The 55,367-nt window shown below is 64.4% G+C and carries 49 protein-coding genes and 1 tRNA gene; 27 read left to right on the forward strand and 23 right to left on the reverse strand.

Annotated features, from left to right (window positions below; genetic code table 11):
• The first annotated feature begins 70 nt into the window (after positions 1 to 70).
• A tRNA-Asp gene (locus tag AB5Y51_RS10945) sits at positions 71 to 147 on the forward strand.
• 276 nt (positions 148 to 423) lie between these two features.
• On the opposite strand, the gene AB5Y51_RS10950 is transcribed toward AB5Y51_RS10945, so the two are convergent.
• Complete coding sequence (locus AB5Y51_RS10950; protein ID WP_010675945.1) at positions 424 to 756, reverse strand: cupin domain-containing protein; 333 nt, start codon at positions 754 to 756, stop codon at positions 424 to 426.
• Positions 757 to 962: 206 nt separating this feature from the next.
• On the opposite strand from AB5Y51_RS10950, the gene AB5Y51_RS10955 reads away from it, so the two are divergent.
• From AB5Y51_RS10955 to dhaM, 4 genes are all read left to right on the forward strand, one after another.
• On the forward strand, positions 963 to 2,321 hold the full coding sequence (locus tag AB5Y51_RS10955; RefSeq protein WP_368178432.1) for an NCS2 family permease: 1,359 nt from the start codon (positions 963 to 965) through the stop codon (positions 2,319 to 2,321).
• 228 nt (positions 2,322 to 2,549) lie between these two features.
• Positions 2,550 to 3,620: a dihydroxyacetone kinase subunit DhaK gene (dhaK, locus tag AB5Y51_RS10960; RefSeq protein WP_368178433.1), complete on the forward strand. Its 1,071-nt coding sequence runs from the start codon at positions 2,550 to 2,552 to the stop codon at positions 3,618 to 3,620.
• A 9-nt stretch (positions 3,621 to 3,629) separates the two neighbouring features.
• Entirely contained in the window at positions 3,630 to 4,259 is a 630-nt protein-coding gene (gene dhaL / locus AB5Y51_RS10965; RefSeq protein WP_201895243.1) for a dihydroxyacetone kinase subunit DhaL, read from the forward strand.
• Between the two features lies 1 nt (position 4,260).
• Positions 4,261 to 4,977 (forward strand): dihydroxyacetone kinase phosphoryl donor subunit DhaM, encoded by a 717-nt coding sequence (dhaM, locus tag AB5Y51_RS10970; protein ID WP_368178434.1) that lies wholly within the window; start codon positions 4,261 to 4,263, stop codon positions 4,975 to 4,977.
• A gap of 60 nt (positions 4,978 to 5,037) precedes the next feature.
• Here dhaM and dhaR read toward each other — a convergent pair whose 3' ends face one another.
• On the reverse strand, positions 5,038 to 6,939 hold the full coding sequence (gene dhaR, locus AB5Y51_RS10975) for a dihydroxyacetone kinase operon transcriptional regulator DhaR (protein WP_368178453.1): 1,902 nt from the start codon (positions 6,937 to 6,939) through the stop codon (positions 5,038 to 5,040).
• Positions 6,940 to 7,011: 72 nt separating this feature from the next.
• Positions 7,012 to 7,905 (reverse strand): LysR family transcriptional regulator, encoded by an 894-nt coding sequence (locus AB5Y51_RS10980; RefSeq protein WP_368178435.1) that lies wholly within the window; start codon positions 7,903 to 7,905, stop codon positions 7,012 to 7,014.
• Between the two features lie 152 nt (positions 7,906 to 8,057).
• Between AB5Y51_RS10980 and AB5Y51_RS10985 the strand changes: the two genes are divergently transcribed.
• The 4 genes from AB5Y51_RS10985 (at position 8,058) to AB5Y51_RS11000 (ending at position 12,350) form a co-directional block, all read left to right on the forward strand.
• Positions 8,058 to 9,074 (forward strand): agmatine/peptidylarginine deiminase, encoded by a 1,017-nt coding sequence (locus AB5Y51_RS10985; RefSeq protein ID WP_368178454.1) that lies wholly within the window; start codon positions 8,058 to 8,060, stop codon positions 9,072 to 9,074.
• A gap of 132 nt (positions 9,075 to 9,206) precedes the next feature.
• Positions 9,207 to 10,106, forward strand: coding sequence for an N-carbamoylputrescine amidase (aguB, locus tag AB5Y51_RS10990; RefSeq protein WP_368178436.1), 900 nt, complete (start codon positions 9,207 to 9,209; stop codon positions 10,104 to 10,106).
• On the forward strand, positions 10,103 to 11,212 hold the full coding sequence (locus tag AB5Y51_RS10995; RefSeq protein ID WP_042016493.1) for an extracellular solute-binding protein: 1,110 nt from the start codon (positions 10,103 to 10,105) through the stop codon (positions 11,210 to 11,212). Before aguB ends, AB5Y51_RS10995 begins: the two co-directional genes overlap by 4 nt.
• A 16-nt stretch (positions 11,213 to 11,228) precedes the next feature.
• On the forward strand, positions 11,229 to 12,350 hold the full coding sequence (locus AB5Y51_RS11000; RefSeq protein ID WP_182956401.1) for an agmatine/peptidylarginine deiminase: 1,122 nt from the start codon (positions 11,229 to 11,231) through the stop codon (positions 12,348 to 12,350).
• A 90-nt stretch (positions 12,351 to 12,440) separates the two neighbouring features.
• On the opposite strand, the gene AB5Y51_RS11005 is transcribed toward AB5Y51_RS11000, so the two are convergent.
• The 3 genes from AB5Y51_RS11005 to AB5Y51_RS11015 all read right to left on the reverse strand — a co-directional run bounded on the left by AB5Y51_RS11005 (position 12,441) and on the right by AB5Y51_RS11015 (position 15,982).
• Positions 12,441 to 13,145, reverse strand: coding sequence for an SDR family oxidoreductase (locus AB5Y51_RS11005; RefSeq protein WP_010675934.1), 705 nt, complete (start codon positions 13,143 to 13,145; stop codon positions 12,441 to 12,443).
• Between the two features lie 365 nt (positions 13,146 to 13,510).
• Positions 13,511 to 14,596, reverse strand: a complete 1,086-nt coding sequence (gene ydiK, locus AB5Y51_RS11010) for an AI-2E family transporter YdiK (RefSeq protein ID WP_029314855.1) — start codon at positions 14,594 to 14,596, stop codon at positions 13,511 to 13,513.
• 9 nt (positions 14,597 to 14,605) lie between these two features.
• Positions 14,606 to 15,982 (reverse strand): bifunctional NUDIX hydrolase/phosphatase PAP2 family protein, encoded by a 1,377-nt coding sequence (locus AB5Y51_RS11015; RefSeq protein WP_368178437.1) that lies wholly within the window; start codon positions 15,980 to 15,982, stop codon positions 14,606 to 14,608.
• 172 nt (positions 15,983 to 16,154) lie between these two features.
• Between AB5Y51_RS11015 and AB5Y51_RS11020 the strand changes: the two genes are divergently transcribed.
• Positions 16,155 to 16,532 carry a hypothetical protein gene (locus tag AB5Y51_RS11020; RefSeq protein ID WP_010675931.1) on the forward strand — a complete coding sequence of 126 codons (378 nt, stop codon included), beginning with the start codon at positions 16,155 to 16,157 and terminating at the stop codon, positions 16,530 to 16,532.
• 80 nt (positions 16,533 to 16,612) lie between these two features.
• On the opposite strand, the gene AB5Y51_RS11025 is transcribed toward AB5Y51_RS11020, so the two are convergent.
• Positions 16,613 to 17,998 (reverse strand): hypothetical protein, encoded by a 1,386-nt coding sequence (locus AB5Y51_RS11025; protein WP_368178438.1) that lies wholly within the window; start codon positions 17,996 to 17,998, stop codon positions 16,613 to 16,615.
• A 219-nt stretch (positions 17,999 to 18,217) separates the two neighbouring features.
• On the opposite strand from AB5Y51_RS11025, the gene AB5Y51_RS11030 reads away from it, so the two are divergent.
• Positions 18,218 to 18,535: a DUF1496 domain-containing protein gene (locus tag AB5Y51_RS11030; protein WP_039040821.1), complete on the forward strand. Its 318-nt coding sequence runs from the start codon at positions 18,218 to 18,220 to the stop codon at positions 18,533 to 18,535.
• An 817-nt stretch (positions 18,536 to 19,352) separates the two neighbouring features.
• Here the strand turns inward: AB5Y51_RS11030 and AB5Y51_RS11035 are convergent.
• The gene (locus tag AB5Y51_RS11035) at positions 19,353 to 20,801 is read right to left on the reverse strand and encodes a catalase (protein WP_368178439.1); all 1,449 of its coding nucleotides are present in this window, start codon (positions 20,799 to 20,801) and stop codon (positions 19,353 to 19,355) included.
• Between the two features lie 152 nt (positions 20,802 to 20,953).
• Between AB5Y51_RS11035 and AB5Y51_RS11040 the strand changes: the two genes are divergently transcribed.
• Both AB5Y51_RS11040 and AB5Y51_RS11045 read left to right on the forward strand, forming a co-directional pair.
• A complete protein-coding gene (locus tag AB5Y51_RS11040) occupies positions 20,954 to 21,442 on the forward strand; it encodes a GNAT family N-acetyltransferase (protein ID WP_010675925.1) in 489 nt (162 codons plus the stop codon).
• Positions 21,439 to 22,296 (forward strand): GyrI-like domain-containing protein, encoded by an 858-nt coding sequence (locus AB5Y51_RS11045; protein WP_368178440.1) that lies wholly within the window; start codon positions 21,439 to 21,441, stop codon positions 22,294 to 22,296. Before AB5Y51_RS11040 ends, AB5Y51_RS11045 begins: the two co-directional genes overlap by 4 nt.
• A 69-nt stretch (positions 22,297 to 22,365) precedes the next feature.
• On the opposite strand, the gene AB5Y51_RS11050 is transcribed toward AB5Y51_RS11045, so the two are convergent.
• Both AB5Y51_RS11050 and AB5Y51_RS11055 read right to left on the reverse strand, forming a co-directional pair.
• Positions 22,366 to 23,265 carry a DMT family transporter gene (locus AB5Y51_RS11050; RefSeq protein WP_216944958.1) on the reverse strand — a complete coding sequence of 300 codons (900 nt, stop codon included), beginning with the start codon at positions 23,263 to 23,265 and terminating at the stop codon, positions 22,366 to 22,368.
• A 109-nt stretch (positions 23,266 to 23,374) separates the two neighbouring features.
• Positions 23,375 to 23,815, reverse strand: coding sequence for a DUF2214 family protein (locus AB5Y51_RS11055; RefSeq protein WP_039040139.1), 441 nt, complete (start codon positions 23,813 to 23,815; stop codon positions 23,375 to 23,377).
• A 110-nt stretch (positions 23,816 to 23,925) separates the two neighbouring features.
• Between AB5Y51_RS11055 and AB5Y51_RS11060 the strand changes: the two genes are divergently transcribed.
• Positions 23,926 to 25,530 (forward strand): sensor domain-containing diguanylate cyclase, encoded by a 1,605-nt coding sequence (locus AB5Y51_RS11060; RefSeq protein ID WP_161646899.1) that lies wholly within the window; start codon positions 23,926 to 23,928, stop codon positions 25,528 to 25,530.
• A gap of 23 nt (positions 25,531 to 25,553) precedes the next feature.
• On the opposite strand, the gene AB5Y51_RS11065 is transcribed toward AB5Y51_RS11060, so the two are convergent.
• The 6 genes from AB5Y51_RS11065 to AB5Y51_RS11090 form a co-directional block, all read right to left on the reverse strand.
• Entirely contained in the window at positions 25,554 to 26,213 is a 660-nt protein-coding gene (locus AB5Y51_RS11065; RefSeq protein WP_041214057.1) for an HAD family phosphatase, read from the reverse strand.
• Positions 26,214 to 26,278: 65 nt separating this feature from the next.
• Entirely contained in the window at positions 26,279 to 27,286 is a 1,008-nt protein-coding gene (locus AB5Y51_RS11070) for an ABC transporter ATP-binding protein (protein ID WP_368178441.1), read from the reverse strand.
• A 6-nt stretch (positions 27,287 to 27,292) separates the two neighbouring features.
• Positions 27,293 to 28,069 (reverse strand): ABC transporter permease, encoded by a 777-nt coding sequence (locus tag AB5Y51_RS11075; RefSeq protein WP_368178442.1) that lies wholly within the window; start codon positions 28,067 to 28,069, stop codon positions 27,293 to 27,295.
• Positions 28,062 to 28,958 (reverse strand): ABC transporter permease subunit, encoded by an 897-nt coding sequence (locus AB5Y51_RS11080; protein WP_213320791.1) that lies wholly within the window; start codon positions 28,956 to 28,958, stop codon positions 28,062 to 28,064. Before AB5Y51_RS11080 ends, AB5Y51_RS11075 begins: the two co-directional genes overlap by 8 nt.
• A complete protein-coding gene (locus AB5Y51_RS11085; protein ID WP_368178443.1) occupies positions 28,958 to 29,791 on the reverse strand; it encodes an alkaline phosphatase family protein in 834 nt (277 codons plus the stop codon). The genes AB5Y51_RS11080 and AB5Y51_RS11085 overlap by 1 nt, the downstream gene beginning before the upstream one ends.
• A 10-nt stretch (positions 29,792 to 29,801) precedes the next feature.
• Complete coding sequence (locus AB5Y51_RS11090) at positions 29,802 to 30,848, reverse strand: ABC transporter substrate-binding protein (protein WP_010675915.1); 1,047 nt, start codon at positions 30,846 to 30,848, stop codon at positions 29,802 to 29,804.
• A 183-nt stretch (positions 30,849 to 31,031) separates the two neighbouring features.
• Here AB5Y51_RS11090 and AB5Y51_RS11095 point away from each other — a divergent pair, with 183 nt between their 5' ends.
• Positions 31,032 to 31,844: a UTRA domain-containing protein gene (locus AB5Y51_RS11095; RefSeq protein ID WP_270830399.1), complete on the forward strand. Its 813-nt coding sequence runs from the start codon at positions 31,032 to 31,034 to the stop codon at positions 31,842 to 31,844.
• Between the two features lie 46 nt (positions 31,845 to 31,890).
• Here the strand turns inward: AB5Y51_RS11095 and AB5Y51_RS11100 are convergent, their stop codons facing one another.
• Positions 31,891 to 32,655 carry a helix-turn-helix transcriptional regulator gene (locus AB5Y51_RS11100; protein WP_010675913.1) on the reverse strand — a complete coding sequence of 255 codons (765 nt, stop codon included), beginning with the start codon at positions 32,653 to 32,655 and terminating at the stop codon, positions 31,891 to 31,893.
• 443 nt (positions 32,656 to 33,098) lie between these two features.
• A complete protein-coding gene (locus AB5Y51_RS11105) occupies positions 33,099 to 34,013 on the reverse strand; it encodes a LysR family transcriptional regulator (protein ID WP_010675912.1) in 915 nt (304 codons plus the stop codon).
• 257 nt (positions 34,014 to 34,270) lie between these two features.
• Here AB5Y51_RS11105 and AB5Y51_RS11110 point away from each other — a divergent pair, with 257 nt between their 5' ends.
• The 8 genes from AB5Y51_RS11110 (at position 34,271) to AB5Y51_RS11145 (ending at position 45,853) form a co-directional block, all read left to right on the forward strand.
• Positions 34,271 to 34,603 (forward strand): hypothetical protein, encoded by a 333-nt coding sequence (locus AB5Y51_RS11110; protein ID WP_039040128.1) that lies wholly within the window; start codon positions 34,271 to 34,273, stop codon positions 34,601 to 34,603.
• Positions 34,604 to 34,633: 30 nt separating this feature from the next.
• Positions 34,634 to 35,320 carry a pirin family protein gene (locus AB5Y51_RS11115; protein WP_010675910.1) on the forward strand — a complete coding sequence of 229 codons (687 nt, stop codon included), beginning with the start codon at positions 34,634 to 34,636 and terminating at the stop codon, positions 35,318 to 35,320.
• An 83-nt stretch (positions 35,321 to 35,403) separates the two neighbouring features.
• Complete coding sequence (locus AB5Y51_RS11120) at positions 35,404 to 35,796, forward strand: DoxX family protein (protein ID WP_010675909.1); 393 nt, start codon at positions 35,404 to 35,406, stop codon at positions 35,794 to 35,796.
• A 232-nt stretch (positions 35,797 to 36,028) separates the two neighbouring features.
• Positions 36,029 to 39,385: an exodeoxyribonuclease V subunit gamma gene (gene recC, locus AB5Y51_RS11125; protein ID WP_368178444.1), complete on the forward strand. Its 3,357-nt coding sequence runs from the start codon at positions 36,029 to 36,031 to the stop codon at positions 39,383 to 39,385.
• A complete protein-coding gene (gene recB, locus AB5Y51_RS11130; RefSeq protein ID WP_368178445.1) occupies positions 39,385 to 42,999 on the forward strand; it encodes an exodeoxyribonuclease V subunit beta in 3,615 nt (1,204 codons plus the stop codon). The genes recC and recB overlap by 1 nt, the downstream gene beginning before the upstream one ends.
• 8 nt (positions 43,000 to 43,007) lie before the next feature.
• On the forward strand, positions 43,008 to 45,059 hold the full coding sequence (gene recD / locus AB5Y51_RS11135; RefSeq protein WP_368178446.1) for an exodeoxyribonuclease V subunit alpha: 2,052 nt from the start codon (positions 43,008 to 43,010) through the stop codon (positions 45,057 to 45,059).
• A gap of 84 nt (positions 45,060 to 45,143) precedes the next feature.
• Complete coding sequence (locus tag AB5Y51_RS11140; RefSeq protein ID WP_368178447.1) at positions 45,144 to 45,506, forward strand: DUF6864 domain-containing function; 363 nt, start codon at positions 45,144 to 45,146, stop codon at positions 45,504 to 45,506.
• Positions 45,507 to 45,508: 2 nt separating this feature from the next.
• Entirely contained in the window at positions 45,509 to 45,853 is a 345-nt protein-coding gene (locus AB5Y51_RS11145) for a hypothetical protein (protein WP_368178448.1), read from the forward strand.
• 488 nt (positions 45,854 to 46,341) lie between these two features.
• On the opposite strand, the gene AB5Y51_RS11150 is transcribed toward AB5Y51_RS11145, so the two are convergent.
• Positions 46,342 to 47,583, reverse strand: a complete 1,242-nt coding sequence (locus AB5Y51_RS11150; protein ID WP_042864817.1) for an ammonium transporter — start codon at positions 47,581 to 47,583, stop codon at positions 46,342 to 46,344.
• 25 nt (positions 47,584 to 47,608) lie between these two features.
• Complete coding sequence (gene glnK / locus AB5Y51_RS11155; RefSeq protein WP_039040122.1) at positions 47,609 to 47,947, reverse strand: P-II family nitrogen regulator; 339 nt, start codon at positions 47,945 to 47,947, stop codon at positions 47,609 to 47,611.
• A gap of 386 nt (positions 47,948 to 48,333) precedes the next feature.
• Between glnK and AB5Y51_RS11160 the strand changes: the two genes are divergently transcribed.
• Together AB5Y51_RS11160 and AB5Y51_RS11165 are read left to right on the forward strand one after the other, a co-directional pair.
• A complete protein-coding gene (locus AB5Y51_RS11160) occupies positions 48,334 to 49,335 on the forward strand; it encodes a sensor domain-containing diguanylate cyclase (RefSeq protein WP_039040121.1) in 1,002 nt (333 codons plus the stop codon).
• Between the two features lie 130 nt (positions 49,336 to 49,465).
• Positions 49,466 to 49,879 carry a hypothetical protein gene (locus tag AB5Y51_RS11165; protein ID WP_268453702.1) on the forward strand — a complete coding sequence of 138 codons (414 nt, stop codon included), beginning with the start codon at positions 49,466 to 49,468 and terminating at the stop codon, positions 49,877 to 49,879.
• 62 nt (positions 49,880 to 49,941) lie between these two features.
• Here AB5Y51_RS11165 and AB5Y51_RS11170 read toward each other — a convergent pair whose 3' ends face one another.
• Both AB5Y51_RS11170 and AB5Y51_RS11175 read right to left on the reverse strand, forming a co-directional pair.
• Complete coding sequence (locus AB5Y51_RS11170; RefSeq protein ID WP_039040120.1) at positions 49,942 to 51,936, reverse strand: methyl-accepting chemotaxis protein; 1,995 nt, start codon at positions 51,934 to 51,936, stop codon at positions 49,942 to 49,944.
• Between the two features lie 329 nt (positions 51,937 to 52,265).
• Complete coding sequence (locus AB5Y51_RS11175; protein ID WP_010675900.1) at positions 52,266 to 52,622, reverse strand: hypothetical protein; 357 nt, start codon at positions 52,620 to 52,622, stop codon at positions 52,266 to 52,268.
• 199 nt (positions 52,623 to 52,821) lie between these two features.
• Between AB5Y51_RS11175 and AB5Y51_RS11180 the strand changes: the two genes are divergently transcribed.
• Complete coding sequence (locus AB5Y51_RS11180) at positions 52,822 to 53,544, forward strand: response regulator (protein WP_010675899.1); 723 nt, start codon at positions 52,822 to 52,824, stop codon at positions 53,542 to 53,544.
• 7 nt (positions 53,545 to 53,551) lie between these two features.
• Positions 53,552 to 54,937 carry an ATP-binding protein gene (locus tag AB5Y51_RS11185; protein ID WP_368178449.1) on the forward strand — a complete coding sequence of 462 codons (1,386 nt, stop codon included), beginning with the start codon at positions 53,552 to 53,554 and terminating at the stop codon, positions 54,935 to 54,937.
• Between the two features lie 177 nt (positions 54,938 to 55,114).
• On the opposite strand, the gene AB5Y51_RS11190 is transcribed toward AB5Y51_RS11185, so the two are convergent.
• Positions 55,115 to 55,324, reverse strand: a complete 210-nt coding sequence (locus tag AB5Y51_RS11190; RefSeq protein ID WP_010675897.1) for a cold shock domain-containing protein — start codon at positions 55,322 to 55,324, stop codon at positions 55,115 to 55,117.
• Between the last annotated feature and the right edge of the window lie 43 nt (positions 55,325 to 55,367).

A 55,367-nucleotide genomic window follows, 5' to 3' on the forward strand; every position in this document is an offset into this window, starting at 1 on the left:
ACATGACCGGCTGCGAGGATGACACCTCATTAAGAAGCGGCAAATGATTTAGCGAAAGCTAACCGAATGCGGAGCGGTAGTTCAGTCGGTTAGAATACCGGCCTGTCACGCCGGGGGTCGCGGGTTCGAGTCCCGTCCGCTCCGCCACTAAATTGAAAGGCCTTCCCTGACGGGAAGGCCTTTTTGCTTTCTGGCGTCTGGATAAGAGATCAGGGAACAAGAGGCAACCACTAGGGCTGCGACTTGCCACTGGCAACTCGATCCTGCTCTGTTGTCCCTTGTGCTTGAGCCGGATTTTGTCCGTCTCTGCGTCCGTTATGCCACTAACAAGAAGCCCAGTCGATAGACTGGGCTTTTTCGTTTCCACGCTCTCCTCTTCGATCTTCACAGCAGAAACCATGGTCTTCTGGAGTCGTAAGCTTGTTAGTAATAGACGCAGAGCCAGACGGTTGTCTCGGTCGGATGGGTCCACTCCACCCTGTGCTGAAGGTGCGCCGGGATGTTGATGTAATCCCCCGGCCCCAGATGGACGCGTTCCTGTACCCCGGTATCCGGTGTGATGAAGACCAGGATGGCCTCTCCCTGCACCAGCAATACCCATTCGTGTTCATCCTGATCGAACCACTCTCCGGTAGGGGTCTGCTGTCCCTGGGAGAGAATGCGCTCGATACGAACATTGTTGGTGCTGACCAGATCCGCGAACACTTCACTGGGCAGGGGGGAGGGGATCTGGCCAAGCAGGTTGCCTGTGTGCATGGGCTTCTCTCCGGTAGATGGGAACGTGGCTAGCTAAGAGTGTAGAAGCTTGGGATGGGCCGCTCTCATGGAAAATGAGGCTTCCAACGAGCCCTTTTATGAAAAACTTCGGGGAAATGGGGGCTTATCCGCTGCAATCTCGCCAAATTCTTGCTATTTTGCGCGCCAGCAAGCAAACGATTTCCTTCACACTTTCAGGATGAACTATGGCAACGCAACAAACGACGGCCCGCGCCGGCAATGGCGGGTTTCTGGATTCCTATTTCTCCATCAGCCAGCGTGGCAGCACGGTGCGACAGGAGCTGCTGGCCGGGTTGACCACCTTCCTGGCGATGGTCTACAGCATCATCGTCGTGCCGAACATGCTGGGCGCAGCCGGCTTTGAGCAGGGCCCGGTGTTTGTGGCCACCTGTCTGATCGCCGCCTTCGGCTCCCTGCTGATGGGGCTCTGGGCCAAGCTGCCGATGGCCATCGGTTGTGCCATTTCTCTCACCGCCTTTACCGCCTTCAGCCTGGTGCTGGGTCAGGGGCTGAGCATTCCGGTCGCGCTGGGCGCCATCTTCCTGATGGGGGTGCTGTTCACCCTGATCAGTGTCACCGGCGTGCGCCAGTGGATCCTGGACAACCTTCCCTCCGGCATCGCCCACGGTACCGGCATCGGTATCGGCCTGTTCCTGCTGCTGATCGCCACCAACGGGGTCGGCATGGTGATCAAGAATGAAGGGGCTGGCCTGCCGGTGCAGCTCGGCGAGATCACTGCCTTCCCGGTCATCATGACGGTGCTGGGTCTGGCTGCCATCTTCGGCCTGGAGCGCCGCAAGGTGCCGGGCGGCATCCTGATGGTGATCATCGCCATCTCCATCCTCGGCCTTATCTTCGATCCGAAAGTGACCTGGCAGGGCTTCTTCGCCATGCCGAGCCTGAGTGGTGAGAATGGCTCCCTGGTGGGCAGCATGGATCTGCTGGGCGCCCTCAATCCGGTGGTGATTCCGACCGCGTTGGCGCTGGTGATGACCGCCGTATTTGACGCCACCGGCACCATCCGTGCCGTGGCCGGTCAGGCTGGCCTCATCAACGAGCGTGGTCACATCATCAGCGGTGGCAAGGCCCTGACTGCGGACTCCGTCAGCAGTATGGTGGCGGGCGTGGTAGGTGGTGCTCCGGCAGCCGTCTACATCGAATCTGCCGCAGGGACCGCTGCCGGCGGCAAGACAGGTCTGACCGCCACTCTGGTCGGCGTGCTCTTCCTGCTGATGATCTTCCTCTCCCCGCTGAGCTATCTGGTACCGGCCTACGCCACCGCACCGGCCCTGATGTATGTGGGCCTGCTGATGCTGGGTAACGTCACCAAGCTGGACTTCAACGACTCGGTCGATGCCCTCTCCGGCATGCTGTGCGCCGTCTTCATCGTGCTCACCTGCAACATCGTCACCGGCATCATGCTGGGCTTCGTGGCCCTGGTGGTCGGCCGCCTGTTTGCCGCCGAGTGGAAGAAGCTCAACATCGGTACCGTCATCATCGCCGTGACCCTGGTGATCTTCTACGCCGGTGGCTGGGCCATCTAATCTTCACACTATCGAGAAGGGCCCTGCGGGGCCCTTTTTCATGGCTGTGAGGCGGCTAACACTTTCCCGGATCTTCCCCATCCGCTCGTTTCAGATTGAAACGTCAGGCTTTGTTTGCTGTTTCAGATCCGAACCGAAACCCCTGTCATTTTTATCCCCCTATGGCTCGCTAGACTGGCTGCATCAACCATCTGTCCACCCGTGTGGTGGCAAGCCAAGGAGTGAGCCATGAAGAAGCTGATCAACGCTGTCGATGCCGTGGTCCGTGAACAACTGATGGGGATGGCCGCCGCCCACCCCGAGCTCAAGGTGCGAATCGAACCCCACTACATCACCCGCGCCGACGCCCCCGTGACGGGCAAGGTGGCGCTGGTCTCCGGCGGCGGCAGCGGCCACGAGCCCATGCACGGTGGCCTGGTGGGCAAAGGAATGCTGGATGGTGCCTGCCCCGGCGAGATCTTCACGTCCCCGACCCCGGATCAGATGTACGAGTGCGGTCAGGCCGTCGACGGCGGCGCCGGCGTGCTGTTTCTGGTGAAGAACTACACCGGCGACGTGCTCAACTTCGAGACCGCGGTCGAGCTGCTGCACGGTGACGGGGTCAAGGTGGGCTTCGCCCTCATCGATGACGACGTGGCGGTGAAGGACAGCCTCTACACCGCTGGCCGCCGTGGTGTTGCCACGACAGTGCTGTGCGAGAAGCTGGTCGGTGCCGCCGCCGAGGCGGGCTACGATCTGGCGCGCTGCGAGGCGTTGGCCCGTCGCATCAACAACCAGAGCCGCACCATAGGCGTGGCCATGCACGCCTGCACCGTGCCTGCTGCCGGCAAACCCTCCTTCACCCTGGCTGACAACGAGGTGGAGTTCGGCGTGGGCATTCACGGCGAGCCGGGCATCGAACGCCGTCCCTTCACCGACCTCAACGCCCTGGTGGACGACATGTTCAAGGAGCTGACCGACAACAGCCCCTATGGCCGCACCCTGCGTCACTGGGATCGTGCCTCCGGCAGCTGGCAGGAGGAGCACACCTTTATCGAGCCGCTCAATGGGGGTGACAGGGTCATCGTCCTGGTCAACAGCCTCGGCGGCACCCCCATCTCCGAGCTCTACGGCGTCTATGGTCGCCTCGCCACCCTGTGCGAAGAGGCGGGTATTCATCTGGTGCGCAACCTCATCGGCCCCTATTGCACCTCTCTCGACATGACCGGCATCTCCATCACCCTGCTCAAGGTGGATGACGAGCTGATGACCCTGTGGGATGCCCCCGTTCACACCCCCGCCCTGCGTCGCGGCTGCTGAGGAATATTCATGTTAAGCAAGCATCAGATCGTCAACTGGCTGCTCGACTGCGAGCATATCTTCACCGAGCAGCGTGACTACCTCACGGCGCTGGATACCGACATCGGCGACGGCGACCACGGCCTCAACATGCAGCGCGGCTTTGCCAAGGTGGCGGAGAAGCTGCCCGCAGTGGCGGACAAAGACATCGGCCAGGTGCTCAAAACCACCGGCATGACATTGCTCTCCTCGGTCGGCGGCGCCAGCGGCCCCCTCTACGGCACCTTCTTCATCCGGGCGGCGGCCAGCAGCGATGCCTGCCAGAGCCTGACCCTCGGCCAGCTCGGCAAGATGCTGAGCGACGGGGTGGAGGGGATCATCTCCCGCGGCCGTGCCGAGCCGGGTGACAAGACCATGTGCGACGCCTGGTGGCCCGCTCTGGCCGCCCTGCAGCAGGCTGAACAACAGGGCCTGCCGCTCCCCGAGGCGCTGGACAAGGCGGTGGCTGCCGCCGCAGCCGGCACCGAGGCCACCATCCAGATGCAGGCCCGCAAGGGGCGCGCCAGCTATCTTGGTGAGCGCAGCATCGGCCATCAGGATGCGGGGGCCACCTCGACCCTGCTGCTGCTGACCGCCCTGCGTGACAGAGCGAGGTTGTGACATGATCGGCATCGTAGTGGTCTCTCACAGCGCCATGCTTGCGGCCGGTTTGAAAGCCCTGGCCGATCAGCTGGGCAGCCCGGCGAAGCTGTTGCTGGCGGCCGGGGTCGATGACCCCGCCCATCCCATCGGCACCGACGCCATCGCCGTGATGAGTGCGATGGAAGAGGCGGACGACGGCAGCGGGGTGCTGGTGCTGATGGACTTGGGCAGCGCCCTCCTGAGCGCCGAGACCGCCCTCGAGCTGCTGCCCCCCGAGCTGAGCGCCCGGGTGCGGCTCAGCCCCGCCCCGCTGGTCGAGGGCACTCTGGCCGCCGTGGTGGCCGCTGGCGCAGGCCTGACGCTGGACGAGGTAGCCGCCGAGGCGCTTGGCGCCCTGGGCCCGAAACAGGGAATGCTGCCTGCCAGTGCGGCGCAGGTCACCACGGAGGCAGCCCCCGTTGCCGATGACGGCTGGCTGCGCTGCGAGGTGGTGGTGGAGAATCCCCACGGCCTGCATGTGCGCCCCGCCGCCCGACTGGTGGCGGCACTCAAGCCCTTTGCCGCTGAACTCAGGCTGCAAAAGGGGGAGAAAGAGGCGAATCCCCGCAGCCTGAGCCGGCTCGCCATGCTCGATGTGCGCCAGGGGGACAGGCTCATCCTGCTGGCGCGAGGTGAGGATGCCGGGGCGGCGCTGAGCTGCTTCCAGCAACTGGCGCAGGCTCGCTTCGGCGACTGAAACATTCCCCCATCCGGGCCCCGTCACGACGGGGCCCGCTTTTTTTGAGGGGCGTTCTGGTCAGTGGTGGTAGTCGGCGGGATCGATGTCGAGCAGTTTGAGCCGCCGCCAGAGGGTGGTGCGGCTGATCCCGAGCTGGCGCGCCATCTGGCTGACCTGGCCCTTGCTGGCACGGGCGGCCCGCAGGATTGCCTGATGCTCCAGCTCCGCCAGGGTGAGCAGCGGCTGTCCCACCACCTCGTCCGCCAGCAGGCAATGACCCTGGCGGATGGCGGCCGGGAGCGCCCGGGGCGGGATCTGTGCCTCACTGCAATGCAGCAGGGCGTACTCAATGGCGCTGCGCAGCTCCCCCAGGTTGCCGGGCCAGGGGTAGGCCAGCAGGCAGTCGAGGGCGTCAGGGGTGAACTGGCGCCCCGATTCGCCCCCCTGCACCGTCAGGTGCTGGCGGATGAGGCCAGGCAGATCGGCGCTGCGCTCCCGCAGGCTCGGCAGCCAGAGTTCGCACCCTTGCAGCGCATAGAGCAGCTGGCGCCCGAATTCCCCCTCCTGCACCCGCTGCTCCAGCGGGGCGCTGCTGGTCGCGATGATCCTCACCCTGAGGGGCAGGATGCGGGCGGAGTCGAAGCGCTGGATGCGCCCCGTCTTGAGCAGTTGCAGCAGGGCGGCCTGCATGGGGGCGGGCAGGCACTCCACCTGCTCCAGCACTAGCGTGCCACCGTGAGCCAGCTCGAACTTGCCTGCCCGCTCCTGCCCCGCCTCGTCGGACCCCATGAGTTCTAGCGCCATCCGCTCCCTCGGCCATGCCTGGCAGTTGAAGATGACCAGGGGACCGGCGGCTCGCTCGCTGCCAAAGTGGATGGCCTCCGCCAGCTGGGCCTTGCCCACCTCCTCCTCCCCCCGCAGCAGGACGGGGCCCTGTCCCCTGGCCGCCTGGCGGGCGTGGCGCAGCAGTTTGCGCATGGCGCTCGACTCCCCCACCAGGGCGGAGAGCTCGGGCACCGTCTGGCGCAATTGATGAATGGCGCGCAGCCGATCGGTGGGATGGAGCAGGACGATGAAGCTAACCCCGTCCGGCCCCGGCAGGGGCTTGAGGCTCACCAGGGCGTCGATGAAGGCCTCGCCCCGGGTCTCCCGCCGCTCCAGCGTCACCTCCACATGGCTCAGGGGGGTCATCTCCGCGATGGCCAGACGCAGGCGCTGGGGCATCAGCAGATGGTGATCGAGGGGCTGGCCCAGGCAGACAGCCGGGTCGAGTTGCAGCCGACTGGCCGCCAGGGCGTTGAGGTAGCGCAGCCGCCCCTGGGGATCCCAGGCCAGCACGCCGTCTTCCATGCCATCCAACAGGGCATAGAGCTCGCTCAAATGGTGCTGGGACTCCTGCATCAGGCGCTCCATCTGCAGCAGATTGGCCAGCTCACGGCCGGCGCTGACGGTGAGCGCGAGATCCCCCGGCGCGGCCTCTTCCACCCGGCAGATCAGGGCCACGATCGCCACCTGGCGACCGGTGCTGTTGTAGACAGGGCTGGCACAGCAGTGCCAGGGGTGGAGACGCTGGTTGAAGTGCTGGGGGCCGCTGACGCAGAGCGGCACCCCCTCCAGGGCCGCCAGGTTGACGGCATTGGTGCCGATGCGTCCCTCGCTGAAAAACGCGCCTGGGCCAAAACCGAGTGCCGCCAGCGCCTGCAGGGTATCGGGGTGGCCGGTCCGGGCCAGCAGGCAACCGCTCTCGTCGGTGAGCAGCAGGGCGCAGGGGCGCCCCTCCATGAACTCGTAGAGATCCTCCAGCGCCATCTCGCCGGTGGTGAGCAGGTCCCGTTTGCGCTGGCGCAGGCTCTCCAGGGTCTGCCCTCTGGCGCAGTGGGGAGGATGCCAGAGGGACGCGCTGGTCTGGTGGGCACAGCGCAGCCAGGAGGCCTGCAGGTGCTCGGGCCAGGACGAGAGGGGCTGGGGGACGGATGGCATGGTCACGGCGATATCCGGCAAAAGGGAAGGGGCCATTTAATCACCCTTGCCGCCCCGATTCAGTGACCGCTCTCAGAGTGTCGCGTCCTTGCCCCGGGTGGCAGCCTCTGCGGCAAACTGCTGCTGGAGCCATTGGCTCACCGCCCGGCACTGGGGGCTGCCTTCGCTCTCCTGATGGATCAGCATGTTCCAGTTCGGCCCGGCCACCCGGTGGGACGAGAGGGGCAGCAGCCACCCCTGTCGGCGTGCGTCGCGAGAGAGCAGCTCGCTCGCCAGCGCCACCCCGAGCCCGGCGCTGGCCGCATCCTGCAACAAGCCGGGATCGGAGAAGTTGAGCCCCTGGGTCTGCAGGTGCAGATCGTCGCCGCCCTTGAGGGTCCAGTGGTGCCAGTCCATCTCCCGCTCCCCGTGCAGGGTGGTGCGCTCCTGCGCGGGCTGTGACAGCACGGCCGGGCTCGCCACCGGCAGCAGCCGATCCGCCAGCAGCGGCTGATGGCGACATTCCGCCTGGGGAGCCAGCCCCCAGCGCAGCGAAATGTCGATGGTCTGCTCGGCCATGTTCGGCGTGTCGTCGCTGGTGAATAGCCAGAGATCGATGCCCGGATGCTGGCGGTGAAGGTCGGCCAGCCGGGGCAGCAGCCAGAGGCGGGCGATGGTGGTGCTGGTGTTGAGCACCAGCTGGTTCGGCTTGCGGTACTGCTCGAGGCGCTGTATTCCCACCGCCAGTTGCAGCAGCACCTGCTGGGTCGTCTCCAGCAGATCCTGGCCCGCGTCGGTCAGGGCGACGGAACGTCCCTGGCGGTGAAACAGAGGCTGGCCAAGCAGCTCCTCCAGCGAGCGGATCTGCTGACTGATGGCAGACTGGGTGAGGTGCAGCTCCTGGGCCGCCTGATGAAAGCTGCCGAGCCTGGCCGCCGCCTCGAAGCCGCGCAGCACGTTGAGAGGGGGCCAGTGTTTGAACATCATTGATTAGCTCCGCTTATCACTTTTATCGAAAATCGATCGTTTGTTACCCATCAACGGGGAGAATAGTCTATTCCCATCGTCAATAACCTTAATAGTACCTAATCAGAGAGGCTGAGATGTGCGAGCAGGGAATGAGGGCTGTGGGCTGGTTCATGCCAGCGGAGTGGTGCCGGCACGCGGCGACCTGGATGGTCTGGCCGCACAACAAGGCGCTGTGGGAAAACGGCTGGGGCGTAACCCTGCCCCAGGTGCAGCAGGACTTCGCCCGGGTGGTCAATGCCATCGCCCGCTTCGAACCGGTGAACCTGGTGGTGGATCCCGCCGCACAGGCGGAGGCTCGCGCCCTGTGCGGCGACGGGGTGCGCTTCATTCCCCTGCCGGTGGATGACAGCTGGTGCCGTGACTCCGGCCCCACCTTCATCTGCCATCCCGAGTTTGGCACCGCCGGGATCAGCTGGCGTTTCAACGCCTGGGGCGGCAAGTCGGCCCACGGTCTGGACGAGGGGCTGGCGCGACGCGTGCTCAACAGCCTGGAGCTGGAGTGCATCGGCAGCTTCCTCGCCAACGAAGGGGGCGCCATCCATGTGGATGGGGAGGGCACCCTGATCACCACGGAGTCGGTGCTGCTCAACAGCAACCGCAATCCCGGCATGACCAAAGTGGAGATCGAACGGATCTTCAGCCGCCTGCTCGGCATCGAGAAGACTATCTGGCTGCCGGGGGATCCGGACCACGTCACCGGTGACATGACGGACGGTCATGTGGACGGGGTCTGCGCCTTCAGCCGCCCCGGCCACCTGCTGGTGGATGCCACCCTGGACGGGCACTCCACCTATGGCCGCGTGGTGCGGGAGAACCGCCGAGCCCTGGCCCTGGCCACCGATGCGAGAGGTCGCTCCTTCGAGTGCCTCGAGCTGTTCGAGGCGAGCGAGGCGGTGGATGCCGAGGCGGAGGTGTTCTGCGCCTCCTACACCAACTTCTACCTCGCCAACGGCGCCATCATCATGCCCGCCTACGGCGTAGGCGCGGACGAGGCGGCTGGGGAAGTGCTGAGGCGCGCCTTCCCGAACAGGCAGCTGGTGCCGGTGCGCATCAACCAGTTGGCCCACGGCGGGGGCGGCATTCACTGCATCACCCAGCAGCAGCCGGCCTGGCCGGTGCAGGGGTAAGCGTTTGGAGCGGCCTCGTCAGGCGTCTGCGAGGCCTCATGACGGGATCAGGGAGGAGAGATTCATGAACAAGGTCGTCGCAACCATGCAGTTTGCCTGTCAAGGGGAACGCGTGTCAGGGAGGGTATCCGGATGAGCAAGATCGTTGTCGCCACCACACAATTCGCTTGCAGCTGGGAGCTGGAGCGCAATCTGGACACAGCGGAGAGCCTGGTACGGGAAGCCGCCGCCAGGGGGGCCAACCTGGTGCTGTTGCAGGAGCTCTTCGCCACCCCCTATTTCTGCATCGAGCAATACCACGGCCATCTGGCGCTGGCGGAGTCGTTCGAGCAGAGCCGGGTGTTGCGCCGCTTCTCGGCCCTGGCGCGGGAGCTGGGGGTGGTGCTGCCCATCAGCTGGTTCGAGCGCGCGGGCAATGCCTACTTCAACTCCCTGGCGGTGGCCGATGAGGATGGCCGGCTGCTCGGGGTCTATCGCAAGACCCATATCCCGAACGCCATCGGCTATCAGGAGAAGGAGTATTTCAGCCCGGGGGACACGGGGTTTCGGGTCTGGGACACGGCCGCTGGCCGCATCGGGGTCGGCATCTGCTGGGATCAGTGGTTCCCGGAGGCGGCCCGCGCCATGGCGCTGCAGGGGGCCGAGCTGCTGCTCTATCCCACCGCCATCGGCTCGGAGCCGGGGGCAGAGGGGCTCGATTCGCGGGATCACTGGCAGCTGACCCAGCGCGGCCATGCCGCCGCCAACATCATGCCGGTGATCGCCGCCAACCGGGTGGGCCACGAGGTGGCGACCCGGGATCCCGAGTTGCAGATGCGCTTCTATGGCTCCTCCTTCATCACGGATCACAAGGGGGCCCTGCTGGCCGAGGCGGACAGGGATACCCCGGGCGTGCTGGTGCGGGAGCTGGATCTCGCCGCCATGGCCGAGGAGCGGCTGACCTGGGGCATCTACCGGGATCGTCGCCCCGAGATGTATGGCGCCTTGCTGAGCCTGGACGGACGCAGCCATCGGGGAGGGCGTCCATCATGAGCGCCTTGACCAAGATAGCCACGGCACTGGCCCTGCTGCTGGGTCTGGGGGCCCAGGCCGCAGAAGGGGCGGGGGAGGCGACAGAGGAGAAGGTGCTGCGCCTCTACAACTGGTCCGATTATTTCGCCCCCGATACCCTGAGCGAATTCACCCGGGAGACCGGGATCCGGGTCATCTACGACGTGATGGACAGCAGCGAGACCCTGGAGGCCAAGCTGATGGCGGGTCGCAGCGGGTATGACCTCATCTTCCCGGGGGACACGGTGGCGGAGCGGCTGATGCGGGCGGGCAGCCTGCAGCCCCTCGACAAGGGCAAGCTGCAACACCTGGGGGACATAGACCCCGGCCTGGCGCGGTTGCAGCAGGCCTACCCCCATGCGAAGGAGGCTGTGGTGCCCTACACCTGGGGCACCATAGGGCTCACCTACAACGCGGACGCCATCCGGCAGAGGATGCCGGATGCCCCGGTCAGCAGCCTGGACATGCTGTTCAAGCCCGAGCTGGCGGCGAAATTTGCAGATTGCGGCATCTCGGTCATCGACTCCCCGGACGAGGTGCTGGCGGTGGTGCTGCACTATCTTGGGCGGGATCCCCGCAGCGGCAAGGCGGACGATCTGGAGGCGGCCCTGGCCCTGCTCAAGGGGATCAAGCCCTATATCCGCAAGTTCCAGTCCCAGCCGGTGACTCAGCTGGTGAACGGGGATCTCTGCCTCTCCCTGGGCTACAGCGGCGACATGACCCAGGCCAGGCGCGCCGCCGCCGAGGCGGGCAAGCGGGTCGACTTCGAATACCGATTGCCGAAGGAGGGGAGCACCATCTGGATGGACACCATGGCGATCCCGGCGGATGCCCCCCATCCTGACTATGCCTATGCCTTTATCAACTTCGTGATGCGCCCGGCCAACATGGCAGCCATCACCAACAGCACCGGTTATCCGACTGCCAGTGCCAAGGCCAGACCCATGGTGGATGCCACCATGACGGCCAACCCGGATATCTACCTGGACGAGGCCAGCTACCAGCGGCTCATTCCGGGTCAGGATATAGCACAATCCCAGATGCGTGCCCGCATGCGAGCCTGGACTCGCTTCAAGAGCAGCCTCTGAACCCAGGAGTAGAACGATGTTTTCCCGACGCCACGTATTGAAACAGCTGGTTGCCCTTGGCGCCATTGCCGGGTTTGGCAGCCTGCCCGGTGCCCGCGCGGCCTTCGCCGCCGGCGAACCCGGCGCCGCCGCTCGCTACCACATGCCGGAGGAGTCCTCCCCCCAGGCCCTGGTGTGGGTGGCCTTCGGGGCCACCAGCGAGATCTGGGGTCGCCACTACAAGGAGGTGCAGGCCACCATAGGGCGGCTGGTGCAGGCCATGGTGCCCTACACCCGGGTCAACGTGCTCTGCCACGAGGATGACGAGGCGCTGGCGCGCCAGTTGTGCGGCGAGCGCAACACCCACTTCGTCCACGCCGAGATGGATGACATCTGGCTGCGGGATACCGGCGGCGTCTTCGTGCAGGACGAGCAGGGAGGGCTCGGGCTGGTGGACTTCAACTTCAACGGCTGGGGTGACAAGCAGGAGCACAGCCATGACGCCAGGGTCGCCGCCCTGGTGGGCCGGCAGACCGATGCCTATTACCTGCAGAGCGAGCTCATCGGTGAGGGGGGCGGCATCGAGGTGGATGGCAACGGCACCGCCATCATGACCGAGAGCAGCTGGATCAACAGCAACCGCAACCCCGGCCTCACCAAGGCGCAGGTGGAGGCGGAGCTCAAGGCCAACCTGGGGCTGCGCAAGATCATCTGGCTGCCGGGGATCAAGGGCAAGGACATCACGGATGCCCACGTGGACTTCTACGCCCGCTTCGTGCGCCCCGGGGTGGTGGTGATCAACATGGACAACGATCCCGACTCCTACGACTACAAGGTGACCCGCCAGCACCTCGCCATCCTGCAGCAGGCGACGGACGCCGACGGCAACAAGCTGGAGCTGCATCAGCTGCCGCCGCCCCTGGGCGGGCGGGACAACAAGTTCAGCCGCAGCCCGGACTTTGCCGCCGGTTACATCAACTACCTGCCCATCAACGGCGCCGTCATCGCTCCCCAGTTCGGGGATGCCAGGGCCGACCGCCATTGCCGGGATCTGCTGGCCAGCCTCTATCCGGGGCGCAAGATAGTGCAGATAGACATAGACCCGGTGGCGGCCGGGGGCGGCGGCATCCACTGCATCACCCTCCATCAACCTGCCTGAACTTACGCGCAGGCCGCCTCTGACGGTGTGACGCAGGACAAGGGGCGCCTCGGCGCCCCTTGTCCTTGCTGGCGTTCCATGGCGCCTCGCTCAGATCCCCGTCATGCCGATCTCGTCGAGCTGGACGTGAGGGGGTTGGCGCAGGGTGTAGAGCACGGCCTCGGCCAGATCCTCCACCTGCAGCCAGCCGGGCTTGCGATCGGCGGCGCAGGCCGGGGGCGGCACCTGCACCAGCCCGGGACAGAGGGTGTGGACCCGGATGCCCTGGTGCTGCACCTCTTCCCGCAGTGCCCGGGCGAACCCCAGGACCGCAAACTTGGCGGCGCAGTAGACGCTGGCCCTGGCATAGCCGTGCCTGGCGGCCTGGGAGGCGATGTTGATGACGGTGCCGTGGCGGTTTGCCAGCATGTCCGGCAGGCAGGCCCGGGTCAGCAGGAAGGTGCCCTTGGCACAGGTATCCATCACCCTGTCCCACTCCGATTCCGGCAGATCCTGCACCAGGTGGTCGCTGCCGACCCCGCTGTTGTTGATGAGCAGATCGACGGGGCCGAGCCGCTCCCGGATCCGGGCATGGCCGTCCCGCACCTGATCGCCGTCGCACACATCCAGCGCCAGTGCCATGACTCGCACCCCGTATCGTGCCTCCAGTCTGGCCGCTTCCTGCTCCAGCAGCCCCAGGCGGCGGGAAGCCAGGATCAGTTCCACCCCCTGGCTGGCCAGGGCCTCGGCGATGGCCAGTCCAATGCCGCTGGCGCCGCCGCTGATGAGGGCCCGTGTTGCTCTCAGTTCGTTCATCTTGTGTTCTCCTCCAATGGTGCAGGCATTGTGGCGGGCGCCTTCGGCAGGGAACAGGGGAGGGGAAGGAGTGATTCGAACCCTGGTTCGTGTTTTGGCGTTACGGTTCGAACTTTGGTTCTAAAAGCCGCGACCAGCCGTCGGTTCGATTAGCCGTAAGGTGTAATCGGACGTTCGCGTAAATCAATTCTCCCGCTATAACAGCCATCCATATTTCCCTGCTGCAGATGCCGCTGATTCATGGACACACCGGACAGCGGCATCTCGATCGTCCGATTATGCTTCGCTAATCGAACCTGCATGGGACGGTAATAAACAAAAGAGCCGCCCTGGGGCGGCTCTTTGCATCGGGGATGAATGAATCGTCACGGCGCCTTGGGCGGCTCCACCAGAGCGCTCGCCGGCTGGTCATCTTCCTTGATCCAGGCATCCAGCAGGGTGTAGCCCACCGCCAGCACCACGGGGCCGATGAAGAGACCGATGATCCCCATGGCCAGCAAGCCGCCGATGACCCCCACCAGAATGAGGATGAGGGGGAGGTCGGCCCCGCGCTTGATGAGGAAGGGGCGCAGGAAGTTGTCCATGGTGCCCGCCAGCAGGGACCAGACCAGCAGGAAGGTGCCCCAGGTGGTGTCCCCGCTCCAGTAGAGGTAGCCGACGCTGGCCAGCAGCACCGGGAAGGGGCCTATCTGGGCGACGATCAGCAGGAACATCAGCACCACCAGCACCATGACATAGGGAATGCCGGCGATGAGCAGGCCCAGGCCCGCCACCGAGGATTGCACCAGGGCGGTCACCACCACCCCCATGGCGACGGCACGGATGGCCTGGGAGGCGAGCACCACCGCATTGTCACCGCGCTGGCCCGCCAGACGGTGGGCGAAGCGGCGAATGCCTTCTGCCGCCTTCTCTCCCGAGTGGTAGAGCAGGCCGCAGATGGCCACGGTCAGCAGGAAGTGGACGAACAGCAGGCCGAGGTTGCCCGCCTGGGCCGCCAGCCAGCGGGCGGTCTGGCCGAAGTAGGGGGCCAGCTTGGTGAACAGCACCTGGCCGCCGCTCGCGAGGATCTGCTGCCAGAACTCATAGAGCTTGTCGCCCACCAGGGGCACTTGCTGCAACCAGAGCAGCTCGGGGGGCGGGGATTGGCTGAGCTCGGTGCCCAGCTCGATGAGCATGGGGGCCTTCTCCGCCACGTTGGCCAGCGTCATGAAGAGGGGAATGACGAAGATGAGCAGCAAGATGCTGGTCATCAGCAACGCCGCCAGGGTGCGCTTGCCCCACAGCAGGCGCTGGGCCATCTGCATCAGGGGCCAGGTGGCGATGGTGATCATGGTCGACCACACCAGGGCGGGCAGGAAGGGGCGCAAGACCATGAAGCACGAGATGATGAGCAGGCTGAGGAACAGCAAGCCCAGGGTGATCTTGGCCAAATCCACTTTTTTCATATTCATGGCATTCCCTTAACGAGGGGTTGAGCGCCCGGTTCGGGCACCGTGACGGATAGCGGACAACGACCACCAGAGCCCGGCGCTGAGCCAGAACCCCAGGCAGCCAAAGAGCCACCCTTGTCCCGCGAGGATCAGCAGAGAGCTGCTGGTGAGCGCGGGCACCAGGAACAGGAGCCCTGCCACGACCAGTCCCCCTGCCAGGGTCAGCAGCGCGGCGGGCAGGGCGGGGGTGGGGCTCCGTTCGAGTGATAGCAGATTACCCGATACCAGCCCCAGGGTGAACATGGCAAGCCCGGCCAGGGCGGTGGACTGGGTGAGCCAGGCCGAGAGGGCGCTGGCGATGAGCAGCCCGGCCCAGGGGAGCGGGCGTGCCGCCAGCTTCGCCAGCGGGGCGCGCAGTGCCAGCAGCAGGGCCCCCAGGGCAAGGCCGGCCACCACATCCGAGAGGAAGTGGACCCCCAGCCAGACTCGGGCCAGCCCGGCCACGCCGGCCAGCAACAGGGCCAGCAAGGCCCCCTGCCAAACCCGCAGCGCCGGCAGCCAGCCAAGCAGCAGGCCCCAGTAGAGCAGGGTCGAGGCGGCGTGGCCGCTCGGCATGCCGAAACCCTGGGCACTCTGGCGGGCCAGCTCGGGTTGCAGGTGGAAGGGTCTGGGCCAGCCGATGCCCGCCTTGAGCAGGTTCACCACCAGAGTGAGCAGCACCATGGCAAACAGCAGGTGGCGCAGCCTGGACCAGCCGAGCAGGGGCAGCAGCAAGGGCAGCAGCGCCAGCTGGAAGGGGGCCGAGCCCAGCAGATTGCCCGCCCTTGGCCAGAGCGCATCCGGCCCTAGCCATTGTTGCAGGCGCTGGATCAGCGGCAACTCGGCGCGGTGCAGCGCACTGGCCGCGTCGCTGAAATCCGTCACCCACAGCACCTGGCTTTCGGGCACCTCGGCCAGCCTCGGGGCTATCCAGTCGAGCTGCGCCGGGAAGCGACGCTGGTCAGGGGGCAGGTCGGCGGCCGCGATCAGCCTGGCGTTCAGGATCTCGCCACCGAGATCCGGGGCCTGGAGCAGGGAGACAAACCCCGTCCCCCGCTGGACCCGCAGGGGCTCCAGGGTCTGGCAGGCGAACACCCTGGCCCGTTGCCAGCGCCCCAGCTCGTCGGTGACGCGACCCTGGAGGCCGGTCTCCTCGAACAGCTCGCGCAGGGCCGCCTGCTCCTGAGTCTCCCCCCTGTCGATGTAACCGCCGCTCAGGCTGTAGCGCGAGGAGAGCCTGTCCTGCACCAGCAGGATCCCTTGCTGGTGGCGGATCACGCAGGCGGCCGCAGAGGGAGGGGATTCGGCGCGGGAGGCGGGCAGGGCACCGCCCAGCAACAGCAGCAGGCAGAAGACGACTCGAAACATGATGACACCCAGGGGCAAGGAGTGGGGACAAGGGTCACAGAAATCAGACGGCCGGGCAATGGCTTGCAGGGGGCACCGACCCTGTGGGGGACGCAAGGATTGCCGTCTGCGCGGGCAGTCCCTAGTATTGGCGGCTATTGTTCTTCTCATTCACTACATTGTGGGGCTCTTCATGCGACAGTTCGGTTTCTTTCTGGGGATTGCCATCGGCGTCATCCTGATACTGTTTGGCAGCATCGTCATCTTCCAGGCCCTGCCTGCGGCGCTGGACGTGCTGGAGATGCCGAGCCGGATCCCCTTCGTGCGCGAGGTGTACACCTGGCTGATGAGCAGCGCCAACGGGCTAACCGCCCAGCTGGAGCAGAACTTCCTGGAGGCCTTCCAGACGGTGCTCAAGCTGATCCTGCTCATCACCTTCATGTGGGTCTGCGTCAAGCTGGTCAACATGGGGGTGCTGATCATCCGGGCCGGCGTCGACCTTATCCGCACCGCCATCGAGCACAGCGAAGAGAAGGGTGCCAAGCCCACCGAGCAGGACCGCCATTTCTGATCTTCCCCTGCCACGGGTCAGATAAACAACAGGCCATCATGTGATGGCCTGTTTTTATGGTGGCATGACGCTTAAATAAGTCAGTTAAGCAGTTTTTCCAGCTCCGCTTCGGCATCCGCCCTGGCCTGATCGCTCAGGGTGCCGGAGGTCGCTTCCCGCTTCTCGCCCTGTTGCTGCACCGCCTTTTCGGCTTGCTGCTGTGCACTGGTCACGGTACTGATGGTTTCGGCGCTGCTGGCGGCCTGCTTGGCGCTGTCGCTCACTGCCTTGGCGGCTTGCTGCTGCGCCGTGGTTGCGGCACTGATGGTCGCTGCGCTGCTGACGGCTTGCTTGGCGCTGTCGCTCGCCGCCTTGGTGGCTTGTTGCTGCGCTGTGGTTGCGGCACTGATGGTCGCGGCACTGCTGACGGCCTGCTTGGCGCTGTCGCTCACCGCCTTGACGGCTTGTTGCTGCGCCGTGGTTGCGGCACTGCTGGCGGCCTGTTTGGCGCTGTCGCTCACCGCCTTGGCGGCTTGCTGCTGCGCCGTGGTGGCGGCACTGATGGCGGCGGCACTGCTGGCAGCCTGCTTGGCGCTGTCACTTACCGCCTTGGCGGCTTGTTGCTGCGCTGTGGTTGCGGCACTGATGGTCGCTGCGCTGCTGGCGGCCTGTTTGGCGGTGTCGCTCACCGCCTTTTCGGCTTGCTGCTGCGCCGTGGTTGCGGCACTGATGGCGGCGGCACTGCTGGCGGCCTGCTTGGCGCTGTCGCTCACCGCCTTGGCGGTTTGCTGCTGCGCCGTGGTGGCGGCACTGATGGTCGCTGCGCTGCTGGCGGCCTGTTTGGCCGAGCCGCTCGCCGCCTTGGTCGCTTGTTGCTGCGCCGTGGTGGCGGCACTGCCGATCACCTGTCTGGTGGAGTCGGACAGGGCCTTGCTGGCGCTCTGTTGCAGGCCCCCCATCATGGTGCCCAGCAGAGAACTGCCCGCGCCCGTGAGCCCCTGACCGGCACCGGTCAGGGCCGTGGCGGCCGGGGTGGCCTGGGACTGCCAGCCCTGCATGGCGCTGGGCCAGGTCGGGGTGGCGGCCGTCAGGTTTTCCCCGAAGACCTGGGTCGCCCCGTCACCTTTTTGCACCATGACGGCGAGCTGGTTGGTGTCGGCGTTCCAGACCATGCCGGCCTGCTTGGCTACGTCCGGCACGGGGGCGTAGCGGGAGACCACGTAAAAGAGCGGCCCCTCCTGTTGCAGCTCGTCGGCGGTCTTGAGCAGCTGCATGGTGCTCTCGTAGTTGGGCCCCAGCATGGCGGTCATTCTGTCCTTGATCAGCGGCTGCTCGAACAGGTTGGCCTCGTTCGGATCGAAACCGACCAGCGGCTTGAGCAGGGCCCACATCAGCTGGCTGGTGGGGCTCATCATCAGCAGGGGGGCGACACAGGCGGACAACATCAGGCTCAGGCAGGCAGCCTTGAGCAACGGCATGATACGCATTGACAACATATCCAGTTAATTATCTGATTATTAAGGGTTATTCATTACCGCATCCCGGCGATGCCGGTGGGGGCCCACGGCAGCGCCCTGACAGGCCTTGGCGGGCGCAGGCAGGCTATCATATTGCTTCCGGAATGCCAGATGAGCCGACATTTATTGGTCAAGTCGAGGGCTCTGCTGGTCGCTTTACACTTTCACTCCCCCGTGACAGGAATTCCCATGATCCGTTGTGCAGGTTGTCTGCTGGCCCTTGGCTGGCTCTTCCCCGCGTTGGCCGCCCCGGCGTCCAACACCCTCAGCCACTCGGTGGGCACCGAGCTGGTGCTGCCCCTTGGTTCGCTGCCCGAGCGGGTGTGCTGGTATCAGGATCAGAAATACTCCCAGGGGGCCCGTATCCAGCAGGGGGAGCTCTGGCTGGAGTGCGCGCCGCAACAGGCGATGGAGACCAATGGTCCCCTGATCTGGCGAGAGGTGACGACGCCGTCACAAAGTGGTGAACCGGAGGGCAACCAGCGGACGATCCGGGTGGGCCAGTGAGCCTTTTCTTGATCCAGCTACAGACACGGGCGTGATCTCTATCGCATAATGCGGCTCTTTCTTCTCTTGACTGGGATCTAAGCAATGGCTCGTCGCTCTTCCAATGCACAACGTCGTCGCAGTAGCTGGTGGTACAAACGCTTGTTGGCAAGGGAGCGGGAAGAGCGCGAAGCGCGTTCCGTCCGGGATTGATACCGCATTGAACAACGGAGCCTCGGGCTCCGTTTTTATTGGTGACTAAACGTGCATTACCGCAGGCAGGTTTATTACCACAGGTGGATAATGATGCCGCTCTGTCAGTGCACAACGTCGTTGCCGTCGTGAGCTGGCGGTACAACCCCTTGTTGGCAAGGGAGGGAAGCGCGCGAGGGCGCTGCGTCCGGGATGGATACGGCATGGAAGAACGGAGCCTCGGGCTCCGTTTTTATTGGTGAATATAAGTGCATTACCACAGGCAGGTTTATTACCACAGGTGGATAATGATGCCGCTCTGCCAGTGCACAACGTCGTTGCCGCCGTGAGCTGGCGGTACCAACCCTTGTTGGCAAAGGAGCGGTAAGAGCGCGAGGGCGCTGCGGCCGGGATGGATACGGCATTGAAATCGGAGCCTCGGGCTCCGTTTTTATTGGTGACTAAAAGAGCATTATCGCAGGCAGGTTTATTACCACAGGTGGACAATGGTGCCGCTCTGCTAGTGCACAACGTCGTTGCCGTCGTGAGCTGGCGGTACAACCCCTTCATTCAGCAAAGACCGTCATGCGAGAACGGGGGCCATCAGGCCCCCGTTTTGCATTTGCAGAGGTTGGCTGCCTGCGACTCAGCGTTGCAGGGCGGCCAGGGCCAGCTCGACCCGCTTGGCGTACTCGGGGTCGGCCTGCTCGAAGTGCCTGAGCTGGGCCGCGACGATGGCGTCATCCTCCACATTGATGAGGGAGCGGGCCAGGTTGGCGGCGAGGCGGGCACGCTGCCCCTCGTCCATCAGGCGGAAGAGATCCCCCGGCTGGCTGTAGTAGTCGCTGTCGTAGTCACGAAAATCGTAGTGCAGGGCAGCCCCTTCCAGACTCAGGGCCGGTTCGTGCTGCTCGCTCGGCTGCTGGGTGCCGAAGCGGTTTGGCTGGTAGTTGGGGCTGGCGCCGCCATTGCTGTCCGCTCGCATGGCGCCGTCGCGGTGGGCACCGTGGTGGAACGGGCAGCGCGGGGCGTTGACCGGCAGCAGGCCGTGGTTGACGCCGAGGCGATAGCGCTGGGTGTCACCGTAGGAGAAGAGCCGCCCCTGCAACATGCGATCCGGCGAGAAGCCGATGCCGGGCACCACGTTGGCCGGGGTGAAGGCGGCCTGCTCCACGTGGGCGAAGTAGTTGTCCGGGTTCTGGTTGAGCTCAAGCACCCCGACCGGGATGAGCGGGTAGTCCTTGTGGGGCCACACCTTGGTGAGATCGAACGGGTGGATCTTGTAGGTCTGGGCCTCGGCCTCTGGCATCACCTGCACATAGACCTTCCAGCGCGGGAAGTCGCCCCGCTCGATGGCGTTGAACAGATCCGCCTGGCTGGTCTCTCTGTCCTGACCGACGACGGTGGCGGCCTCTTCATCGATGTAGAAGCGGTGGCCTTGCTCGGTCTTGAAGTGGAACTTGACCCAGAAACGCTCGTTGGCCGAGTTGATGAAGCTGAAGGTGTGGCTGCCGTAGCCGTTCATCTCCCGCAGGCTCCTGGGGATGCCGCGATCGCTGAAGAGGATGGTGACCTGGTGCAGGGATTCCGGGTGGCGGGACCAGAAGTCCCAGGCGGCGGTGGCGCTGCGCAGGTTGGTGCGGGGATCCCGCTTCTGGGTGTGGATGAAGTCGGGGAATTTCAGGGGATCGCGAATGAAAAAGACCGGGGTGTTGTTGCCCACCAGATCCCAGTTGCCCTGCTCGGTATAGAACTTGAGGGCGAAGCCGCGCACGTCCCGCTCGGCGTCGGCGGCCCCCTTCTCGCCGGCCACGGTGGAGAAGCGCAGGAACACCGGGGTCTGCTTGCCGACAGCGTTGAACAGGTCGGCCTTGCTGAAGGCGCTGATGTCGTGGGTCACGGTGAAGGTGCCGTAGGCGCCCGAGCCCTTGGCGTGCACCACCCGCTCGGGGATGCGCTCGCGGTCGAAGTGGGCGAGTTTCTCCATCAACCAGATGTCTTGCATCAGGACGGGGCCGCGGGGGCCGGCGGTGAGGCTGTTGTTGTTGTCGACGACGGGGGCGCCGTTGGCGCTGCGCAGGGTCTTGTCGGTCATGGCGGGTCTCCTTGTGATGAGTCGCCAGACTAGGGGAAGTGGGGGAGCGGCTCCAATGGAGTGTGCCTAACCCTTTGATTGGTTTCGCTGATGGGGGTGGAAACAGACGCCAGCCTTGCGGCAAGATGGGATTCAGCCAATCAGGAGGTCTCATGTCCATCACCATTCGCCGCGCCGGGCCGGAAGATGCCGCCGCCCTGCGGGATCTTCACGCCATGCCCCATGCCCAGGCGGGCACCCTGCAACTTCCCTTCCCCTCCCTGCAGCAGTGGGAGCAGAAGCTGACCCCGCGGGATGGCATCTACAGCCTGCTGGCGGAGTGGGAGGGGGAGGTGGCGGGCGCGCTGGTCCTGATGGTGGAGCCTGCCCCCCGCCGCCGCCACGTGGCGAGCATCGGCATGGCGGTACACGATGACTGGGCCGGGCGCGGGGTGGGCACCGCCCTGATGCAGGCTGCGCTGGATCTGGCGGACAACTGGCTCGGCTTGACGCGGGTGGAGCTGACGGTCTGGGCCGACAATCAGGCGGCCCTGGCCCTCTATCGCAAGGCGGGCTTTGTGGAGGAGGGCGTAGCCCGGGATTACGGCCTGCGTCATGGGGTGCTGGTGGATGCCCTCTACATGGCCAGGGTGCGCCGATGATCGACTATCGCGAGCGCCTGACGCCGGTGCTGAGGGCACTGGAGCAGGATCCGGATCTCTCCATCGAGGCGCTGGCGAGTCGCGCCTGCCTCTCCCTCTACCATTTCCACCGGGTGTTCACCGCCGTGGTGGGGGAGGCCCCCGGCGAGATGTGCCGCCGCCTGCGGATGCAGCGGGCGGCCTGGCAGCTCTGCTACACCGATGCCAGCGTCACCGCCATCGCCCTGGGGGCGGGGCTTGGCAGCTCCCAGGCTTTTGCCAAGGCGTTTCGCCGCCACTATGGTTGCACCCCAGGGGTGTTTCGCCGCGACAAGGGCAAGAATGGACACCTGGATCGCAAGGAAGGACACGCATGGCAAGGGGTACTCCCTTATGCTGAAGGCCACTCATCAGCAAGGAGCAACACCATGAACACCGTCGAGATGGACGCCCGCACCCTGGCCTATGTCCGCGTGACCGGCCCCTATGGCGAAGGGTATGACGCCGTCTGCCATCGCCTTCACCAGTGGGCCGCGCCCCGTGGCCTGGAAGGAGGAGAGTGGATCTTCATCTACCACGACAACCCCGAGGTGACGCCGCCGGCCCAGTGCCGCACCGACATCGGCATCAGCGTGCCGGTGGGCACCCTGGGGGCGGGGGAGGTGGAGATCCAGCACATCCCCGCCGGACGCTACGCCCAGTCCCGCTACCTCATCACGGATCGCAGCCAGTACGGGGAGCGCTGGCAGGAGCACATTGGCGAGATCGTTGCGGCTGGGCTCGCCTTTGGGGACGGCCCCTGCTTCGAGCTCTATCACAGCGTGAGCAATGACCCGCTGCGGGATGACGTGAGCTTCTGCTCCAGCGTGCGCTAGGCAGGCGGCAATAAAACGAGGCGCCCAAGGGCGCCTCGTTTTATTTGGGGTCAATGACCACCGCAGATATCAGGACTGGCTGGGCACCTTGTTGCGGCGGGACTTCCACCACCAGCGCAGGCGGATCTGGGAGATGAGCATCCCCGCCAGCATCAGGGCGCAGCCGACCACGGCCCGTTCGTCCAGATATTCCCCCAGCAGCAGGACACCGCCGATGGCGGCGAACACCGTCTCCAGGCTGAGGATGATGGCGGCGTGGGCCGGATGGGCACCGCGCTGCCCCACCACCTGCAGGGTATAGCCGATGCCGACCGAGACCAGACCGGCGTAGAGCAGCGCCTGCCAGCCCGCCACGGCACCACTCGCCGTCGGGGTCTCGATGACGAAGGCCGTGGCCAGGCTGAGCAGGCCGCACACCACGAACTGCACCCCGGCAAGACGAATGGGGGCGACCCGGTTCGAGTAGTGATCCAGCACCAGCAGGTGCACGGCCCAGAACAGGGCCCCGATCACTTGCAGCAGATCGCCGTAGCCGATGGTGAACTCCTCGGTGACGCTGAGGTAGTAGAGCCCGGCCATGGCGATGAGGGCGCCAATCCAGGTGTTGGCCCCGGTCTTGTGGCGCAGGGCCAGGCCGATGACGGGGACCAGGATGATGTAGAGACCGGTGATGAAGCCCGCCTTGGCGGCCGTGGTGTAGAGCAGTCCCACCTGTTGCAGGGAGGCGGCGGAGAAGAGCACGGTGCCGGCGATGAGACCCCCGGTCAGCAGCAGGCGGTGATCACCGGCAGGCTGGGGCGGCTGGCGTGACTTGAGCCACCACAAGAGCGGCAGCAGGGAGAGGGCGCCCAGCAGGAAGCGCAGGCCGTTGAAGGTGAAGGGCCCCATGTGATCCATCCCCAGACGCTGGGCGACGAAGCCCAGCCCCCAGATGGCGGCGGCCATCAATAACATCATGTTTGAACGCATACGGAATCATCCCTGAGAAAGAGTCTCGGCGGCACTCGGGCCCCGCCATTACGATACCTGCGAGAAGGGGCGTTTGTCGTCAGCCATTTGTTGCCGGGCGAGGGCAGGATCAGCGGCTGGCCAGCTTGGCGAGCAGGGGCAGCAGGGCGAGCAGCAGCAGGTTGCCCCTAAGGATCCAGATCACCCAGAACTGCTGCTGGGTGGAGACAAGGGGAGCCCGTCCCTGGCGCAAGGATCGGCGCCAGTGGTGGAACAGCCGGCTGGGGTAGCCAAAGCTGATGGCCATGGCGAAGAACATCAGCAGCTTGGTGCGGTAACCCGGATTGGCAAGCAGGATGGCCGGTGGCTGGGGATGGGCGACCACCAGCAGCACGCCCGTGATGAAGATGAGCAGCAGGGCCAGGGCGGCCAGGCTGTCAGCCAGCAGCAGCTTGCGCACCTGCTCGATGGACATGCCGCGCCGGAACAGGAAATACTCCGAGGTGATGGCACCGGTCAGGGTGATCACGGCGCAGTAATGGAGGGCAGTCAGCAGTTCCGGTTTCAACATCCAGGCCAGTTCCTTCTCGTTGGCCACATGATGCGCTTCCCTTTGGACGCCATCAGGTGGGGCTGATATTCTGACACTACACGATGTCAGGGGATAGCATGGAGTCAGGGTTGGATAAGCGAGCAGTCTCCAAAAAGACCTGGTCCCTGGTGGCACGGATGCGCCTGGGCCTGCTTCTGCTCTTCATTCCCGTCCTGATGCTGGGCGCCATCTACTACCTGCACATGGAGCGCAGCCTGCAGCGAGAGCTGCAACAGCGCCTGCTCGCCACCAATCACCAGTTGCGCCACGTCTTCATCGAGCCCTACCTGAACGAGATGGAGCGTCAGTTCTCCCTCATCTACGACCAGGTCAAGGTGGAGGACATCAGCGGCCCCCGTCTGCGCAACACCGACTCCTATCTCAGGGAGTGGCGCCTCTACAAGGGGGTGATGGCGGATCTCATCTACATCTATGTGGGCACCGCCGAGCGCCAGATGCTGATCTACCCCGAATGGCAGGCGGATGCGGACTTCGATCCCAGGGTGCGCCCCTGGTATCAGCTGGCCAGCCAGCATGTGGGCAAGATGGTCTGGACCGAACCCTACTACGACTACACCAACGGCACGCTGGTGATCGCCCTGGCGCGGGCCATCACCGACAAGGAGGGCAAGGTGCGGGGGGTCTTCGCGGTGGATGCCATCCTGGCCCCCTTCTCCGCCCAGCTGAACCGGCAGTGGAACAGCGGTTACCAGATGATCGTCAACCAGTCGGGCAAGGTGCTGGCCCACCCCGATCCCTCACAACTGCTCAAGCCCATGACGCACCCGACCTGGCTCTCCCGCTTCAGCGGGGAGGACGGCATCTTCCTGGATCAGGCGTCTCGCCAGTTCGTGGCCTACAGCCGCCTGCCGGACCACAACTGGGTGCTGATCAGCGTGTTGCCCGCCTCCAGCATTCAGGCGGTGGTGGCGAGTGCCTCCCTCAACGTGCTCGGGATCATCGTGCTGGCCAGCGTGCTCTACATGGTGCTGGCACTGATCTGGTCCCGTTATTTCAGGCGGATGCTGGACGAGATCTCCACCGTGATCCGGGCCAGCCGGACCCAGCCTGACGAGGTGCACCAGGGGGGGATGCGCGAGCTCAGGCACGTCTATGCCGAACTGGCGGAGGTGAGCAAGGATTATCACGAGGTGCGCCAGCAGGCGAACCTCGACAAGCTGACCGGCCTTTACAACCGGCGCTTCTTCGACGAGCGGTTGAATCGGCTGCTGCTCGATCAGGACAGCTTCTGCCTGGCCATGATCGATCTGGACGGTTTCAAGCGGATCAATGACACCTATGGCCACCAGACCGGGGACGTGGTGCTCAAGCGGGTGGCCAGTTTTGGCGCCAAGCTGCTGGGGGATCATGGCTGGGTATGCCGCTATGGCGGGGAAGAGCTGGTGGTGCTGTTCGCCAATCCGGACATCCACTTCTGCCAGATGCTGCTGGAGCAGTACAGGATTGGGGTGGCCTCCCTGCACTGGCGTGAACCCGGTCTTGGGATCACCTTCAGCGGCGGCCTGGTGGCGAGTGCCCCCGGGCTTGGGGCCAGGAGCCTGTTGACCATGGTCGATGCCGAGGTCTATCGCGCCAAGGGTGACGGCAAGAATCGCATCTACATGGTGGATCCCCTGGCTCCCCGGGACGACTCGCCCTCAGGGGATGGCATGTTGAGCAAAGAAGAGGCCTGAGGGCCTCTTCTTCATTGCGCGGATCAAGGGTGCAACTGCCAGGTCCAGAGGGGCCAGCCAAGCTCCTCGGCGCACTGGCGCAGGGCGGGGGCCGGATTGACCGCATGGGGATGGCTCACCGCCCGCAGCATGGGCAGATCGTTGTGGGAGTCGCTGTAGCCGAAGCTCCCCTGCCAGAGGTGTTCCTTTCCGGCAAAGAGCTGGTTGATGCGGGCCACCTTGCCCTCGCGAAAACTCAGGGTGCCGCGGGTCTGGCCGGTCAACATGCCGGCTTCCTCGTCGAGCAGGATGGCCACGCAGTGATCCATCCCCAGCATCTGCGCCATGGGGGCCACCAGATGCTCGCCGGAGGCGGAGATGAGCACCAGCTCGTCGCCACGCTGGCGATGCCACTCGATGCGGGCCAGCCCCTCCGGGTAGAGGCGCTCCCGCAGCACCTGTTCGGCAAAGCGGGTGCAGAGGGAGTCGAGCCACTGGCGCGTCCTGCCTGCCAGCGGTTGCAGGGTGAAGGCCATGTACTGGTGCATGTCCATCTTGCCCTGGTGGTAGAGGGACATCATGGCCTGCTCCTCGGCCACCATGCCCGCCGGGGCCAGCTCCTGGGCCACCATGTACTCCAGCCAGAGGCTGGCGGAATCCCCCGCTATCAGGGTCTCGTCCAGATCAAACAGTGCCAGGGCCATGGCTGCTCCTCGGGTTGGCTGCCAGCATCGGGGTACTGGCTGAAAAATGAATGGGATTCATGGCGTTATGCTACCTCACAGAGTTGATCCCGGGCCACCACCAGGGTCACGGCGCTGCCTACCGGCAGCAGATCGCCGGCACGGCGGTTGAGGCAATCCACCGTCAACAGCCCTGCCTCGCACTCCACCTGATAGCGGATGACGTTGCCGAGCAGCTGCTGCTGGCGAACGATGCCGGGCAGGCTGGGCTCGTGGCTGACCGCCCCTGCGGGCAGCAGGGTGATGGACTCCGGCCGCAGCGCCAGCTTGCCGCGAAAGCGCGGGCCGAACAGGGATTTGGCCTGCTCGCCACCCAGCAGGTTGTAGTTGCCGATAAAGCCCGCCACGAACTCGCTGGCGGGACGGGTATAGATCTGCTCCGGCGTGCCGCTCTGGACGATGGAGCCCTTGTTCATCAGGAAGATCCGATCCGACAGGGTCAACGCCTCCTCCTGATCGTGGGTCACGAAGATGGTGGTGAGCTCGAGGCGCTGCTGGATCGCGCGGATCTGCTGGCGCAGGCTGCGGCGGATGCGGGCATCCAGCGCCGAGAGCGGCTCATCCAGCAAGAGGATCCGCGGCTGCACCACCAGAGCCCGGGCCAGCGCCACCCGCTGGCGCTGGCCGCCGGAGAGCTCGGCCGGATAGCGGCGCTCGAAGCCGGTCAGCTCCACCAGCTCAAGCGCCTCTTGCACGCTGGCGGCGAGATCCCGCCCCGGCTGGGGCTTCATCTTGAGGCCGAAGGCGACGTTGTCCCACACCGTCATGTTGGGAAACAGCGCATAGCTCTGGAACACCATGCCGATGCCCCGCTTCTGGGGCGCCTGCCAGGTGATGTCCTCACCGGCCACCCGCACCTGACCGCCATCCACCGGGGTGAGCCCGGCCAGCGCCCGCAGCAGGGTGGATTTGCCGCAGCCGGAGGGGCCGAGCAGGGTCACCAGCTCCCCCTTGCGGATGCCGAATTCAATCCCCTCGAACACCTTGGTGTCGCCGTAGGATTTGTGCAGTTGATTCACTTCTAGATGGAACATGTTGATTCACCGATGAAATCTGTTGGCCGCCCAGGTGAGCAGCAGGGTCAGCAGGAAGTAGCTCATCACCAGTGCGCTGGTGAAGTGGCCCGAGGTGGCACGCATGTTGTAGAGGTAGACCTGCAGGGTCTCGTAACGGGTGCCCACCAGCATGTTGGCAAACACGAACTCGCCGAGCAGGAAGGAGAGGGAGAGAAACAGTGCCGCCAGCAGCCCCTTGCGCAGGCAGGGGATCACCACCAGCAGGAAGGCGCGGGCGCTGCTCGCCCCCAGCAGGTGAGCGGCATCCATCAGATCCTTGAGCGGCACCCCTTGCAGGCTGTTGGCCAGCGCCCGGTACATGAAGGGGAGCACCACGGTGAACCAGGTCCCGATCAGGATCCAGGGCGTGCCGATAATCGGCAGCACGCCGTCAGCGTAGATCTGCAGCAGCCCCACCGAGGAGACCACGGGCGGCACCGCGAAGGGGAGCAGGATCAAGAGGTTCATCCAGGGATCCAGCCTGGGGAAGTAGTAGGCCACCACCAGCACGGTGGGCACCAGCACCAGGGTCCCAAGCAGCAGGGTGGCGAAACAGACCAGGAGGCTGCGGCCAAAGGCCGCCAGAAAGCGCGGGTCGCCCCAGAGTTTGAGATACCAGTCGAGGGTAAAGCTATCCGGCAGCAGGGTCGCCCCCCAGCGGGTGGAGATGGAGTAGAGAAAGGTAGCCAGCAGCGGCAGCAGCAGGGTGGCGACCAGCGCCCCCAGCACCCATCTGGGCCAGCGCGGCGTCAAATCATGCATGGGATTGCCCCTTGTTCACATAGCTCTTTTTCAGCAACCACTGGTTGGCGGCTGTCACCACCCCCAGCAGCACCATCAGGATCACCGCCAGCGCCGCTGCGAGATTCGGCTCGAGGAAGATGTCGCCGGAGACCAGACTGGCCACCCGGATGGTCACCAGGTTGAAGTTGCCGGTGGTGAGGGCGTAGGCGGAGGCATAGGCTCCCACCGCGTTGGCAAACAGGATGATCAGGGTGCCGAGCAAGGCGGGCGTCAGAACCGGCAGCGCCACGTGCCACACATACTGGCCCTTGCTGGCGCCAAGCAGGGCGGCGGCCTGGGGCCACTCATCCTGCAGGGCGTCGAACGCCGGGTAGAGCAGCAGCAGGGCAAGCGGGATCTGGAAGTAGGTGTAAATCAGGATAAGACCGCTGCCCGAATAGAGGTTGAAGCCGTCGATGAGGCCCCAGGATTTGAGCAGCAGGGTCACCGCGCCATTGATGCCGAGCACGATGATGAAGGCGAACGCCAGCGGCACGCCGCTGAAGTTGCCCGTCATGGTGACGAAGGCCAGCAGCACCCGCTTGACCCGCTCGCCGCTGTGGCGCAGCGCCGCCGCCCCGAGGGTGCCGATGGCGAGCCCCGCCAGGCTGGCGATGCCGGCGATGCGCAAGGAGTTGCCGAAGGATTGCAGATAGAAGGGGGAGCTCAAAATCTCCCGGTAATGGTCGAGACCCCAGCCATCGGTTGTCTGGACGCTGCCCACCAGTACCCACACCATGGGGGCGAGCTGAAACAGGATCATCAATAGGACAAAGGGCAGCAGCACCAGGGCCGGCAGCCAGTGGCGGCGCTCCCGGCGTGGCTTCACCTGTTGATCCGCGAGGATCTCGGTGGTGGCAGGCATCATCAGTGCACCTCGCGCATAAAGGCCGCCTTGAGCAGCGGGGGGGCTGCCGGCTTGTCGTGGGGAACTCCCAGCAGATCCGCCATCAGGGCGCAGAGCTGGGTCTGGGCGATCACTACCCCATCCGGCCAGCGCTCGACGAAGGCGTCGCCAAAGAGCCAGAGTGGCACGGTGCGCTCTTCCGGCAGGGTGCCGCCATGGCTCAGGTCGTTGTTCATGCCGTGATCCGAGGTGATCACCACCTGATACCCCTCTGCCAGCCACTGGGGCAGCAGGTCGGCCAGCAGGCTGTCCATGCGGCGCGCCTGATTGCGGTACTGGCGGGAATCGAGGCCAAACTGGTGGCCCGCATCGTCCACTCCCATGGGGTGGATCAGCAGAAAATCGGGGTCGTACTGGCTGCGCAACCACTCGCCGTCCATCAGCAGGTGGCTGTCGGGGTAGCCGTCATCCCAGTAGAAGCAGCCGTGCTGGATGGGCAGTTGCTCATCGTGAGTGAAGCGATCGCGGGCCGCCAGCCAGGGGCTCTGGTTGTAGAGCTCGCTCACCCAGTGGTAGGCCGCCGCTGCGGTGCGTTTACCCGCGGCCCGGGCCAGATGGAAGATGGAGTCGTGTTGGCTCAGGCGCGTCACCCCGTTGTGGGTGATGCCGCTCGCCACCGGCGGCAGGCCGGTCAGGATGCACTCGTAGAGAGGGCGGGAGAGGGAGGGCAGGGCGGCACTCAGGGTCGTATGCAGGCCGCGCTCTGCCTCCACCATGCCACAGAGGTAGCCCATGCAATGGGCTACCTCTGCTGCCAGGCCATCCACAAGTACCACTATCACCTTGTGTTGCACTGGCCACTCCTTACTGCATGTTGATCATGACGGTTTCCTGCCACTGGCGCGGCAGGGCCTTGGAGCTCTGCTCCCAGGCGGCGTGATCCTGCACCGGCTTGGCATTGGCGTACTGCTCGGCCGGCAGCAGCTTGGCTTTCACGTCATCCGGCAGGGTCACGTTGCTGCGGATGGGGCGGGCGTAGCCACGGGCCAGGTTGATTTGGCCTGCATCGGAGAGGATGTATTCTCGCGCCAGCTTGGCGGCGTTGGGGTTCTTGGCCCACTTGTTGATGATGGTGGTGTAGCCGGCTATGACGGAGCCGTCGCTCGGGATCACCACATCAAACTTCTTGGGGTCGATCTGGTCGCGGTAGTTGAGGGCGTTGAAGTCCCACAGCACCCCCACTTCCACTTCGCCTTTTTCGATGTTGGCGATGGTCGGGTCGTTCAGCGACAGACGGCCCTGCTTGGCCAGCTTGCCGAACAGATCCAGGGCGGGTTTCAGATTCTTCTCGCTGCCGCCGGTGGCATAGGCCGCCGCCAGCACGCCGTTGTTGGCCTGGGAGGCGACGCCCACGTCACCCAGGGTCACCTTGTAGTCGCCACCCAGCAGGGATTGCCAGCTGGTAGGGGCGGCCTTGACCAGATCCTTGTTGATCAGGAAGGCGATGGTGCCGGTATAGGCCAGCATCCAGTGGCCGTCCGCATCCTTGGCCCAGTTGGGAATGTCGGCCCAGGTGGAGGGCTTGTAGGGCTGGGTGACCCCCTGCTTGACCGCGACCGGGCCGAAGGCGCCGCCCACGTCGCCGATGTCGGCGGTGGCATTGGCCTTCTCGGCGGCGAACTTGGCGATCTCCTGGGCGGAGCTCATGTCGGTATCCTGATGCTTGATGCCGTAGATGCTGCCGAGCTGCTGCCAGGTATCCTTCCAGTTGGCCCAGCTGTCCGGCATGCCGACGCTCTGGAGCTGGCCCTCACCGCGGGCGGCTTTTTCGAGATCCGCGATGTTCTCGGCGGCAAACAGCGGTTGACTGATGGCCACCAGGGCCAGTGCACTTGCGATCACGCTTTTCATCATCCCATCCCTCTGGACTAGGTCAGTTAAGGTTCGAGAGGGATGCTAGAGGGGAAATATGACGGTGGCGGGGCGCTTTGATGGCAGTTTCGTGACAATCGCCCTGTCATGGCGCTGTCATCAGGGGCGGTTACAACTCGGGGTCGACAACCTCTGGTCTACTCCAGTGGTGTGCAAACCCGAATGACCGACAGGGATGTGACAGTGACAGAGCGATTGAGTGAACAGGGGATGGCCGATGGCCGCACACCCTCCAAGTGCGAACAGATTTGCCGGACCCTGCGCCGCTATATCGGCAGCGGACACCTGGCGGCGGGGCAGCAGCTGCCCGCCGAACGGGCCCTGAGCGAGCGATTCGCCACCACCCGCATCACCATCAAGGAGGCGCTCTCCAGCCTCGAGGCGGACGGCCTCATCTACCGGGCCGAGCGGCGTGGCTGGTTCGTGGCGCCGCCTCGCCTCACCTACGATCCCGCCATCCACACCCACTTTCACCAGTGGATTGGCGAGCAGCAGCGCACCGCCGAGACCCGGGTGCTGGCCCATGGCAACCAGCTTGCCAGCAGCGAGTTGTGCCGCTGGATGGGTCTGGAACCCTTTACGCCGCTCTACGAGATCCGCCGCCAGCGGCTGATCGACGGTCGCCCCGTGCTCCACGTCAGCCATCACCTGCTGGCGAGCCGCTTCCCCGGCATCGCCAGCGCTCCTCTGGCCAGCTCCCTCACCGAGCTTTACCGGCAGCGCTATGGCATAGGCCAGGGCTGGGCGAGCCTCGAGATCACCCCCTCGGCGGCCCGGGGAGAGATAGCCCGCGCCCTCAACCTGGCCCAGGGGAGCGCCGTGCTGCGCTTGGTGCGGGTCAATCATGACGAGGAGGGGAAGCTGGTGGATTGCGACATCGAGCACTGGCGACCGGACGCCATCCGCATCTGCCTGGATACCCGGGCACTGCAACCGCTCGCCATGGGCGCGCGGCAGGTGCAACTGGCAGAGTAGCGGCGTTCTGGCGCTGACATGGCGGATCCCGCAGGATCCACCGGGATCAGTTGTCGATGTTGGGGATCAGATCGTCGAAGCTCTGGTAGCCGCAGTCGGCCAGTTGCAGCGACATGGTGTAGGTCTTGCTGCCCTCCCGCTGGCCGATGGCGGGGCGGTTGAGCTTGAGCTCCTGATGCCAGTACTCCTTCATGCGATCGATCAGCGCCATGGCCTCGCTCTCCCCCAGATGGAGCTGGCACAGCGCCATGTAGTTGTTGGGCCTGTGCATGTTCTCCACCAGATAGTCCCCCAGCACCGACATGGCCTGGCGCGCCTGCTGGCGGGCGAAGCGGCTGTGCTGCTCGAAGCTGATGCGCTCGCTGATGAGGAAGTGGTAGCTGTTGTCGATGCCAAGCTGCAGGATGCCGAGCTTCTCCAGCTTGCGCAGATAGAGGTAGCAGGAGGCATCGGTCAGGCCGTACTCCCGCTTGAGATCGATGAGGGTCTTGTCGCGCCAGAAGATGTTGGCGAGAAAGGCATAGAGCCCCGGCTCCTTGTGAAACGCCTCGTCCTGCTCCTGGGTGAAGACGGCCCGGCGGCTCTGGGCATCCTGGGTCCGGTCCAGCAGCTCTTCGAAGGAGAGTCCCACCAGATGGCAGATCTCCAGCAGGGTGTCGAACGGCAGGGAGGGCTTGTTCATCATGCGCTTCACGGTGGCGATGGAAACCCCCATGGCTTCTGCCAGGGTCTGATAGCGGATCCCCTTGTCGGTCAGGGTTTTCTTCAGGGTGTCGAGGATGTGATTGGCCAGTGTCTGGCTGTAGGTCATGCAACTATTCCTTTATCTGCATTTTTAGTCGTGTCAGAAATTGAGTGGTTTGTCTGTATCGGGCTCAAATTTTGACACCTAGAAAAACCAGAGGAGGGTAACCCGGTGATAATGGCGGAAATGGCCTGACCAGTTGTGGTGCAAGGTGGCAGAAAATGACACTCGGTGGTGCATATCCTTCAACCTTTCAACATTTTGCTGGTGATGCATATTACATCGCACATAATTCAACACGAATCGGATTCAATACCTTCCTGGTTGAGAAAACGATTGTTTGCTTCCAATTTAAGGGTTTTTTTAACCGCAAGGTTTTATTCTTTCCTGGCATTGAGCGGAACTCGCAAGAGGTCCGCTTTTTTTCTTTTCTCCGAATCTGAGCCCGTCGTCAAGAATGGGGCGCAGTTTTGGTACTTCCTGCGCCACCGACCCCCGAAGGCAGTCCTTTATTCCCCCTGACCGGCAAACAGCTTGGGGATCTCCCGCACCAGCCAGCTCTTGGCCTTGCCCATGGTGTCCCGCCGCCAGGCCAGCACGACCTGGATCTGGTGGCGATATTCGGGACTGATCACCTTGAGTCTGCCCGCCTTGATGTCCTCTTCAATCCAGCGTTGTGGCATGGTGCCGATGCCGAGCCCCGCCAGCAGGGCGTCCCGCTTCTCCCCCATGGTGCTGACGGTCAGGCGCGGCTGCTTGTCGAGCAGGCGGTAGGTGAGCACCGGCTTGCGCAGTGCCGTGTCGGCCACCGCGATGGCGCGATAGCGGCGCAGGGTCTCGTCCGCCAGGGGCTCGGGTTCCTGATGCAGGGGGTGATCGGGGTGGGCGACGTAGAGCATCACCTCCTCCCTGAGTACCTGGTGCTTGATACCGGTCATGGCTATATCGGCATTGAGAGAGGAGATGAGCAGGTCGGCGCGGCCATCTTCCAGGCACTCCCAACTGCCCGCCAGCACCTCGGCGCGAAACCTCAGCCGGGTATCGGTCTGTTCGGCCAGCCGATCCACCAGGGGGTAGAGAGCCTGTACCGGCATCAAGGCATCGACGGCGATGGTGATGTCGGTCTCCCAGCCACGGGAGAGGGCCCGGGTCTCCCCCACCAGGTGCTCGGCCGCCTCCAGCAGCACCCGGCCCCGCTCCAGCAGCATGCGGCCCGCCGGGGTGAACTTGGTCCTGTGGCCGCTGCGGTCGAACAGCATGGCGTCCAGCTCGTCTTCCAGCTTTTGTACCGTGTAGCTCAGCGCCGAAGGCACCTTGCCCAGCTCGTCGGCCGCCGCCGCGAAGCTGCCACGGCGGTCGATGGCGTCCAGCACCCGGATCGCCTCCAGGGTCAGCGCCCGCTCCTTGTTCGATTCCTTGGCCATATCCAACCTTCAATTTTTTTGAATGTGTTTACCAGATTATCTCGCTAACAACTTAGGGGAAGTCACTTTAATATTCAATCAACGCTTAGGCAGGAACGCCTGGCAGCCAAATAAAAGGTAGTTCCGGGCTGAGACATCCCCAAACACGATGTCTGATGTCAGCAAAAGAACAACATAGTATTTGAATGATCTCTTGCATGGATGCATTGATTCGGGCCCAAGGGGCCTTGGCAATGACATAAAACCCAAGAGAGTGAATGAACATGAAAAACGTAATCAAGATGCTGGCCGTTGCAGGCCTGATGACCGCAGGTGCCGCCCAGGCTGCCGTTCCCGCTGACTTCAATGCCGCCCCGGGCGTGCTGTTTGTCAACTGGAGCGCCACCGCCGCGATGGACGGCAAGGCCAACCCCATGCTGGAGGTGCGCGACGAGTCCGGTGATCTGCTGGCTTCCGTCCACGCCAACCTGATGGGCACCCAGCAGGTCGCCATCCCGAGCCGCACCCAGGGCAACCTGACGGTGAGCCTGGGCAACGAAAGCAGCAGCTACCGCATCCCCTTCGGTCTGGGTGACGGTCGCCAGCGTTAATGAACCAACTTGGTCAGTGAGGAGCACACCATGATGAAATTGAGAGCCGCAGAAGCACGGGGCAAGGCCAACTTTGGCTGGCTGGATGCCCGTCACAGCTTCTCCTTCGGTCACTACTATGACCCGGAATGGATGGGACACTCTGCCCTGCGGGTCATCAATCAGGATCGGGTGGCGCCGGGTGGCGGTTTCGCGACCCACCCTCACGCCAACATGGAGATTCTCACCTGCGTGCTGCAAGGCACCATAGAGCACAAGGACAGCCTAGGCCACGCCGAGCAGATCCCGGCGGGGGATTTCCAGCTGATGAGCGCAGGGTCCGGCATCCGGCACAGCGAGTACAACCCCTCGCAGACCGAGCCGCTCTCCCTGCTGCAAATCTGGATCGAGCCGAATGAACACGGCACGACCCCGGGTTATCAGCAGAAGAAGATTGAAAACAAGCCCGGGATGACGCTGGTGGCGTCACCGGACGGCGAGGCGGGATCCTTCAGGATCCGCCAGCAGGCCAGAGTGTGGCGTCTGCAGCTCGCAGAAGGGGAGACCCTGGAGTGGGCACTGCAAGGGCGTCATGGTTACCTGCACATGATTTCAGGGGAGCTGACCGGCAACGGTCTGGCTGCCCGACCCGGCGACGGGCTGCTCAGCCGCGACGAGTCGAGCTGGGTGCTCACCGCCTCCAGGGGGAGTGAAGCCCTGCTGTTTGACCTGCCTTGATAGAAAAATCTTGGCGAAATGAATGAGTTAACAATTAGCTTTTACACTGTAAATACCATGATGGTAAGCAAAGGAATATGACGATGGACAAGATGAAAGATGTGGCACTGCTGGTGGGTCGTGTACTGCTGGCGCTGATGTTCGTGATGGCTGGTTGGGGCAAGATCGGCGGTTACGCCGGTACCCAGGGTTACATGGAAGCCATGGGCGTGCCCGGGTTCATGCTGCCCCTGGTGATCCTGCTGGAGCTGGGTGGCGGTCTTGCCATCATGCTGGGCCTGTTTACCCGCAGCCTCTCCGTGCTGCTGGCCGGTTTCACCCTGATGGCCGCCTTCATCTTCCACTATCAGCCTGCCGAGCAGATGCAGATGCTGATGTTCATGAAGAACGTCTCCGTGGCCGGTGGTTTCCTGGCCCTGGCGGCGGCCGGTGCAGGGGCTTTCAGCCTGGATGCCCGCCTCGGCAAGCACTGGTAATACCCTGACGTTTCAAGTTTTCCAACGCCTTTTGGCCGGTGCCCTGCACCGGCTTTTTTGTGCCCGCTTCCCGGGGATGCCATCTGTGTGACGGCGCGCAGTCCGGAGGCCACAAGTGCCTTTTGCATCTTATCCCCCGATCCCCGACAATCCCGATTCGCGTGCCGTGACGGGAATGCCAGAGAGTGTCCCCCCGCGCACCCCCTCTTCATGAAATTGGCGGGAGTCGTCCATGTTTACCCTCTACCACTCCAATCAGCTGGATCTGCTCAAGGAGCTGCTGGTGAGCCGCATCCGGCAGGCTCCGCTCTCCCACCCCTTCGATCGGGAGCAGATCCTGGTGCAGAGTCCCGGCATGGCCCAGTGGCTCAAACTGGAGCTGGCCAAGGCGTTCGGCATCGCCGCCAACATCGACTTTCCCCTGCCCGCGAGTTTCATCTGGGAGATGTTCACCCGGGTGCTGGCGGACGTGCCGCGCCAGAGCCCCTACAACAAGGGAGCCATGAGCTGGCACCTGATGACCATTCTGCCCACTCTGCTCGGCAGACCCGCCTTTGCGCCCCTCGCGGCCTATCTGGGGGGCAGTGACGGGGAGGCGCCGGAGCAGGTGCGGCTCTGGCAGCTCTGCCAGAAGGTGGCGGATCTGTTCGACCAGTATCTGGTCTACCGGCCGGACTGGATCGCCCGCTGGGAAGAGGGGGAAGGATTGAGCCAGGAGCTGGCCGGAGTGAGCGGTCAGGATTGGCAGCCCGAGCTCTGGCGCGAGCTGGTGGCCCGCACCCTGGCCCTCAGCCCCAGCGGCTACCACCGCGCCAACCTCTACGAGGCCTTCATCCACGAGCTGGAGCGCACCCGGGATCTGCCGGGCAGGCTGCCGCAACGGGTCTTCGTGTTCGGCATCTCGGCCCTGCCGCCCCGCTATGTGGAGGCCCTGCTGGCCCTCGGCAGCCGCCCCGAGGTGGAGGTACACCTGTTTGTGACCAACCCCTGCCGCTACTACTGGGGGGACTTGCTCGATCGCAAGACCCTGGCGCGCCTCGAAAACAAGCTCAAGCCCGGCACGGATCTCGAGACCCTGCAGGGTCCCGCCAACCCCTTGCTCGCCTCCATGGGCAAGCTGGGGCGTGACTACCTGCACCAGCTGATGGAGCTGGAGGTGCCGCAGATCGAGGCCTTCGTCGACATCGAGGATCGCGACGATGAGGGCAAGGTCACCTTGCTGCGGGCCATCCAGAAAGACGTGCTGGAGCTGGCGGAACGGGGGGCCGGCGAGTTCAATCTCGATGCCAGCCACCACAAGAGCCCTGTCAGCCTGGATGACGGCACTTTGCAGATCCACGCCTGCCACGGCCCCATGCGGGAGCTCGAGGTGCTGCATGACCGGCTGCTGGCCCTGTTCGAGCAGGATCCCACCCTCACCCCCAAAGACGTGGTGGTGATGATGCCGGACGTCAACAGCTACGGCCCCTACATCCAGGCCGTTTTTGGCAAGGAGGGCGGCAAGGGGCGGGGCGGGGCCCGCGGCCAGATCCCCTTTGCGATCTCCGATCGGGCGGCGAGCCAGGAGAGCCCGCTGCTGCAAAGTTTCCTCGCCCTGCTCAGGCTGCCGAACGCCCGCTTCGGGGCGGGGGAGCTGCTCGCCATCCTGGAGGTGCCCGCCGTGCTGCGCCGCTTCGAGTTGGACGACGACGAGTTCAACGTGCTGCGACGCTGGGTGCAGGAGACCGGCATCCGCTGGGGGCTGGATGACGACTATCCCGAGCGCTTCGCGCTGCCGCGTCTGTCCGGCAACAGTTGGCTGTTCGGCCTGAGGCGCATGCTGCTGGGCTTTGCCATGGGGGACGGGGAGCCGGTGGCGGGGATCCTGCCCTATGCGGACATCGAGGGGCAGCAGGGGCTGATCCTCGGCAAGCTCGCCTGGTTCGTCGACTCCCTGGCGGAGTTTCTGCCCCGGCTGCAACAGGCGCAGCCGCTGGCCGAATGGCACGCCTGCCTGCTGGCGCTGCTGGAGCGCTTCTACCTCGCCGACGAGGATGAAGAGCGCCAGCTCCAGCTCATTCGCAGCCAGCTCATCGACTGGCAGGCCCAGCTCGGCGAGGCCCGCTTCGAGCAGGCCATCAGTGCCGACCTCTTGCAGGACTACCTCGGCAGCGTGCTGGGGGAGTCCCGCTCCAGCCAGCGCTTCCTCGCCGGTCAGGTCAACTTCTGCACCCTGATGCCGATGCGCTCCATTCCCTTCCGCCAGGTCTGCCTGCTCGGCATGAACGACGGCGTCTACCCGCGCACCCTGCCCCCCATGGGCTTCGATCTGATGGCGGTGGCCTCGCGGCGCGGGGACCGATCCCGCCGGGATGACGACCGCTACCTCTTCCTCGAGGCGCTCCTCAGTGCCCAGCAGGGGCTCTACATCAGCTATCAGGGGTTCAGCGCCCAGGACAACAGCGAGAAGGTGCCCTCCGTGCTGCTGGCGGAGCTCATCGACTACGTGCGCCAGGGCTTCGTGCTGGCGGGGGATGAAGATCTCGACGACGACACCTCGGGCCGGCGGCTGCTCGAACACCTGATCGTGGCGCACCCCCTCACCCCCTACAGCCCGGCCTACTTTTACCCCGAACCCGGCTCCGGTCTCTTCACCTATGCCGCCGACTGGCTGCCGGCCCTGAGCCCGGAGCGGGGGGCCGCCAACTTCCAGAGCGGCGATCTGCCCCTGCCCGCGGAGTGGGGCAGGGAGCAGGGGCTGGAGCTGGCGGAGCTGCTGCGCTTCTATCGCCAGCCAGCCAGGTACTTCCTCAACCGCCGCCTCAAGGTGTGGTTCGAGCTGGAGGAGGCGACCATCGAAGACAGCGAGCCCTTCGAGCTGGACGGCCTGCAGCACTATCAGCTCAAGGCGCTGCTGCTGGATGCCCATCTGACCGAAGGGGAGAGCGAGGCCCGTCGCCACCGGCTGCAACTCTCCGGCCTGTTACCGCAAGGGTGGTTCGGCAGCCTGCTGCTGGAGGAGATCGACGGCGAGATGGGCAAGCTGGCGGCGCGGCTGCGTCCCTGGACGGGGGACAAACAGGCGGTGGAGATCGACATCGCCCTGGCCCAGGGGCAGCTCCAGGGCTGGATAGACACCCAGAAGGGACGAGCGCTGGTGGTCAAACCCGGCAGCTTCAACGGCAAGGATCTGCTGCTGGCCTGGATCCAGCACCTTTGCCTCTCATTGAGCAGCGCCCCCGGCGACACCCTGTTGTTCGATGCCAAACAGAGTCTGCGGCTGCCAAGGCTTGCGGCGGACGAGGCGCGGCCCAGGTTGGCGGCCCTGGTGGCCCTCTGGACCCAGGGGATGAAGCGGCCGCTGCCCTTCTTCCCGAGCACCGCCTGGGAGTGGCTCAGGGCGATCGAGAAGGATCCGGCAAAGCCGGAGGAGGCCGACAAGGCGGCACTTGCCCGCTTCAACGGCGGCTACATGGTGACGGGAGAGGGGCAGGACGTCTATGTCGCCCGCTGCTTCCCGGAACTCGATGACGAGGTGCTGGCCCAGTTGCAGGGGCTGGCCCGTGAATACCTGACCCCGCTCCATCAGGCGCTGGAGGAGTTGCAATAATGGCTAACCCGCTCAATCCCCTGCGCTTTCCCCTCTATGGCGAGCGGCTGATCGAGGCCTCCGCCGGGACCGGCAAGACCTATACCATCGCGGGCCTCTATCTGCGCCTCTTGCTGGGCCACGGCCCGGTTATCGAACAAGCAGGCGAGGAGGGGGGAGACGCCGGTCAGCCCTGTGCCCACGAGCGGCCCCTGTCGGTGACCGAGATCCTGGTGGTGACCTTTACCGAGGCGGCCACCGCCGAACTGAGGGGGCGGATCCGCGCCCGCATCCACGAGGCGCGCCTCGCCTTTATGCGCGGTCACAGCACGGATACCCTGCTGGCCCAACTGCTGGTGGAGGTGGAGGATCACGACCTGGCGGCCCGTCGCCTGCTGGCCGCCGAGCGGCAGATGGACGAGGCGGCGGTCTTCACCATCCACGGCTTCTGCCAGCGGATGCTCAGGCAGAACGCCTTCGAGTCGGGCGCCCTCTTTGAAACCGAATTTTTGACCGACGACAGCCGGCTCCGGCTGCAGGCGGTGAGTGACTACTGGCGCGCCGAGTTCTATCCGGTGGATCAGCCCCTGGCCCGGGCGGTGCGAAGGCTCTGGCCGAGCCCCGCCGCCCTGCTGCGGGAGATGGGGAGCTGGCTCGACAACGACGAGCTGGAGATCCGCCCGGTGGCGGGGGATGAGACCCTGGCGGCGCGGCACAGCGTCGCCATGGCCCGCATCGGGGCGGTGAAAGCCGGGTGGCTGGCGCAGACGGACGAGATCCGCCGCCAGACCGAGGGGCAGATCAGCCGTTACACCGGCAAGAACTACGAGGGCTGGCTTGCCAAGATTGGCGACTGGGCGCAGGACGAGACCAGCGGCTACGTCCTCCCCAAGGAGCTGGAGCGCTTCGGCCAGCAGGCGCTGGAGGAGAACCTCAAGAAGGGGGGAACGGTGCCCACCCTGCCGCTTTTTGGCGAGATAGACGCCCTGCTGGCGAGCCGACCGGGCATCCGGGATCTCGTCTTGCAGCGTGCGGCCAGGGTGGTGCGCAGCCGAATGCAGGAGAGCAAGCGCCAGGCCCATCAGCTCTCCTTCGACGATCTGCTGCGGGATCTCGACGGGGCGCTCGGCTCGGGCCTGGGGGAGCGGCTTTGCGAGCGCATCCGCGCCACCTACCGGGTCGCCATGATCGATGAATTCCAGGATACCGACCCCCAGCAGTACCGCATCTTCCACCGTCTTTACGGCGGTCACCAGGACACGGCGCTCCTGATGATCGGCGACCCCAAGCAGGCCATCTACGGCTTTCGTGGCGCGGACATCTTTACCTACATCCAGGCGCGGCGAAATGTGAGCGCCCACTACACCCTGGGGCGCAACTGGCGCTCAAGCCGCGCCCTGGTGGCGGCGGTCAACGGCCTGTTCGAGCGGGCGAAGGATCCCTTCATCTACGAGGCGGACATCCCCTTCCTGCCGGTGGAGGCGCAGGGCAAGAGCCGGGCACTGCTGATCGAGGGGCAGACCGCCCCCGTGCTGCACTGCTGGCAGCTCACCGGTCAGCCCACCTTCAACAAGGGGGAGTACCAGAGCAGGATGGCCCGCGCCACGGCGGCGGAGATCCATCGCCTGCTCACGCTGGCCCGGGAGGGCAAGGCGGTGCTCGGCAGCGAGCCGGTCAGGGCCGGGGATATCGCCGTGCTGGTGCGCACCGGCGCCGAGGGCAAGCTGGTGCAGCAGGAGCTGGCGCGCCTTGCCATCGCCTCCGTCTATCTGTCGAACCGCGAGAGCGTGCTGGCCCAGGTGGAGGCGCGGGAGATCCTGCTGATCCTGCACGCCTGCCAGAACCCGAGCGATGAGCGAAGCCTGCGGGCGGCGCTCGCCACCGGCCTGTTCGATCTCGATGCCAGGGCCCTGGACGCGCTGGCCTCTGACGAGCGGGCCTGGGAGAGCGCGGTGCAGGAGTTCATGGGATACCGCGCGGTCTGGCATCGCCACGGGGTGCTGGCCATGCTGCGGGCCCTGATGCACGGGCGCAACCTCGCCGCCTCCCTGCTGGCGAGCCCCTACGGGGAGCGGCGGCTGACCAACTTCCTCCATCTCGGCGAGCTGCTGCAACAGGCGAGCGGCGAGCTGGACGGGGAGTACGCCCTGCTGCGCTGGCTCGGGGAGGCGGTGAGCCAGCCCAACGGCCAGGACGGGGAGCAGATACTTCGCCTGGAATCCGAGCGTAAGCTGGTGCAGATCGTCACCATCCACAAATCCAAGGGGCTGGAGTACCCGCTGGTCTTCCTGCCGTTCATTTGCAGCCACCGCGCCGCCGACACCCCCCTGTTCCACGAAACGGGGGAGGCGGGCAATCGCACCGTGCTCGATCTCACCGGTGCCGAGGAGTCCCTGGCCGAGGCCGACAAGGAGCGCCTCGCCGAAGACTTGCGCCTGCTCTACGTGGCCCTGACCCGGGGGGTCTATGCCACCTGGCTCGGGCTGGCGCCGGTGCGCTCCGGGGCGGGCAAGTCGGAGAAGACCGACCTGCACCGCACCGCCATCGGCTACCTGCTGCAAAAGGGGGAGGAGGGGGACGCCGGGACACTGGCGACCGCCCTCACCGACCTGGCCCAGGCCCTGCCGGGGGTGGCCGTCGGTGAGCCCTCGCTCACCCGCCCGGCCCCGCTGCCCGCCGAAGCGGAGACGCCGGGGGAGCCCAGCGTGCGCGCGTTCCAGGGGCAGCTTGAGCGGGACTGGTGGATCAGCTCCTACTCCGGGCTCGCGGCCCAGGGCAACGGCCACGGCAAGGGGGTGCTGGCCAACCCCGGCTTCGACGACGAGGTGGCCACCGAGGCCGCCGTCACCGTGCAGGAAGAGGAGGCGCCCGCCCCTTCCATCTTCACCTTCCCCAAGGGGGCGCGTCCCGGCACCCTGCTCCACAGCCTGTTCGAGACCATCGACTTCGAGCACGCGAAGGGCGAGTCGCTGGCACAGCACATCGCCGCCCTGCTGACCCAGGAGGGGTTCGACGAAGGCTGGGCCCCCGTGCTGCAACAGCAGGTGGAGGCGGTGCTGGATACTCCCCTTGAGACCGGCCTTGGGGATCCGGTGCGGCTGCGGGATCTGGCCCCCGAGCGCAAACAGGTGGAGCTGGAGTTCTTCCTGCCCATGGGGCGGGTGACGGCACCGGCGCTCACCGCACTCTGCCAGCAGCACGACCCCCTGTCGCGGGGCGGCAAGCCGCTCGGTTTTGCCACCGTGCAGGGGATGCTCAAGGGCTTCATCGACCTGGTGTTCGAGTGGCAGGGGCGCTGGTATCTGCTCGACTACAAATCGAACCACCTTGGCATGAGCCCCGCCGATTACGGCCGCCCGGCCCTGGAGCGGGCCATGGTCGAGCATCGCTACGATCTGCAATACCAGCTCTATTCGCTGGCCCTGCACCGGCTGCTCGCCTTGCGGCTACCGGGCTACGATTTCGACCGGCATTTTGGCGGGGTCTTCTATCTCTTCCTGCGCGGCATGCCCCAAGGGGGCATTTTCCATGCCCGGCCCAGCCGGGAACTGGTGCTGGGGCTGGACGAGTTGTTTAGTAAAGGTGTGACGTCTGACGATCATCGTTTAGAAAAATCGAACAAGGCAGAGGCATGAGGGGCGAGATGAAGGGCGAAACCATGATAGAGCGGCTGAAAGCCTTGGCGCTGGCGGGGCGCATCCGCCAGCTTGACCTGCAATTTGCCAGGCTGGTGGCCGACCTTGGCGGCAGCCCCGAGCTGGTGCTGGGGGCCGCGCTCGCCTGCCATGAGCTGGGGCGCGGCCATGTCTGCCTGCCGCTGGCGATGCTCGCTCAGGGCGGTGACGGGCAGGGATCCTCGCGCCCCTTCGGGCTGGATCCGGATCAGAGCCGGGATCTGCTGGCGGATCTCGCGGATCCTGCAAGCTGGCCCGCCCTCTTTGCGGCCAGCCCCCTTGTGGGGAGCGAACAGGAGGAGGGAGAGGTCCCCCGCTGGCCCCTGCGGCTCTGGGGGGATCGCCTCTACCTCACCCGCTACCACGACTTTGAGCTGGGGGTGGCCCGCCACCTTAGCGCCTTGAGTGAACGGGCCGAATGGCCGGAGATTGCCCCGGCCCTGTCGCGCCTCTTTGCCCGCGACTACGGCCTGGTGTTCGGGGCCTTGCTCAAGGCCCGCCTCGCGCCGGATTTCTCCGTCCGCCACTTTGTGGAGAAGTACCTGGATCTGGTCTTCCCCCATGAGGTGGAGTGGCCGGCCGTGGAGACCCTGCTAAAAAGCGCCCAGGCGGCCAGCGAGCTGGAGCGGCTGGATACCCTGGTGCCCGAGGCGCTCTGCTGCAACGGCCAGAAGCTGGCGGCGGCCACGGCGGCGGCGCGCCCCTTCGCGGTCATCTCCGGCGGCCCCGGCACCGGCAAGACCACTACGGTGGCCAAGCTCCTCGCCATCCTGGTGGAGACCGGCCTGCAAGGGGGCAAGGCCCCGGCGATCCGGCTGGTGGCCCCCACCGGCAAGGCGGCGGCGCGTCTGACCGAGAGTATCGGCGCTGCCCTGCAGGCCCTGGATCTGCCCCCCGAGTGGGTACAGGCCATCCCCACCGAGGCGGGCACCCTGCACCGGCTGCTCGGGGTGATCCCCGGGCGCAGCCAGTTCCGCCATCACAGAGGTAACCCGCTGCACCTCGACCTGCTGGTGGTGGACGAGGCCTCCATGGTGGACCTGCCCATGATGGCGCGCCTGCTGGACGCGCTGCCCCGCCACGCCCGCCTCATCCTGCTCGGCGACAAGGATCAGCTCGCCTCGGTGGAGGCAGGGGCCGTGCTCGGGGATATCTGCAGCTTTATCGAACAGGGCATCAGCCCGGCGCAGGCACATTGGCTCTCCCGCCAGACCGGCTATCGCCTGCAAGGCACGCCATCAGGGGCCAGCGTGCGCGACAGCCTCTGTTTGCTCTCCAAGAGCTGGCGCTTTGACCAGCATTCGGGCATCGGCCAGCTGGCGCGCGCCTGCAACAGCGGCGACGGAGCGGCGGTGGAGGCGGTCTGGGGCGCAGGATTTGGCGACATCCGCCTGCACCCCTGGGCGGGGGAGGCCTACAACGCCTTGATCGCAGAGGGGGTGGCCGGTTATGGCAGCTACCTCAAGGCGGCCCGGGCCGGCGAGGATCCGGCGGCGGTGTTCAAGGCGTTCAACGGCTTCCAGATCCTCTGCGCCCTGCGGGACGGCCCCTTCGGGGTGACGGGGCTCAACGAGCGGCTCGAACTGGCCCTTGCCAAGGCGGGGCTGATCCAGCGTGACGGCGACTGGTATGCGGGCCGCCCGGTGATGGTGGTGCGCAACGACCACGGGGTGGGCCTCTACAACGGCGACATGGGGCTCTGCCTGCCCGATGACACCGGCCGCCTCAAGGTGTGGTTCGAGCAGCCGGACGGCACCCTACGGGCCCTGCTGCCCAGCCGGTTGCCCCCCCATGAGACGGTCTACGCCATGACCATCCACAAATCCCAGGGCTCGGAGTTTGCTCACACTGTACTGGTGCTGCCGGACAGCCCCAGCCCGCTGTTGACCCGCGAACTGGTGTATACCGGCATCACCCGCGCCAAGGCCCGGCTTGATCTCTACGGTGATCGCGCCCTGCTGGCACAGGCGGTACGGAAAAAGACCGAGCGGTATTCGGGGTTGGCACAGAGGTTGGGGTGAATATTCATTATGAAGAAACAATGAATATATGTAATATGGTTTATTTATATTGCAATGTACAAGAATTTTGTAAAGGGTAGAATAATGACTAACAATATAGATGTAAAGATCGATGTGGGTGGGTTTGAATTGATTCACTCAGGTATTTTGAACTTATTTACAAAAAGTTTTAAATTGACTATCAATGATTTGGCTATAACCTTTTTCTTTGAAAACAAGACCGATGTGACAGGAATAAGAGTTATAGGTAAACCTGTTGATAATAAAAACTTAAATGTAACATTTGTTAACTTGAGTAACTCTTTGTTAGAGGGTTTTTTCACTCCATTAAGCATCGGTACGTTAAATGGAAAAAATCTTTATATGAATTTTTCAGGTTGGACTGTTAATGATGAGAATCATATAAGGAGTTTAGTTTATAACATATTCACTCGTGAAGGTGAGTGATTATGTCTGAAAATAGATTAACATTTACTGAGAGTGATGCTCAGCCAGATGGCGTGCAAAGAGATGCAAATATTAGAAATCGATTGAATTCGATAGATCAAGAAGGCTCCATTACAAAAAGTATTGGTACCGGTGAAAATGCAAAAAACTCATTTGTATATGTGACTTTAAAGTGGTCATTTTTATCCATGATGACCATCATATTATTGATCATAGCGATAAACGTATATTTTAATGATAGTAATAATAAGCCTGATTTTGTAAAGGATATTAAGGATGTATGGTCATTGGCGACATCATTAATAACCCTTGCTCTAGGATATGCGTTTGGTAAATCAAAAGAATAATTTTTAAAACACTGCTCTCATATTTTGGCTTCGCAGGCTCAGCACCAACCTACCGATTTTGTAGGTTGTGGCTGAGCGTAGCGAAGCCCAACGTTTACCGCGTATTTTCTTTTTTCCGCCCCCTCATCCCCAGCCCTTCTCCTCCTTTTCTAATAAACGGGAGAGGGGAGCAAATACGCTGTCCGATTACGCTTCGCTAATCGAACCTACGTAGTTGCCACCTCGATTATTTGATTCGTCCAGCCAGGGGCGCTTGCTTGCTCCTCCCCCTGCCAAGGGGGAGGCGGGGAGGGGGTCATGGCCCCATCCGTCAATCGGCACGGCATACCCCTACCTTCCCCTTGAAAAGGGGAGGGGCAAAGCAGAGGGTTCACCGGTTGCATGGCAGAGTGGCATCACTCGAACCGTCCTCCTGCCTTCAGGGGCGCCGAGCCGCCAAAAAAACGGGGCCCGAGGTGTCCCCCGGGCCCCGCAAGCAGATGGCGTGCTTAGATGCTGGATTTGACGCTGACGAACTCGGGGTAGGCATCGATGCCGCACTCGTGGACATCCACACCCATCATCTCTTCCTCTTCGCTGACCCGCAGGCCCATGGTGGCCTTGAGCAGGCTCCAGACCACGAGGGAGACGACAAAGACCCAGCCGAAGATGGTGGCAGCCCCCAGCAACTGGGCACCGAAGGTGGCGCTCGTGTTGGAGAAGGGCACCACCATCAGGCCGAACAGGCCGCAGACGCCGTGTACCGAGATGGCACCGACCGGATCATCGATCTTCAGGCGATCGAAGGCGACGATGGCGTAGACCACCAGGGCACCGGCCAGGGCGCCGATCAGGCTGGCGAACAGCGGGCTGGGGGAGGCCGGGTCGGCGGTGATGGCGACCAGACCGCCGAGGGCGCCGTTGAGGATCATGGTGAGATCCGCCTTGCCCCAGGTGAGCTTGCTGACCAGCAGGGCGCCGACCACACCGGCGGCCGCGGCGGCGTTGGTGTTGACGAACACGGTGCCGATGGCGGTGGCGTCAGCGGCGCTGGAGAGCGCCAGTTGGGAGCCACCGTTGAAGCCGAACCAGCCCATCCAGAGGATCAGGGTGCCCAGGGTCGCGAGCGGCAGGTTGGAGCCGGGGATGGGGTAGATCTCCCCTTGCTTGCCATATTTGCCGCGACGGGGGCCGAGCAGCAGCACGGCGGCCAGGGCAGCGGCAGCGCCCGCCATGTGGACGATGCCGGAGCCTGCGAAGTCGGAGAAGCCCGCCTCTTTCAGGAAGCCGCCGCCCCAGCTCCAGTAGCCTTCCACGGGGTAGATGAAGCCGGTCATCACCACGCAGAACAGCAGGAAGGACCAGAGCTTCATCCGCTCTGCCACCGCACCTGAGATGATGGAGGTGGCGGTGGCGACGAACACCACCTGGAAGAAGAAGTCGGAGTGCAGGGAGTGGCCCGCGTCGTCCGCCTGGCTGCCCATCAGGCTGCCAAAGCTCGGCAGCCAGCCGCCGGCGCTGTTGTCCACGTACATGATGTTGTAGCCGACCAGCAGGAACATGATGCAGGCGATGGCATAGAGCAGGATGTTCTTGGTCAGGATCTCGGTGGTGTTCTTGGCGCGGACCAGGCCAGCTTCGAGCATGGCGAACCCGGCGGCCATCCACATGACCAGCACGCCGGAGATCAGCAGGTAGAAGGTGTCGAGTGCATAGCGCAGCTCGCTGACGGATGTGATCAACTCTTCCATGTCGTATTCCTCAGTTCCAGTCGTATCAAAGGGCATCTGCGTCGGTCTCGCCGGTGCGGATGCGCACGGCGGCCTGCAGGTCATAAACGAAGATCTTGCCGTCACCTATCTTGCCGGTGTGGGCGGCCTTGCTGATGGCTTCGATGATCTGCTCGACGTTGTCGGCCAGGGTGGCGATCTCCAGCTTTACCTTGGGCAGGAAATCCACCTGGTATTCGGCACCCCGGTACAGCTCGGTGTGCCCCTTCTGGCGGCCAAACCCCTTGACCTCGGAAACCGTCAGCCCCTCGACGCCGAGGCTGGCGATGGCTTCGCGCACGTCGTCGAGTTTGAACGGCTTGATGATGGCGGTGATTAATTTCATGCAATATCCCCAATCCTTGTGGTTCACCCAGATAAAGGCAAATATTGCGCCAGAAAAGTATTTTTCTTTTTATTCATACACTTGCTTATTAATCGCAACCCTGGTCAGCGAGGCTTGCCCAATATGGGCAGGGCTGCGCCAAAGGTGTGCACCGCCGTGGTGCAATCTGGCCGGCAGAAGAACGGAAGGGAGCGTGACGGCGCGCAAGACTCGAAAGTGTGCGGGCTGCTACTGTTGTTCAACAAGAGGGCAACCTGGCCGATAACCCGTCATGGCGGGGTGTCGAGGCCAGTCGCCCCCTTGAAGGCTCGACCGGCAGGCCCGGTTTTCCCGCCAGGTCAACAAGCGGAACCGTGGTGCCGAGTAGCAGAACAAGGAAGGTTTTCATGCTGCATGACAATGAGATGACAAGGCTACCGGCCCTCGACGAGGCCGTGATGAGCGGCATGCTGGAGGTGGTGAGCGACGGTCTCTGGGACTGGAATGCCAACACCGGCTATGTCCATCGCTATCCCGGCTGGTATCAGATGCTGGGGTATGAGCCCCACTCCCTCGACAACACCGTCTTTACCTGGGAGAACCTGATCCACCCGGACGATCTGGCGCAGGTCATGGAGAGCTTCGATGCCTGCCTGAGCGGGCGGGCGGCGGACTACCGGGCCGAATACCGCTGCCGTTGTCGTAACGGTGACTACCTCTGGGTGGCGGATTGTGGCCGCATCGTCGCACGCAACCCGGACGGCAGTGTCGCCAGGATGGTGGGGGCACACCGCAACATCCACGCCCAGCGGGAACTCTACGCCCGGCTGGAGCTGCAAAACCGCACCCTGGAGCAGCAGGTTGCGCAGCGTACCGCCGAACTGGAGCGGCTCAACCAGGCCTTGCAGTTCCAGGTGGAGGAAAACCGTCGCCTGGCGGAGACGGACTCCCTGACTGGCGCGGCCAGCCGCTATCGGCTGGAGCAGGCGGTGCGGCTGGAGCATGAGCGCGCCAAGCGCTTCAAGGAGCCCTTTGCCGTGATCGCCATGGACGTGGACGACTTCAAGCAGATCAACGATCGCCATGGCCACGGGGTGGGGGACCAGACTCTGATCGATATCGTGCAGCTGACCCGGGGCTGCATCCGCGAGATCGATCTGCTGGCCCGCTGGGGGGGTGACGAGTTCATGCTGGTGCTTCCCAATACCCGGTTGCCCGACGCCCGGGTGGTGGCCGAAAAGCTGAGGCAGCGCCTGAGCCATGCCAGGGTCAAGGGGATCGAGCCCGTGACCTTGAGTTTCGGGTTGGTGGAGTCCGACCCCGACGAGCAGGTGTCCCACCTGATGGCACGGGTCGACAGGGCGCTCTACCGGGCCAAGCTGGCGGGCAAGGACCAGCTCAGCGGCTGACAAGGGCACTGGTCGGAGCCGCTACGGGGCTTTTCCCCCCCGAATACGGCTTGACCAAGGGATTTTCTTGACTCCAATTCATCCCGCTGGTTTCATGCGCGCTCTTTTCATTCTTGCGAGATGTATCTTCATGAAAAAGTCCTTGCTGATTGCCCTGACCGCCCTGCCTCTGGTTGCCCACGCCGGCCTGATGGATTCCCTGACCGACACCGTGACCAGCAGCGTCACCAGCACCGCCAAAGAGATGGCTGGCAACGCCATGGACACCGCTTCCAACGAAGCGATCAAGAAGGCCCTGGACATCAAGGAAGGCGGCTCCAACAAGCAGGCCATCAAGGACAAGCTGGGCGCCCCGGCCAGCACCAAGACCGACGCCGGTCTGGAAGTGTGGACCTATGACCTGGGCGCTCTGAACAAGGCCTCCCCGCTGCTGGCCGAGACCACCAAGTCCCTGCTGAAAGACTCCGAAGTGGCCCAGAAGAACGTGGTCATCAAGTTCGAAGGCGAGACCGTGAAGACCCTGAACCTGGCCAACAAGGCCTGAGTCCTGGCAAGGTGAATGAAAAAGGGGCCCGCGGGCCCCTTTTTGCTGCCTGGTGTTCAGGCTCACACCTTGAAGCGGTGCACCAGTGCCAGCAACTGGCGGTTGGACCCCAGCAGGGTGGCGGCGCTCTGCTCCGTGTTGCCGCCGTTCTCCACCAGGAGGTTCAGCATGTCGCGAATGCTCACCATGTTGCGGTTGATCTCCTCGGTCACCCGGCTCTGCTCCTCGGCAGCGGTGGCGATCTGGCTGCTGAGATCGTGGATTTGCACCACGGCGTCGGCCATGGTGTCGAGCCCGCCGGTGACCTGCCCCGTGGTGTCGGCCGCCGCCTGGCAACTGCGCTTGGTCTGCTCCATGGCGACCACGGCCTCGGCGACCCCCTGGGTGAGCCGTGACAACATGCTGCCCACTTCGGCGGTGCTGTTCTGGGTGCGTGCCGCGAGGGCACGCACCTCGTCGGCCACCACCGCGAAGCCCCGGCCCTGTTCACCGGCCCGGGCCGCCTCGATGGCGGCGTTGAGCGCCAGCAGGTTGGTCTGGGCGGCGATGCCGCCGATCACCCCGAGCACGCTGCCGATCTGCTGGGCATCTTCCTGCATCTCCAGTACCTTGGCGGCGGCGAGATCCACCTCGTCGATGAGTGCCACCACGCTGGCGGAGGCTGACCCCACCACCTTGCGGGAGCTGGCCGCCTGACCATTGGCGGCCTCGGTGAAGCTGGCGGAGTCGTTGGCGTGGCGGGCAACGCTGTCGGCGGTGGAGCTGAGTTCGTTGAGGGCGGTGACGACCTGATCGGTTTCGCTGGCGTGTTCTCCCAGGATCCGCCTGGCCTGCCCGGTCTGCTGATCGAGCTGGGCCAGCTCGCGGGTGATGAGGTCGGTGGCGGCGGTCACCTGCACCATCATCTGTTGCAGGAAGGCGATGAAGCGGTTGACCGACAGGGCGATGTTGTCCAGCTCGTCATGCCCTTTGACCTGGATGCGGGCGGTCAGATCGGCGTCGCCGGCGCTGAGGGCGTCGATGTTGAGCTTGAGGGTCTGCAGGCGGCTGCCAAGCTGGCTGATGGCCAGCACCATGAGCACGAACAGCAGCCCCGCCAGGGGGAGCTGGATGCTCGCCAGGGTGGCGAGCACATCCCGGCTGTCCTGGGTCAGGGTGCGGGTCGGCAGGGCGGCGGCCAGCAGCCAGGGGGTCCCTTCGATGGCCTCCATCAGCAGGGTCTGCTCCTCACCCTGATCCTGGAAGGTGGTGCGCAGCTGCCCCTTGCTCGCATCCTGGCCCAGCAGGCCGCTGATGGCGAGGGCGAAGGGATAGTCAGCGTGGGCGGAGAGGTTGCCGAGCACCACATCCCCGGTCAGACGGGCGTTGCGGCTCAGGATCTTGCCGTCAGCCTCGATGATCATCACCTGACCGCCGATCTCCTGCTCTTTCTTGGCCACCAGGTCGTTGAAGAAGCCCAGGGTGACGTCTATGGTCGACACCCCGTAGAGGGCGCCATCCTGGTAGATCCCCATGGCGCAGTTGGTTCTCGGCTGCTGGCTCGCGCCATCCTTGTAGGCGGCGGCCCAGGCACAGACGCCACGGGGCGCCTGCTGGCCAGCCTTGTGCCAGGGCTGATCGAAATAGTTGGGCGCCTCTGCCGAGTTCCAGTAGGTGTTGGGAATGAGGGCGTTGGACGCATCCCTGTGGAAGAAGGTGCTGAACTTGGCGCGCCCCGCCTCCCGCTTGTCCGGCAGGGGCCAGATGCCGCCACCGAAGACCATGCCGTTGCCGTACTGGTCGATGAGGGCCGGGAGCTGGGCATCTATCTGCTCGCTCGGCAGTTGTGCCACCAGTTGGGTAATGCTGCGCGACTGGGTCTGGACCCCGTTGAGCTGGTCACGGATGTCGGTCGCTATCTCGCCGACTCGCAGCGCCACGTTCTCCTCCCCCGCTTTTTGCAGGGCGGGGGTGATCCAGATCTGGATGCCGATCACCGTCAGGGCGCACACCAGCGCCATGAAGCCCAGAAAAACGGCGGTATAGCGCCCCTTGATTGTGCCCAGATTCCATCCCATAACGACTCCTGTCCACTGTGCCCGGGATCGTGCCCGCGTCTGTTGTGTGAGGGACCATTATGATTTATTTCGAAAGTGAAACGTTTGTTATCGCTCACATAACATGATGCGGCCAGGCAGGAAAAGGTGAAAAAACTGGGGGGTGGAGACAAAAAAGGGTGGCTTGCGCCACCCTGTCGTTTTCGCCGGTGTCGGGGCAGGGCCCCGCCGGATCACGGGTCTGCTTCGGCAAACCGCTTCATTACGTCGACTTACTGGTTTGCTTCTGCGAACTGCTTGATCATCTCGACTTACTGGTCTGCTTCGGCAAACGGCTTCATCACGTCGATTTACTGGTTTGCTTCTGCGAACTGCTTCATCACCTCGGCGTGCTTGATCATGCCGTCGGCACGCAGACCAAGGTTCTTCACGAACTCAGCCTTCTTGGCCGGATCTTCAATCTTGTCGTAGCGCTGTTGCAGATGGGCCTGGATCTGTTCCGGGGTCATGTTCTTCATGCGGGCCATCTTGTCGTGGCGGCCGCCATGATGCTTGCCGCCCATCATGCCGGTACCGTCCATGGGGCAACCGGTCGCCGTGGCCTGGGTCGGTTGCGCGGTGGAGACCGCCTCGCTGGCGGCATAGGCGCCCAGCGGCAGGCCGAGGATCAGGGTGGCGGTCAGCAGGGTCTTGGTCAGCTTTTTCATGGGTAACTCCTGTCGGATGTGTACGGGTAGAGGCTCTTTCGCCTTGGTATCCAGTAAACACCGTGGAAGTGTCTGAAATTTGCCAGTAGAGGCCTATTTTGTAGCAGAGTGTGGCACAGGGGCGTGCTGGCACACTTTGACACAACCCGCCCGGTTGATTTTCGTATAATCGCCCCAGCCCGATAACGGAGAGATGATGATGAACCAAGGCAGCCCTCATATTCTGGTGGTCGATGACCACAGCGAGATCCGCGATCTGCTCAAGCGCTTTCTGGAGCAGCATGGCATGCGCGTCAGTTGCGCCCGCGATGGCAAGGAGATGAAGCGGCTGCTGGATGAGCGGGAGTTCGACCTGCTGGTGCTGGATCTGATGATGCCGGGGGAGGATGGCCTCACCCTGTGCCGCGAGCTCAGGGTCAAATCCCGCCTGCCGATCATCATGCTGACCGCCATGGGGGAGGAGACGGACCGCATCATCGGCCTGGAGATGGGGGCGGACGACTACCTCTCCAAGCCGTTCAACCCGCGGGAGCTGCTGGCCCGCATCAAGGCGGTGATGCGCCGTACCCAGGCGGAGAGCCTGCCCGTGCCGGAGACCTTGACCCGGGATCTGCGCTTCGATCGCTGGCTGCTCGACGTCAATCGCCGAGAGCTGGTGGACGAGGAGGGGGTGGGGATGAGCCTCTCCACCGCCGAGTTCGATCTGCTCAAGGTGTTTCTGGAGCGGCCCCAGCGGGTGCTGAGCCGGGATCAGTTGCTGGATCTGGCCCGTGGCCGGGAGGCGGTGGCCTTCGATCGCGCCATCGATACCCTGGTGAGCCGACTGCGGCGCAAGCTGGAGCGGGATCCCAAGAATCCTGAGCTCATCAAGACCATCTGGGGTGGCGGTTACCTGTTCGCCGCCGACGTGACCCAGGAGTGAGGCCGACATGATCAAGCGCGTCTTCGCCAGGCTGCTGCCCAAGGGGTTGACCGGCCAGATAGTGCTGGTGGCCCTGGCGGGGCTGGTACTGATCCAGCTGCTCAGTATCCAGATCTACCGCTCGGACAGGGAGGAGGCCCTCGGTTACGTCAACAGCCGCAACGCCATGCAGCGCATCATCTCCGTGGTGCGCCTGCTCTCCCTCTCTCCTCCTTCCCTCTATCACGAGATCCTCAAGGCGAGCCGCAGCGAGACCCTGCTGCTGCGTCTGGCCGACGAGCCGTTGCAGCCGGACAACCGCAGCCCCCGCTTCGAGAAGCTGGTGCGGGCCAAGCTCGGCTATCCATCCTCCCTGGCGGTGGAGATCAGCGCCGAGCTGAAGCAGGACATCCAGCGCAGCCGGGCCTGGCAGCACCACAACCGCATGATGAAGGATCGCAACGGCATGCCGCCGCCCCAGGACATGCGGCTCTACGGCTCCATCGAACTGCCCAACGGCGGCTGGCTCCAGTTCAGCTCCCTGGTGGACAAGGAGACGGCGAGCTGGTCCTGGCAGACCACCCTCAACCTGCTGCTGGTGGCGAGCCTGGTGATCGGCCTGATGATCTGGCTGTTCCGCCGGGCGACCCGTCCCCTCAAGCAACTGGCGGCCAACGCCGACAGGCTGGGGCGTGGTGAGGACATCGAGCCCCTGCACGAGGAGGGGCCCACCGAGATCCGCGAGTCCATCCAGGCCTTCAACCGGATGCACACCCGGCTCGATCGCTTCGTGCAGGACAGAACCCGGATGCTGGCCGCCATCTCCCACGACCTGCGCACCCCCATCACCAGCCTGCGGCTGCGCAGCGAGTTTCTGGCGGACGGGGAGGACAAGGAGCGCTTCCAGCAGACCCTGCAGCAGATGGAGCAGATGCTGGCGGCGACCCTGAGCTTTGCCCGGGAGGAGGGGCAGCAGGAGGCGACCCGGGAGCTGGATCTGGTCAGCCTGCTGGAGAGCCTGTGTGACGACTATGCCGACATGGGCCAGCCCGTCACCTGCCTGGCCGAGGGCAAGCAGGTTTACGCCTGCCGGGCCAACACCCTGCGCCGGGTGCTGCAAAACCTCATCGGCAACGCCATCAAGTACGCAGGGGGGGCCGAGGTCTCGCTGGTGCGCGGTGACGGCGAGTTGCTGATCCTGGTTCGCGATCAGGGGCCGGGGATTGCGGAGAGCCAGCTGGAGGAGGTGTTCAAGCCCTTCGTACGCCTGGATGAAGCCCGCAACACCGAGTCTGGCAGCGTGGGACTGGGGCTCGCCATCGCCCGCACCCTGGTGCACCAGCACGGCGGCGAGCTCAGCCTTCACAATCGCCAGGAGGGGGGGCTGGAGGCGCGGATCAGCCTGCCCCTGTAAGGAACCTGACCAGGAAATGGGGCACCACCAGGGTGCCCTTTTTGCTCCCCGTGGCGAGAGGGAAGCAGGGCAACACGCCGGTCACCCGGAAACGGGCAACAAAAAACCCGCCGAAGCGGGTTTTTTCAATTCTTGCTGAGGCCCTTGCCCAAAGAGGGGAAGGTGCTCCGGCTTGAATTACTGCGGAACGACGTTCGCAGCAGCCGGGCCTTTCTGGCCTTGCTCAATGGTGAACTCAACGCGCTGACCTTCTTCCAGGGTTTTGAAACCGTTGGACTGGATGGCGGAGAAGTGAACGAACACGTCTTTGCTGCCGTCAGCCGGGGAGATGAAACCGAAGCCTTTCTCGGCGTTGAAGAATTTTACGGTACCAGTCATTTTGGACATGATAATTTCCTTGAGTAGTGATTAGTGAAACGCCACCGGAGCG

The organism is Aeromonas sp. R7-1, assembly GCF_040908115.1.
In the GTDB taxonomy this organism is placed as follows: Bacteria; Pseudomonadota; Gammaproteobacteria; order Enterobacterales; family Aeromonadaceae; genus Aeromonas; species Aeromonas caviae.

Coding starts and splice junctions, on each gene's coding strand:
- AB5Y51_RS11030 (WP_039040821.1), top strand. CDS start 18,218: ATGATCCGTTGTGCAGGTTGTCTGCTGGCCCTTGGCTGGCTCTTCCCC.
- AB5Y51_RS10980 (WP_368178435.1), bottom strand. CDS start 7,905: ATGATGTTCAAACACTGGCCCCCTCTCAACGTGCTGCGCGGCTTCGAG.
- AB5Y51_RS11015 (WP_368178437.1), bottom strand. CDS start 15,982: ATGTTTCGAGTCGTCTTCTGCCTGCTGCTGTTGCTGGGCGGTGCCCTG.
- AB5Y51_RS11175 (WP_010675900.1), bottom strand. CDS start 52,622: ATGAAAAAGCTGACCAAGACCCTGCTGACCGCCACCCTGATCCTCGGC.
- aguB (WP_368178436.1), top strand. CDS start 9,207: ATGAGCAAGATCGTTGTCGCCACCACACAATTCGCTTGCAGCTGGGAG.
- AB5Y51_RS11005 (WP_010675934.1), bottom strand. CDS start 13,145: ATGAACGAACTGAGAGCAACACGGGCCCTCATCAGCGGCGGCGCCAGC.
- AB5Y51_RS11105 (WP_010675912.1), bottom strand. CDS start 34,013: ATGGCCAAGGAATCGAACAAGGAGCGGGCGCTGACCCTGGAGGCGATC.
- AB5Y51_RS11035 (WP_368178439.1), bottom strand. CDS start 20,801: ATGACCGACAAGACCCTGCGCAGCGCCAACGGCGCCCCCGTCGTCGAC.
- AB5Y51_RS11140 (WP_368178447.1), top strand. CDS start 45,144: ATGACTAACAATATAGATGTAAAGATCGATGTGGGTGGGTTTGAATTG.
- AB5Y51_RS11000 (WP_182956401.1), top strand. CDS start 11,229: ATGTTTTCCCGACGCCACGTATTGAAACAGCTGGTTGCCCTTGGCGCC.
- AB5Y51_RS11045 (WP_368178440.1), top strand. CDS start 21,439: ATGATCGACTATCGCGAGCGCCTGACGCCGGTGCTGAGGGCACTGGAG.
- ydiK (WP_029314855.1), bottom strand. CDS start 14,596: ATGAATATGAAAAAAGTGGATTTGGCCAAGATCACCCTGGGCTTGCTG.
- AB5Y51_RS11115 (WP_010675910.1), top strand. CDS start 34,634: ATGATGAAATTGAGAGCCGCAGAAGCACGGGGCAAGGCCAACTTTGGC.
- AB5Y51_RS11180 (WP_010675899.1), top strand. CDS start 52,822: ATGAACCAAGGCAGCCCTCATATTCTGGTGGTCGATGACCACAGCGAG.
- dhaL (WP_201895243.1), top strand. CDS start 3,630: ATGTTAAGCAAGCATCAGATCGTCAACTGGCTGCTCGACTGCGAGCAT.
- AB5Y51_RS10950 (WP_010675945.1), bottom strand. CDS start 756: ATGCACACAGGCAACCTGCTTGGCCAGATCCCCTCCCCCCTGCCCAGT.
- AB5Y51_RS11190 (WP_010675897.1), bottom strand. CDS start 55,324: ATGTCCAAAATGACTGGTACCGTAAAATTCTTCAACGCCGAGAAAGGC.
- AB5Y51_RS11090 (WP_010675915.1), bottom strand. CDS start 30,848: ATGAAAAGCGTGATCGCAAGTGCACTGGCCCTGGTGGCCATCAGTCAA.
- AB5Y51_RS11110 (WP_039040128.1), top strand. CDS start 34,271: ATGAACATGAAAAACGTAATCAAGATGCTGGCCGTTGCAGGCCTGATG.
- AB5Y51_RS11145 (WP_368178448.1), top strand. CDS start 45,509: ATGTCTGAAAATAGATTAACATTTACTGAGAGTGATGCTCAGCCAGAT.
- AB5Y51_RS11095 (WP_270830399.1), top strand. CDS start 31,032: ATGACCGACAGGGATGTGACAGTGACAGAGCGATTGAGTGAACAGGGG.
- dhaM (WP_368178434.1), top strand. CDS start 4,261: ATGATCGGCATCGTAGTGGTCTCTCACAGCGCCATGCTTGCGGCCGGT.
- AB5Y51_RS11020 (WP_010675931.1), top strand. CDS start 16,155: ATGCGACAGTTCGGTTTCTTTCTGGGGATTGCCATCGGCGTCATCCTG.
- recB (WP_368178445.1), top strand. CDS start 39,385: ATGGCTAACCCGCTCAATCCCCTGCGCTTTCCCCTCTATGGCGAGCGG.
- glnK (WP_039040122.1), bottom strand. CDS start 47,947: ATGAAATTAATCACCGCCATCATCAAGCCGTTCAAACTCGACGACGTG.
- dhaK (WP_368178433.1), top strand. CDS start 2,550: ATGAAGAAGCTGATCAACGCTGTCGATGCCGTGGTCCGTGAACAACTG.
- AB5Y51_RS11070 (WP_368178441.1), bottom strand. CDS start 27,286: ATGTTCCATCTAGAAGTGAATCAACTGCACAAATCCTACGGCGACACC.
- AB5Y51_RS11150 (WP_042864817.1), bottom strand. CDS start 47,583: ATGGAAGAGTTGATCACATCCGTCAGCGAGCTGCGCTATGCACTCGAC.
- recD (WP_368178446.1), top strand. CDS start 43,008: ATGAAGGGCGAAACCATGATAGAGCGGCTGAAAGCCTTGGCGCTGGCG.
- AB5Y51_RS11025 (WP_368178438.1), bottom strand. CDS start 17,998: ATGCGTATCATGCCGTTGCTCAAGGCTGCCTGCCTGAGCCTGATGTTG.
- AB5Y51_RS11050 (WP_216944958.1), bottom strand. CDS start 23,265: ATGCGTTCAAACATGATGTTATTGATGGCCGCCGCCATCTGGGGGCTG.
- AB5Y51_RS11185 (WP_368178449.1), top strand. CDS start 53,552: ATGATCAAGCGCGTCTTCGCCAGGCTGCTGCCCAAGGGGTTGACCGGC.
- AB5Y51_RS11100 (WP_010675913.1), bottom strand. CDS start 32,655: ATGACCTACAGCCAGACACTGGCCAATCACATCCTCGACACCCTGAAG.
- AB5Y51_RS10995 (WP_042016493.1), top strand. CDS start 10,103: ATGAGCGCCTTGACCAAGATAGCCACGGCACTGGCCCTGCTGCTGGGT.
- AB5Y51_RS11120 (WP_010675909.1), top strand. CDS start 35,404: ATGGACAAGATGAAAGATGTGGCACTGCTGGTGGGTCGTGTACTGCTG.
- AB5Y51_RS10985 (WP_368178454.1), top strand. CDS start 8,058: ATGCCAGCGGAGTGGTGCCGGCACGCGGCGACCTGGATGGTCTGGCCG.
- AB5Y51_RS11055 (WP_039040139.1), bottom strand. CDS start 23,815: ATGTTGAAACCGGAACTGCTGACTGCCCTCCATTACTGCGCCGTGATC.
- AB5Y51_RS11065 (WP_041214057.1), bottom strand. CDS start 26,213: ATGGCCCTGGCACTGTTTGATCTGGACGAGACCCTGATAGCGGGGGAT.
- AB5Y51_RS10955 (WP_368178432.1), top strand. CDS start 963: ATGGCAACGCAACAAACGACGGCCCGCGCCGGCAATGGCGGGTTTCTG.
- AB5Y51_RS11170 (WP_039040120.1), bottom strand. CDS start 51,936: ATGGGATGGAATCTGGGCACAATCAAGGGGCGCTATACCGCCGTTTTT.
- recC (WP_368178444.1), top strand. CDS start 36,029: ATGTTTACCCTCTACCACTCCAATCAGCTGGATCTGCTCAAGGAGCTG.
- AB5Y51_RS11165 (WP_268453702.1), top strand. CDS start 49,466: ATGAAAAAGTCCTTGCTGATTGCCCTGACCGCCCTGCCTCTGGTTGCC.
- AB5Y51_RS11080 (WP_213320791.1), bottom strand. CDS start 28,958: ATGATGCCTGCCACCACCGAGATCCTCGCGGATCAACAGGTGAAGCCA.
- AB5Y51_RS11160 (WP_039040121.1), top strand. CDS start 48,334: ATGCTGCATGACAATGAGATGACAAGGCTACCGGCCCTCGACGAGGCC.
- AB5Y51_RS11040 (WP_010675925.1), top strand. CDS start 20,954: ATGTCCATCACCATTCGCCGCGCCGGGCCGGAAGATGCCGCCGCCCTG.
- AB5Y51_RS11075 (WP_368178442.1), bottom strand. CDS start 28,069: ATGCATGATTTGACGCCGCGCTGGCCCAGATGGGTGCTGGGGGCGCTG.
- dhaR (WP_368178453.1), bottom strand. CDS start 6,939: ATGCCATCCGTCCCCCAGCCCCTCTCGTCCTGGCCCGAGCACCTGCAG.